Here is a 57,671-nt window from a genome sequence, read left to right as displayed (position 1 = left end):
CGATAAAGCGCCAACGTGGCGCTGATTCTCATTTATAATCAAACCAGTAAATATAAACACTTAGGTGGCGTATGGATGCCAAACTGGTTCGAGGTTTTACCTTAGTTGAGCTTATTGTCGTTATTTTGCTGTTAGCGATCATTTCTGCTTATGCAGCTAGCCGTTTTACTAGCCGTGATAGTATTGCTGCTCAGGTTATGCAGCAACAAGTTATCTCAATCGTGCGCCAGGTGCAGCTCAACCGAATGCATTCCAATGTTGAATTAAGTGCAGCCAACGCGACTAACAATTTCACGCTAGCTGTTTCGAGTAACTGTGTTGGGTCACAAGCTGCTTGCATTTCTCGTTCAGAGTCACGTAGTGACTGGGTTAGTTCTGACAATGTTTCTTTCTCTTCTCCTTCTTCCCCTATTCAGTTTGACCTTTTAGGTAACCCTCTTGGGAGTGCAGCTTCTGGCACAGTTATTACAGTGAGTTCTACAAGTCAAGATTGCTTGGTGAACATCAATGACCAAGGTTACGTTTTTTCTGGAGGGTGTTCATGAGAAAAAACACTGGGTTCACATTAATTGAAAGTGTCATTGTTATTGTAATAATGGGGCTTGCAATGGTTACGATTACTCAATTTTTAGTACCACAGATAGAGCGTTCTGCTAATCCTCACTACCAAACGCGGGCTGCCGCACTGGCTCAAAGTGTTATGTCGACCATGCTTGCTCGTGGTTTTGATGAGTACGGTGATTTTACGGGAGGTGATTTACGTTGCGGTGAGGGAATTGCAGTGGGCACCGCGCAACAGTTTTGTTCTGAAGCCGTTGATACAAACCCATTGGTCAATGAACTTGGAGACGATGGTGAAGCTATTCCAGATTACAATGATGTAGATGATTATATCGGCTGTTGGGAGCCTGACGGTGCAAATGGATGTAAAGATCTTAATTTACTTGTTGGGGATGGCAGCGGGAATACCACTTATCGTAACTTTCGATTAGATATTGATGTAACTTACCAAGAGGTCGATCTAATAAAGCATATTGTATTAACGGTGTCTGCCATCAATCAAATACCAATTGAGCTGCAAGCTTATAAAGGGAATTATTGATGAAACCTAGAGGATTTACACTGATTGAAATGGTGATGACTCTGATTGTCGGCAGTATTTTGGTGCTGGGAATCGCAGGCTTTGTCGATTTAGGTGCTAGGGGGTATAGCGATACAATCGAGCGCCAACGCATGCAAACTCAAGCTAAGTTTGTGTTGGAGAAAATGAGTCGAGAGATTCGCCATGCTGTCCCCAATATGTTTAGCAACGATTTAGTGACAGGGGCGAGTGACTGTATTTCATTTTATCCTATTGTGACGTCGGGGTTTTACGCCGTCTCCGGCGCTGATTTACAATTTGTTGTAGGCAGCAATGGGGTGACGACGAATGATATCGATTCATTTTCTTTGGTTATCAACCCAACAGAGGCATCTCCAAGTAACAATGTATTTCCGCTTAGCTCGGTCTCTAGCGCGAATAATGTATTTGTTTTGGCTGGTCAAGCCGCGAATCTGAACGGAAACTCTGTATCAAATCGTCACTACATCTATAACCCAGATGGAGAGGTGAGTTATTGTTTAGTCAATCAACAAGTTCATCGTTTGGTGAATCGAGTTAACTTAGCTCCGGTATCAGATAGTGGGGTAACCGGTAGTCTGAATTATACCCCTGCAACCGTGCAAAATAATGGCGTTGTACATATTAATCTAAACTTTACCAATGATGATGGCGATGAATCGACGAATTTCCGCCAAGATGTGCAGGTACTCAATGTCCCATAAAAAAACGCAAGTAGGCAGCTTATACATTGTGGTGATCTTTGTGCTGGTCATCATGGGGTTTCTTGCCTCAAGCCTTGGTCGTATTGAGTGGTCTAACAGTGACTCTCATGCTAAAGATGTCATGGGATTGCAGGCCTCTTTTCTTGCTCATTCGGCAAATGAGTTAGTGTTGCGAGATATCTACCCACCTAGAGCTGTACTGACGGATGTATTTGATGTGGCAGGATCTTGTAGCGCGGTAAATGGCACCACTCGCAATATACCTTCGGCTGTAAACTGTGAAGAGGTTGAAGTGAATTGCGAACCTCGTGGTGGCGTTTTGGCGGATGGGCGACAGATGTATGTTTTAAATTCCGTAGCGGTATGTGGGACTGGAATAAATGAGATGCGTCGTAGTCAAGAAGTGTGGTTGAGAGAGTAAGTATGAGTAAATATATTGGGTATCTATTGAGTTTGCTCTTGTGGTTTTTCACGTCTTCGCTTTGGGCTGCGACTTGTAATGTGCACGGCAACAAAGATTTTACGGCAAACTTTAAAGTGACAGGGAGCTTAAGCTATCAGCAGTTTAACTTAAAACAAGGTAACAATAACGTAACACTTTGGTACAACTTGTCAAAGCGTAACGGGAATCGTTATGTTTTTAATGAGCAGCAATTAGTTGTAGGAAGTGTTTATGATATTCGTATTACCAACGATGCTAGCAGTAATTTACTTCACTACTATCGAAAACTGAGTTCTTCTTCAACTTGGGAGTTAATCGATGTACAAACCAACAGTTTACGAAATGGGAACTTGTCTCAATCTGGCTCTAGCGGAGTAAGCAATGTTAGCTGTACGGAAAATGTTATAGTTAGTCCTCCGATTGCGAAAAGTTCAGCCTTATATGAATTTGGCGTAAAACAGTGTGATTCAATGCCGTGTACTATCGACTTTGACCAAAGTTATAGTTACACGCCGTTGGTGTTTGTCATGCCAACCATTAAAACAAATAGTCCTGATAAAGATGCTCCAGCGCGGCTCTATATTACTTCGACTCTCTCTCCCTCTTCGACAAGTGTGACGATTAATCAACATAGTCGACCTGAGCTAAGTAGTAATTTTTCAACGAAACAGATGACCTCCATCAGCTATTTGATTATGGAGCCAGGTGTTGCATCGGTTGGTGGGCATGAGGTGGTCGCGGGTTATCTCAATAGTGCCAAATACTATGCTAAGAGTGGAGGAAATACAGGCAGTGACCAAGCCTATTTTTCTCAGTTTGGCGGTACCACTTATAGCTCGAACCCTGTCGTCCTCCACCAAATTCAAACCAATAATAATGGTGGTCGCTGGATGACTTCTGGTCGACTTTGGGAGTCGAATGGGACGCGCCGTAGTGAAAGGATTAAATTATTTTTAGAACTGTCGGCTTCTCGAAATTTTAGTTACACCTACCAGCAAGAGAAGATTGCCTTTATTGCTACTCGCCCATCGTCTCGATTGGAATTGGATGATTACTTTGTTCAATTCATCAACAATGTTAAATCTGTCAGTCAGACTGGAACCGACCCGATGGCTGATGGTTGTGATGATAGATTTTTTTCCACCAGTTTATCGCGCATTGATGGCGTGATTATGAGAAAACAAGAGCGTGCGGGTGCGCATGGTGGTTGGCTAAGACGCTGTGATATAAAAACGAACCGAGTCAGCGCTGTTGTTGATGAAGATTTTCGAGATAGAACACACATTGAAGAGCGGATAGGCTTTATGGCGTTTGAGGCTAAGCCTAAGGTCGGCAGCTGTGAGTATTTCCCAACGGCATTACAAACTAATAGCTACTTCAATGGGTTGCCATTTGCAAGTGATGTGTCATTGAGTGGTTCTCGCAACAAGCTTTATCTTGAGAGTCGGGCCCCTGTCTCATTTAATATTATGACGGCAATCTCGACCAGTGGATGTGTTTATGGTGGTGGTAGTACTCCGGAGTCATGCCTGTTCAATGGCTCGATTACCTATCCTAATTTTCCACCAGCACTACCTACGTTCCAAGATGGCACTGCCGTGGTCAATTGTACTAATGCGTGTAACCAGACGATAACTCCAGGCTCCTATCATTCGATTACGGTTGGCAGTGGCAGTAGTGCCGTAACTTTGCAGCCAGGAGTTTATTGGGTTGATACTTTAGTTATGGATGCGGATGATGCTCAGCTAAAAGTTAACGGGCAGGTCATTCTCCATTACCGAGATCTTTCGATTGATGGTCATAGAGTTAAGTTCAACTCTGGAGGCGATTTCAAAGAGCTCTTTCTAATTGGCCATGGTTCTCGAGCTAATATATCGATTCTAAAAAATGACGTAGAGATCGTGGGTAACTTATACATTGATGACAGTACTCAAGCGTCGCAGCACTTAACGGTTATAGGTGCTCGTATGCGTTTTGAAGGTGCGATGAGTTTGCAGCGCTTGCTCAGTACTGGTAACGACAATGATTTTGTCGCTAGAGTGCCAGATTCGTGTTCTCCACCTACCGATGACTATCAACTTACGGTTTCGCCAACCACTGATATTGGCTTAATGTGCGGAACGGATTTACCGACCTTCACGATCAATACAACCAATTTATCGTCACCGATCTCCACTGGAGTAACAGTTGAGATGTATCGTAATTCGGTTGGAGACGCATCTTATCTGCAAGCATCTGTCGCTGGAGGCATTGGATCCGGTTCTGGAAATAGCTTTACTACAGATGCGAATGGGCAGTTGAAATTGGCGATATCATCGACCAATCCAAGTGCGACTATCTTGGATACGCCTTACAACTTACGAGTCGAAATGACAGCCGATAGCGCGCAAACAGCGGTGCGAACTTATAAGTTCTTACCTTTTAAATTTTCGGTTGCGGATGCCGTCTCAATTGCTGGTAAAGAAACGAGTATTACTGCGAAAGTTCTCGCTTGTGATGTGAACAATTCACCGATCATTGCACAGAGCTATACAGGGACACCGGCAGTCAGCCACCAAGTGATAACTCCAACGGTGGCTGAAGGTGGCATTGATGGCACGTTAGCATATAGCCCACAATTTTCATCTTCTGAACAAGGGCAGACTATCGATGATTTAGTGATTGATGAGTCTGGTCAATTTAGTGTGACGCTAACGGATAACCGATTCGACTGTACTGGACTGAGCGGCTGTCCTATCGATGGCAATGCACAGTTAACGGGCAGTTTTACCCTTGAAGTGAGACCTTGGAAAATTGCGCTATGTGATATTCATGAAGCTGGCAATAGTTCTAACTTGAACCCTGCAACAACGACAGAGAGCCAAGGTTTTATGCGATCAGGAGGGAATTTTAATGTCACTTATCGGCCAATTGTTTACAGTAACTCGCCGAGCGATGAATGTGCGTTAGCGATTACTGATAACTATGCAAAAGATGGTGGCCCTCTTAATGTGCAGTATGCATTAAGCTATCCCACTGGTGGTGATTTAGGAATGGTTACACCCGTTTCAGTCTCGGCATTTGATGGCACCAGTTCAACTAAAGAAGTAACGCATACGTGGGATGAAGTCGGCTCGCTGAATTTCACGACGAGTGCGATTTATCTTGGAATGAACTTAGATGAAGATGATCAAGTCATAGGACGCTTTTATCCTGCTCATTTTGAAATGAAGACACTGGCTGAACAGTGGCAATATGCGACAGGACACAATGGATTCGCTTATATGAGCCAACCAATTAGCCATGAATTTACGGTTGAAGCGCAAAATAGCGATGACGTTCCAACAAGTAACTATGGTTTGTTTTCTGATGGGCTGATTGCTGATCTAAAATACTTAGCTAAGCAAACTTCTGGTACGTCGCTATTTAACCGAGTTATGGCGACCTCTAACTGGAATAGTGGCGAGTGGGGAACTAAGAACGATTGGAACCTTGCTAAAAATGGCTCAGTTAATACTGCCCAATTAGAACTTTCCTTCAATGATTTTAGATTTGAAAAGCAGACCATTCCTCATTCTTCTGGACGCTATACAACTGAGCCTGATGGACCGTTTGACTCGTCCAATGCAGAGTTTGGTCTAGAGATTGAAAATGCGGTAGATGGGGTTCAGTTTAAAGTGGTAAGCGGAGTGGTGACTTCGCTGGTTAACCAAGTGGGATTCTCTACGCAGCCTGATTTTCGTTATGGTCGAATGCACTTGTTTGATGGTGGGACCATCACGGGTCAAAATGCGCTAACTATCCCATTGCGACTAGAGTTTTGGGATCAAACCCGTTTTGTGACCAATACGGATGACAGCGCTAGTACATTTGATGCTGACGATTATTGTACGCAAGTGATTTGGCGTACTGACAGTCAAACTCAAAGTGATGTGACAATGAGTGGGCAGGGAGCAGTTACTTCTGGCGTTTCTTCTGATCTGCAAATTGATCACAATAACTCTACGAATGAACTGCGTGAGCAAGTGCGTGCTTGGGTGCGTGTTAATCCAACACCACCGATAGCATTGAGTGGTGAACAAGCGGTTCAATGCAGTAGTGATGGAGCGATCAATGATCAGAGTTGGTTGCGATTCAATTGGCGTAATAATGGCGATGAAGATCCTTCAGCAGTGGTCACTTTTGGAATTTACCGTGGCAACGATAGGGTTATTTTCCGAGGCGAGCCGGGCTTGATCGGTCAGTAAATTTTGTCATTTATCCGCCTATCGTTAGGAATCTGTTAGAAATTGCGGGTTTCAGCCCATGTTTACACTTCAATGCCTTGCTGTAGCGGCAAGGCATTGGTACATTTAGTGCAATTTTCTATCTTATAATTCTTTCAGGACGAGCGAAGAATATGTTCAAAAAACTTCGTGGCATATTTTCAAATGACCTATCTATCGATTTAGGTACTGCCAACACTCTTATTTACGTTAAAGGACAGGGCATTGTCCTAGACGAGCCTTCCGTTGTTGCTATCCGTCAAGACCGCAACCGTGCGGGCAAAAGCGTGGCTGCTGTAGGTCATGCAGCAAAACAGATGCTAGGCCGTACTCCGGGCAACATCTCTGCAATCCGTCCAATGAAAGATGGTGTTATTGCCGATTTCTACGTGACAGAAAAAATGCTTCAGCACTTCATTAAACAGGTGCATGACAACAGCGTATTAAAACCAAGCCCACGTGTTCTAGTGTGTGTACCATGCGGCTCTACACAAGTTGAACGCCGTGCGATTCGTGAGTCGGCATTAGGCGCAGGTGCTCGTGAAGTTTACCTTATTGATGAGCCTATGGCGGCAGCAATTGGTGCTGGCCTACGCGTATCTGAACCAACCGGCTCTATGGTGGTCGATATTGGTGGTGGTACGACTGAAGTTGCTGTTATCTCGTTAAATGGCGTGGTTTATTCTTCTTCCGTACGTATTGGCGGTGATCGCTTTGACGAAGCAATCATCAACTATGTTCGTCGTAACTACGGCAGCTTGATTGGTGAAGCGACAGCAGAAAAGATCAAACATGAAATCGGCTCTGCTTATCCTGGCGATGAAGTAGAAGAGATTGAAGTGCGTGGTCGTAACTTAGCAGAAGGTGTGCCTCGTAGCTTTAGCCTAAACTCAAATGAAATTCTAGAAGCGCTGCAAGAGCCTCTGACAGGTATTGTTTCTGCTGTTATGGTTGCACTAGAGCAGTGTCCACCTGAACTTGCGTCAGATATCTCTGAAAACGGTATGGTATTGACGGGTGGTGGTGCACTACTGAAAGACTTGGATCGTTTACTAACCGAAGAGACCGGTATCCCAGTCGTTATCGCTGAAGACCCACTGACATGTGTAGCTCGTGGTGGTGGTAAGGCTCTAGAGATGATCGACATGCATGGTGGCGATCTGTTTAGCGAAGAATAATCGTAATACCTAGCGAGTAAGCTAGGGTTTAGAAATAAGGAACTCATACTCAATGAAGCCTATTTTTGGCCGAGGACCTTCACTTCAATTACGTCTGTTTTTTGCCGTTATTTTATCAGCCAGCCTTATGCTGGCTGATAGTCGTTTAGGTGCTTTTGCTCAAGTACGCTACTTTCTTAACAGCATGGTGGCACCCATTCAGTACTTGGCTGATGTCCCTCGCGTGATGTTTGATGGAGCTTACGAACGTTTAAATGTTCGTCAAAACTTCATGGAAAGCAATTACAACCTAAAACGAGAAGTCCTGCGTCTTAAAAACGACTTACTTCTTCTTGATCAGTATCGAGAAGAGAACCAACGCCTGCGTAAATTGCTTGGCTCCTCATTTGTTCGTGATGAGCGAAAAGTGGTGACTGAAGTGATGGCAGTGGATACATCACCTTATCGTCATCAAGTTGTGATTGATAAAGGCCAGATTGATGGTGTTTACGTTGGCCAACCGGTCGCAAACGAAAAAGGCATTGTAGGCCAAGTTACGTTTGTGTCTGCTCATAACAGTCGTGTTCTACTGCTCACTGATGGCTTAAGTGCAATTCCAGTCCAGGTAATCCGTAACGATATTCGCGTAATTGCGTCGGGTACTGGCAATATGGAGCGGATCAATCTCGATCACATTCCAATCAGTCTTGATATTCAAGAAGGCGACCTGCTACTCACATCGGGTTTAGGTGGTGTGTACCCTGAGGGTTATCCAGTAGCACATGTAGCAAATGTTGAGCGAGATAATGCGCGTGAGTTTGCGTTAATTGAAGCGGAACCAGTGGTTGATTTTGAGCGCTTGCGCTACTTATTGCTTATCTGGCCAAGTGATTCTCGTCAAGAGAAGATCCAACAAGCCGCTCCAGAAAATATGCAAGAGGAAGTAACGGATGGCAAATAGCATCTTTAGAGGGCGCTTAGTGATCCTATGCTCATTCTTGATCGCTTTAACCTTACAAACGATACCTTGGCCTGGCACATTAGATTTGATTCGTCCTTCTTGGTTGCTATTGGTGACATGTTATTGGGTATTGGCGCTTCCTCATCGTGTTAACGTAGGGACAGCTTTGATCCTTGGTTTACTGTGGGATCTCTTGCTGGGCTCTACGTTAGGTATCCGTGGCATGATGATGTCCGTGGTTATTTATATCGCGGCACTGAACTTCTTAGTCATTCGCAATATGGCCTTATGGCAGCAAGCGATTCTCATCGGTTTACTGTCTATGCTATTGGATGTATTGATCTTTTTTGGTGAATACTTAGTGCAAGATGTGACGTTTAATCCGGTCTCTCTTTGGAGTGGCTTGATTAACTGCATCTTATGGCCTTGGATGTTCCTATTAATGCGTCGCAGTAGACGCCACTGGCATGTGAGATAATCATGGAAAAAGCACTGGTATTAGCGTCGGGTTCTCCTCGTCGCAAGGAGTTGCTATCGCAATTGAGCTACCCGTTTACTATTTTAGTGACAGATGTCGAGGAGTCACGTCAGCCTAACGAAGGGCCGACTGAGTATGTCACTCGCTTGTCGTTAGATAAAGCGCGTGCAGCTCTGGTAGAAAAGCCTGAGTCGATTGTGATTGGCTCTGACACTATTGTGGTCTGTGATCAACAAGTGCTAGAAAAACCACAAGATTTAGCTCATGCTAAACAAATGCTTATGATGCTCTCAGGAAGAGAGCATCAAGTTATGACCGCGGTATCGGTGATAACGGCAAACAAACAAGAAACGGTCGTTGTGTCGACCGACGTATGGTTTAAAACCTTGTCAGAAAATGAAGTAGAACAATATTGGCAATCAGGTGAGCCGTGCGATAAAGCTGGTAGTTATGGTATCCAAGGAATTGGTGGACGTTTTGTGACTCGAATTGAAGGCAGTTATCACGCTGTTGTCGGGTTACCATTATTCGAAACTGACCAGCTACTGCAAAAATTTTTATAATTTAATTTGAGGTGCGCTCATGAGTGCAGAGTTGCTGATCAACGTGACCCCGAGTGAAACTCGTGTGGCCATGATTGAGGGGGGAACCCTACAAGAGATTCATGTAGAACGTGAAGCAAAACGCGGTATCGTAGGGAACATATACAAAGGCAAAGTAAGTCGAGTCTTGCCAGGTATGCAAGCTGCGTTTGTTGATATCGGCTTAGAGAAAGCGGCATTTCTTCATGCTTCTGATATTGTTCCGCACACAGAATGTGTCGCTGAAAACGAAAAACAACAATTCCAAGTTCGTGATATTTCTGAGTTGGTTCGCCAAGGTCAGGATATTGTTGTTCAAGTGGTTAAAGATCCGCTTGGTACAAAAGGTGCTCGCCTAACTACTGATATTACCCTCCCATCACGCTACTTGGTCTTTATGCCGGGGGCCAGCCATGTGGGGGTTTCTCAACGTATTGAAAGCGAAGATGAGCGTAACCGTTTAAAAAAGGTTGTTGGTCATTACTGCGATGAAAATGGCGGCTTTATCATTCGAACCGCAGCGGAAGGTGCTCTAGATAAAGAGCTCGCTCAAGATGCGGCCTTTTTGAAACGATTGTGGTCTAAAGTCACAGAACGTCGTGGTAAATATAAAACCCGTTCTAGCTTGTACGGAGAGCTAGGTTTATCGCAGCGCATCTTACGTGACTTTGTCGGAACTGAGCTAACCAAGATACTGGTTGATTCGCGTCTCGAGTATGAAAACCTTAAAGAGTTTACGTCTGAATACGTGCCTGAGCTGACCGATAAGCTTGAGTTGTATGAAGGTGACAAGCCTATTTTTGACATGTACGACACTGAGAATGAAATTCAACGTTCTCTTGAGCGTAAAGTTGAGCTTAAGTCTGGCGGCTATCTCATTATCGATCAGACAGAAGCGATGACCACTGTCGATATTAATACTGGCGCCTTTGTCGGTCGCCGTAACCTTGAAGAAACCATCTTCAATACCAATGTTGAAGCGACTCAAGCGATTGCTCGACAGCTTCGACTACGTAATCTTGGTGGAATCATTATTATTGATTTCATTGACATGGCGTCTGATGAGCATCGTAAGCGAGTACTAACCTCGCTTGAAGCTGCACTAGATAAGGATCGAGTGAAGACTAATATAAATGGCTTTACTCAGCTTGGTTTAGTGGAAATGACACGCAAGCGCACTCGAGAAAGTATTGAACATATTCTTTGTTCTACGTGTCCTACTTGTGAAGGGCGCGGTAGTGTGAAAACTGTCGAGACAGTCTGTTATGAGATTCTGCGCGAAATTACTCGAGTGAATCGAGCGTACGATGCAGATAAGTTCGTGGTTTATGCTTCTCCAGCCGTTGCCGATACTCTGCAAGGTGAAGAATCTCATGCCTTGGCGGAGCTAGAAGTATTTATTGGTAAACAAGTGAAGATTCAAGCTGAACCTCTGTATATTCAAGAACAGTTTGATGTCGTTATGATGTAAAGGTTGTATGTGAGCTCGGCAACAACACGTATTACAAGATTTATTCTTTGGATGGTCGTTACAGTGCTAGTACTTCTAGCAATCGCTGTAACGGCTTTACGTATTACATTACCTCAATTAAATCACTTTCAGGAACCGATAAAGAACTGGATCAGCACCAGCTCCGGTTTCGAACTCGACATTTCTGAAATCAATGGCTTTTGGCGTAATACACACCCTTCCATTTCCTTACAAGGAATTCGTGTTAACACCCCCAAAAGTAGTGATATTACGTTTAGTGCCGATAGGGTCGAAGTCGAACTCGATTTATTCCAATCTCTTCTGCAACGTCAACCTATCGTAGCGGATCTCAGTATCCATAAGTTAGCGCTTGATATTACTTCTGTGGAGTCTGGTCGTGATGAAACGGATCAACCAAGACTAGAACCGAAAGGGTCACAGCAGAATGTTATCAAGCAGTTAGATTCACTATTATTGAGGCAGCTTGATGACTTTTCGTTGCTAGATTCGACGATACTGTTTCAAGGTATTGATGGTTCTGAAAGGCAACTTGATATCGCTAAACTTCGTTGGCAAAACGATGGGCGCCATCACTTAGCGGACGGTGAAATCAGTCTAGCCAATACCAGCATTAACTCAGCTACGGTTAAAGCAAACTTCGTTGACTACGGTTCACTGAATGATGTGAGTGGTGAGTTTTACCTTTCGGCTCAGAATGTACTGGTGACACCTTGGCTGACTAAATACCTAAGAACTGAAACGGGTATCGATAAAGGCCAGTTAAGTTTCAATGGCTGGTTGACGTTAGAACACCAAAAACCGGTCAGTGCTTACTTAGAGCTAGAGGCATCAGAGTTAAGTTGGCAAGAAGGTACGAAACACGAGCTGATGCTTGAATCTGGTGTACTTGAACTTGAACCTACCGAAAAAGGTTGGCAAGTGAATGCTCACTCACTTGAATTACGCACTGACGATATGCCTTGGCCTGAACTGGATATGGCTTTCGACTGGCAACCAGAGCAATGGCGCCTTAATATTTCGCAGTTAGACATTAACGCGATTATCCCGTTAGTGAAGCTCGCTCCCGATTCCGTTGACACCTCTAAGCTGCTTGAAAGGCTCGCGATTGGCGGTTTGGTTGAAGATATTCGAGTCTCTATGGGGAAAGAAGTAGAGAGTCTTCGTTATTCTGCTGAATTGTCAAACGGCTCAATGTCTCAATGGGAACTGCTACCAGGCTTGCACCATCTTACCGCATCGGTAAGTGGTGACTTACATCAGGCAAGAGCAAAGATTGATATCATTGATGATACCTTGCCGTATGGAGACGTTTTTCAAGCGCCCCTTAACATCAAACAAGGCCAAGTCGATATCATCTGGCAGCAAGATGAATCAGGCTGGCGTTTATGGGCTGATAAAGTCACCGCAGCTACCCCTGACTTACAAGTGCTGGGTGCATTTCGTCTCGACTTTCCTAAAGAGAAAAGCCCATTTCTTTCATTTTATGCTGAAGCAGACTTATACAACGCAGGCGAAACGTGGCGCTATTTACCGACTCTAGCGCTTGGTCAAGAATTGACTGACTACCTATCCACCGCGATTCAAGCGGGTAAGGTCAACACCTCCAAACTGCTTTGGTACGGAGAGCTTTCTCAATTTCCGTATAAAAACAATGAAGGTATGTTCCAAGCATGGGTTGGGTTAAAAGAAGCGAAGTTTAGTTTTGATACGGCTTGGCCACCTATTACTGACTTACAGCTCGATCTATTGTTTCAAAATGATGCCATGCACTTAGACTCTCGCGGTGCGACATTGCAAGATGTACGTGCGAAACGTATTACGGGGCGAATTCCAGAGCTGGCAGAAGGCGGCCATATTGAAATTGAGGCAAGCGCGATTGCTCAAGGTAATGCCGTTCGTGATTACATGAATACCACGCCACTAGTGGATTCAGTTGGGGCAGCGTTGACTGCGGTGCAAGTTGATGGCCCTGTTACTGCCAGTTTTCAGCTTAATATTCCGTTTGATTCAGACAAAGATCCACGAGCTTGGGGCTATGCTGACTTGGCGGATAGTGAAGTCGAGATCGATGCGCCACCGATGAACTTATCGTCGGTAAGCGGTCGTATTGAGTTTGATGATGATGTCGTAAAGGCTGCGGGTCTTTCTGCAAGGCTCCTAGAACAAGAAATCGCAATAGACTTCGCAGGTGAAAATGCCGGGCAAGGTTATAGCGTCGATATCGACGTTGTTGGAGACTGGGATATTAAACCAGTAGGCCCATACATTGGCACGCAGTGGACAGAACCATTAGAAGGTCACGCGCCTTGGAGAATGGACGTTGATATCCAGTTGAATGATGTCGGCTTTACTTATCAGATAGACACAACCGCTGACTTACGAATGGTGAGTAGTCATTATCCTTATCCGCTGAATAAAGAGCTCCAACAGAAAGGCAAAGCGCGACTACAGGCTTCTGGTAACCAAGAGAGTATTACGGCTCGCTTGCAACTGCCAAATCTTAAGTATCAAACTGAGATTGATATAAGACCGGATACGCCTGTGCTCAAAGCGACGAATTTAGTGTTGGGTAAAGGCAGCTTTAAGATCAGTCCGGTGGCGGGGCATCATGCTCAAATTCGTACGGATAAATTAGATATTGATAGTTGGGCGGAATTGCTCAATAGGCCAAAGCCTAAGGTAAAGGCTGCGCTTAGTCAGATGAATACGCCTGAAATTCCGATGCCACAAAGAGTTGAGCTTGATGTGAAAGAGTTAACTTTGGCAAGTGTGGAATGGAATGACGTTGACTTCTCGGCTAAGAAAAAAGGTTTAACTTGGTACATGAGCCTTGATAGCCAAGAAGCCTCCGGGGAAGCAAGTTATCTAGCGCCGTATGATTTAACCGTTGCCCTTGACCGTTTACACCTTTATATCCCATCGTTAGATGATGAGTACAAAGATAAAACGCTGTTTGAACCTGAAGCCAATGACCTTCCGCTCATTAGTGAATTTGATCGTCAATTTCATCAACAGGTGCCGAACATCACATTGGCGATTGGGGACTTTTGGCTGCAAGGTTACAAGGTGGGCAAGACTCACATGGATGTACAGCGTCAAGGGGACACTATCGAGTGGAAAAAGGTGTCGTTTGAAAGTGGGACGAATAAGGCTGACATGAGTGGTTCTTGGCGACTGACAGATAAGCGCAGTCATACAAAACTTAACATTGCGTTATCGGGTGAAAATAACAGTGATGTAATGGAGCGATTTGGTGTTTCTTCAGGTATCCAGAGGGCTCCGTTTGAAATGAGTTCTCAAGTTGAGTGGGATGGTGCACCTTGGTCAATGAAAGTGAGTTCTCTTCAAGGGGACGTAAAGACCAAGCTTGGAAAAGGCATGATCTCTGATGTCAGCGGTGCCGCCCGTTTACTCGGCTTGTTCAGCTTAGACTCAATCATTCGTAAAATGCAGCTCGACTTTACCGATGTCTTTGATAAAGGCATGGCCTTTAATTCGATTACTGGTAGTGGTGAGATTAAAAATGGCATCTTCTTGACCAACAATATCAAAATGGATGCTGTGGCAGGAGAAATGACTATTCGCGGGTTGGCGAACTTAAACAGTCGACAGGTGGATGCGGAGGTGAACTTTGTTCCTGATATTACCTCTGGTATACCAGTATTAACCGCTTTTGCTGTTACACCGCAAACTGCACTCTATGTATTGGCGATCACAACCGTGATTTCGCCAGTAGTGGAGGTGTTTACCCAAGTTAACTACGAGGTTAAAGGCCCACTTGATGCGCCTGTGGTTAAAGAGCTCTCTCGAAGCAAAGGTGAGTTTAAGTTGCCAAAAAGCTTGCGTGAAGCGGTTGAATAAGGAGTGTGACTCATGGAAAGAGTAGGCTTAATCCAAATGACATCTGGGCCGGTGGTTTCCGACAATTTGGCTAATATCGCTATTCAAGTAGAAGCGTTAGCTCAAGCTGGCGCTAAGCTGATCGTAACACCAGAAAACTGTGTCGTTTTTGGTAATCGAGCAGATTATCACAACAATGCTGAAGCGTTAGGTGATGGTATTGCTCAGCGACATTTTTCACACCTTGCTCAGCAATTTAACGTTTGGCTAGTGGTTGGCAGTATGCCAATTCGTCGCGACCAAAACGTCAGTACAACGACATTGGTTTTTACGCCCGATGGAACGCTAGCGGCTCATTATGACAAGCTGCATATGTTCGATGTTGATGTCGCTGACGGCCATAGTCGATACCGTGAGTCAGAAACCTTTACGCCAGGCTCACAAATTGTTTCGCTTGCTACACCAATGGCTCATCTAGGACTGACAATCTGCTATGATGTGCGCTTTCCACAGCTCTACGGTGAGCTTGCGCAGCGTGGTGCTGACGTTATTTTAGTCCCAGCCGCTTTTACTGCCGTAACTGGAGAGGCCCATTGGGAGGCGTTACTACGCGCAAGAGCCATTGAAAGTCAGAGCTGGATCTTAGCTGTCAATCAATGTGGTATTCACCCTTGTGGTCGCGAAACATGGGGGCATTCAATGGTGATTTCTCCATGGGGAGAAGTGATCGCAGGTTTAACCAATCAGCCCCAAAATTTGGTGGTCGATATCGATCTCAATCAGGTACAAGAATTAAGAGCAGCAATGCCGGTGCTTGAACACACCAGATTTCACAATCAATTAAAAATTTAAGAGCGAAGTATGACAATAAACCAAGTAGAAGATGCGTTGCTGGGGGCTGCTGGCCTAACAGAGCAAGATGTTGCCGACACTCTCGCGAGTATGGCGACGCGTCAGATCGATTATGCCGATATCTATTTTCAGTCAAGCTGGCATGAGTCTCTGGTATTAGAAGACAGCATTATTAAAGATGGCTCGTTTAATATTGATTGTGGTGTCGGTGTTCGCGCGGTCACTGGTGAAAAAACGGGTTTTGCCTATTCCGACCAAATTCAGCTAGATGGTCTGAAGCAAAGCGCGATTGCGGCGCGAGGAATCGCTCAGCAAGGTCAAAACGGAACCGTTAAGGCCTTCACTCGTACTGATAATCAAAATGTATATGGCGCAGTGAATCCACTGGAAAGCTGGCAGAAAGAACAGAAAACTCAGCTATTGAAAGAGTTGGACGCTTACATTCGAACGAAAGAGCCGTTGATCAAAGAAGTGTCAGTGAGCTTGAGTGGTGTCCATGAACAAATGCTAGTTGCTGCGACAGACGGCACTTACGCAGGCGACATCCGCCCATTAGTGCGCCTGTCTATCAGCGTACTGGCTCAGCGCGGTGATCGCCGTGAGCGCGGTAGCGCAGGTGGCGGTGGCCGTTTTGGTTATGACTTCTTCCTGTCCGATACTGACGGCAGTCAAGTCGCTTATCAGTTCGCTGATGAAGCCATCCGAATGGCTATGGTTAACCTTGAGGCAGAAGCCGCGCCTGCGGGAGCAATGCCAGTGGTTCTTGGTTCGGGTTGGCCGGGCGTTCTACTGCACGAGGCCGTAGGTCACGGTTTAGAAGGTGACTTTAACCGTAAAGAGTCGTCGGTATTCAGTGGCAAAGTTGGTGAACAAGTGACATCTGAGCTGTGTACTATTGTCGATGATGGGACTTTAAAAGACCTTCGTGGCTCACTGAACGTTGATGATGAAGGGGTTCAGGGTCAATATAACACCTTGATTGAAAATGGTGTGCTGAAAGGCTACATGCAAGACAAATTGAATGCGCGTTTAATGGGTGTTGCCCCAACGGGTAATGGTCGTCGTGAATCTTATGCTCACCTTCCTATGCCGCGCATGACGAATACTTACATGCTACCAGGTCAGCATACGCCAGAAGAGATTATCTCGACGGTGAAGAAAGGCCTCTATGCGCCTAACTTTGGTGGCGGCCAAGTTGATATCACATCGGGTAAGTTTGTGTTCTCTGCTTCAGAAGCTTACTTAATAGAAGATGGCAAGATCACTCGCCCAGTTAAAGGTGCGACACTGATTGGATCTGGCATTGAAGCGATGCAGCAGGTGTCTATGGTTGGTAATGATCTCAGCCTTGATCGTGGTGTGGGCGTATGTGGTAAGGCTGGCCAAAGTGTGCCAGTGGGCGTTGGCCAACCGACACTGAAGCTAGACTCACTAACTGTTGGTGGCACTGAGTAACTAACAAATCGCGAACTTTGTCATTCCATAGAACGAGTGAGTAGGGAATCTTTTGGTTCTCTATTCACTTCTTGAGATCTCCAACTCGTTCCATGCTTTTGAAAATGACTAGGTCTAAAAACAAAAAGGGTTGATGCTTTCACATCAACCCTTTTTTGCTTGTTATGCGTGGCGTTAAATTCCGTCTCGCTCAATTGGGCAGCTCATACAACGTGCACCACCTCGGCCTCGTCCCAGTTCATTACCCGGGATGGTGAGCACCTCAATGCCTGCCTTATCATATTTTTCATTGGTGTAAACATTACGCTCGTATCCAATAACAGTACCAGGTTTTACAGTTAGAACGTTGTTCGCGTCATTCCACTGTTCACGCTCTGCTTCGTAGCTATCACCGCCAGTGGTAATGATCTTCAGGTAATCTACACCAAGCGCTTCTTCGATTGCATGAATATAGCTTGGTACTTGCTCAACCTTCATTTCGCCGTCGTCTTTCGCACTTAGGCGCCAAGTATCAAGATCTTTGCGCATGATCTCCGGGTAGACAGAGAAAGTATCGATGTCCATGTGCGTCATCACTGTATCTAAGTGCATACAAGAGCGATGCTTCGGAAGATCTATCGCGATCACTTCTTTTGCTTGGCCATGTTTGAACAGGTTGGCAGCTAGATTCTCAACACCTTGTGGGGTCGTACGCTCAGACATACCGATCAAGACCGCTTCTTTACCGATAACCAAAACATCTCCGCCTTCAATGTTGGCGTTATCATAGTGAAGATCCTCATCACCAAAATACTTAATGAAGTCTTGACCTGCGAATACTGGGTGCCAGTGATAAATGGCGCGCAGATGGTTAGTTTCACGCTGGCGTGCAGGCTTCATCATTGGGTTGAGTGAAACGCCACCGTATACCCAACATGAAGTGTCGCGAGTAAAGAGATGGTTAGGTAGCGGTTCGATAACGAAATCGAGTGGACGATGCATCTTCGGCATCATTGACGCTGATTTTATTGGTAGCTCAGAGTACGCCAAGCCACCTAGTAAGATAGTTGCTAAGTGCTCGTCATCCATATCAGCTAAATAGCTGCGTAAATCACGCGCGAAGATTGGACCATAGCGTAGGTCAGAAATTTGAGTATTGAGCAGCCACTGCTTTGCCTCGGAGACGGCGAGAGTTTCAACCAGCAGATCATGCAGTAGTAACACTTCAACACCTTGCTCTGTCAGAGTTTGAGCGAATTTATCGTGCTCTTCTCCCGCAGCTTCTACCGCCAAAACATCATCAAATAATAACTCATGGCAGTTAGAGGGGGTTAAGTGAGTCAGTGCTCGCTCCGGACGATTTAATAATACACGTCGTAACTGGCCAACTTCAGAGCCTACATACAGCTTACTCATTTTGTATCCTTACAATTTGTTCCAGTGCGTATTTATGACAAGGTTAAGGTCAATATGCAAGTGACCGGGTTGGACTATATTTCTGCGTTTTATGACTTTTAAAGTATAAAGCTCTTACGATTAATCGAAATTCTTTTTATAAATCTAATTTGATGATATTGATTGTGACCAAGTTGGATTGACTTGCTATTCGCTGTTGGCCTGTAGATAAAGTGCGCAAGCATGATTTATTCCGGAATAGCTATGCAAAGAAAGAAGTAATTTGATAACAAATTGTCGTTTTTATGCAGTTTACTCAAAAGTGACAATATGCACGGTAAAATAATAAAAACGCATTACTAAATACTAGGGAGTTGAAAAGGGAGCGGTAGATAATCCTGAAATGGTCAAATGATAAGAAATTGTTAATATTTACAGCTTGTGAGCTGGATCGTGATTATTGGTCATGAATGGGATGCAGAAAGATCAGGATCTTGCTGCTTTGAAGGTAGTATTTTCGGTTGATCCATGCGATAGTCCGGTGCGTTAAATTACGATCAATCTTGTTACTATCTGGAGCACTATTTATGTCTCATGAAGATGAATATCTATCAGTCGAAGAATTAATTGAGATTCAAAAGGAAGAGACTCGCGACATCGTCCAAGCCTTGCTGGAAGACGGCAGTGATCCAGATGCTTTATATGATATCGAACACCACTTATTTGCTGAAGATTTTGACACGCTAGAGAAAGCCGTTGTTGAAGCATTCAAGATGGGTTTCGAAGTGTTAGAAGCTGAAGAAACTGAAGATGAAGATGGCAACAAGCTGCTTTGCTGCGACGCGACAATGGAGTCGGCACTGAATGCTGAAGCGATCGACGCTCAAGTTGAAAAGCTTATCCATCTCGCTGAAAAGTACGACATTATCTATGATGGTTGGGGTACTTACTACGAAGGTGAAGATGCTCTTTACCCAGAAGAAGATGACGACGAAGAGTAATTTAGTTAATTCTTAATAATGCCAGTCCTAGTGACTGGCATTTTTCTATCTTTATATCAGCGAACTCTTTATAATCAGCTCAAACTTGATCTGGCTCAATTTATTTCGACTGGTACCTTATGCAACTCTCTCTTGCTGGCCTTTGGCAAATCTCCCCTTTGACGGATCTTACGATCCCTCAAGATGATCTTTCTTTTCCTGCTCCACTGAGTGATAAGTTACCAGCAAGCCTAACAGAGCAAGAGATTGCCAACCAAGAATGGCATCTAATGCATGATATTGAAGTTGATGAGGCGATGTTGGCGTTTCCGGCGGTTGATCTTGTATTAGGTGGCGTGGATTACCATGCCGAAGTTCGCCTCAATGGTATTGCTGTTTTTGATTGTGATGGCACTCAAGCAGAATATAAAAAGGATATTCGTCCTTTTATGCAGCCAGGGCGTAATCGATTTGAAATTCTATTTTTGGAAGAAGAAGAGTCATTGTTGCTTGAGGAAGATATCACCGAGCTTTGCCCGCTTGGTGCGTCAGAATATCAAACTTTTGATTCTCGCATGGGGATTTGGAAAGAACCTTACCTGCAGTTTATTCGTCACGTTCGTTTAGAGCATATTACTACGGAGCAGATCTGGCACCATGGCGGCGGGTGTGAGTTTATGGTTGACCTGCACTATAAGACTTACTCACCAGGTTTAGTGTCCGCTTCGGTTAAATTTAATGGTATGACTTACCACTTGCCGATTGATGTGAGAAACGATCATGTCAGTGCGTTGTTTCAAATTGAAGCGCCAATTTATGTCGATGTAAAAGCGCCAAATCCAGCCGACTTGTATCAACTGGAAGTGGTATTGGATGGTCAAACTCAGCGCTTTAATATCGGTTTGAGCAAAGATCTCTGTGTTACCCACTTTGCTGTTTAAATCTCATATTTAAGCGTGAGCACAGTGCCAAGGTGTTGCTTGTGAATTTTGTTTACGTTGCCATACCTTTTCGTGGAAGTAGTAAGCACAAGTATTAATGGTGGGTTCAATAGCTGCCATAATCCCACCGACAAATGCATCTCCGGTCAACAAATAGACCACGCTAAACGCCACGCTAAAATGGACAATAGCAAAGCTGATGGTTTTAACTTTAGCTGAGCGAGCAAGGTTTTTTAGTGCTTTGCTTTGGTTCCAAACACGTTCATGAAAATAAAACGCAACCGTATTGACTGAGGGCTCAATCATGGCGATTAGGCTACCGATTAAGATGTCACCAGTCAGAATGTATGCAACGCTGAACGCAATCGTAAAGTGAATAGCAGCAAAAGTGAGTGTCTTTTTCATCGGTAAGTCCAATCATGTTTGTTTTGATAGGACTATTATTGATAATTATTCGTATTAATAAAATTCGATTGATTCTATTCTTTTGATAGTTTTTACCGATTAAAAAAGGCGCCCAATGAGCGCCTTTTTTAATTGATATCGATTGGTGATTTAGCCTTGAGGCTTAACGACCAATACATTGATAGGTGAGTTTTGTACCACTTTGCTGGCAACAGAACCAAGCACCACTTTGTCTATCTTAGAGCGTTTATGACTTGGCATAACGATCAAATCGGTTCCTAACTTCTCAGCATAATCGAGAATAGTAGAATAAGCTTTGCCTTCAGCGACATGCACTTTGTAAACCAATTCTTCTGGAATATGCTCTGCAGCAAATTTTTTAAGTTGCTCTTCAACATCTTGTCGCATCTTTTGCGCGGCGTCTTTAGGAAAGTAGGTCGCAACCATCGACATGTGAATGCCCGGTAGAACATTCAGTAAATGGATTTGAGCATTGGCGTGTTTTGCGTGCCACACTGCTTGAACAAGCGCTTTGTCGGAAAAACCATTATCGTTTAGATCGACTGGAACTAGAATTTGCTTATACATTGATTATTCTCTTATTAGCGCTTCATTAGAAGCTTAATAACTGCATCCCTAGCTTAAGTATAGCTCCGCTGTCGTCAGCGGAGCTGATTAAGTTACGCGCTCAATTCATCCTTACGAGCTCGTCTTCTTTGGTTCATGGCCAATCCGATCAGAAGCAGTAGAGCTGGCACAAATACCCACTCTTTCATCGGACGGTCTGCATCAACCACGACTGAGCGAATTTCCCAATCAAAATCAACGCCAGCAGACTCAGCAGGGCTACCAAATTCCACCATATCAACAATCATACGACCATTGGTATCGTTCAGCATTAGGCCCATTGACGAGATACGATCTTCAGCGCCTACTGCACGATCATCAAAGGGTAGTCGTACTGTTTTTGAAATGTAGTCACCTTCGAGGTTCTCACCAGCTACCAACAGTTCAACCTCTTCACCGACTTGAAGGTTTTCTGTGATCATCGCGATTTCAGTTCCCGGATGAAGCACTTTAGCTGGGTAAATTTGATCCCACCAGAAACCTGGGCGGAAGAAGGTAAATGTCAGAACAAGCAGTAAGATAGTTTCCCACCATTTATTCTTAGTAAACCACCAGCCTTGCGTTGCTGCAGAGAATATCAGCATTGCAATAACAGAAGATATGATCGTGAGCATCAAATGCCACCAACTATCGATCCCCATCAACAATAATTGGGTATTGAAGATAAACATGAAAGGCAGAATGGCGGTTCGAATATCGTAGGTGAAACCTTGGATACCGGTTCGAATAGGGTCTGATTTCGCAATCGCAGCCGCGGCAAATGCTGCCAAACCTACTGGTGGGGTATCATCGGCTAAAATACCGAAGTAGAACACGAACAGGTGAACTGCGATCAGTGGAATGATCAAGCCACTTTGTGCGCCTAGCGTTACGATTACTGGGGCCATCAAGGTTGATACTACGATGTAGTTTGCCGTAGTCGGTAAGCCCATACCTAAGATCAAGCTGATCACGGCAGTAAATAGCAACATCAAAATGATGTTACCGCCAGAGATAAACTCAACGAAGTCGGTCATCACCAGACCAATACCGGTCAAGGTTACGACGCCAACTACTGTACCAGCAGCGGCTGTCGCGACACCGATACCAATCATGTTTCGCGCACCAGAAACTAAACTCTCTACAAGATCAATAAAACCTTGCTTGGTTTGCTCAGCTACTGAACCTTGCTTAGAAAGCATCGCGATAAGAGGACGTTGAGTGATCAAAATAAAGATCATGAACACGGTTGCCCAAAACGCAGATAAACCCGGAGAGAAACGTTCTACAGTCAAACACCAAACAAGCACCACGATAGGCAACAAGAAGTGCAAACCTGACTTGATGGTTGGACCCGGCTCTGGGACCTCTGTTAGTTCAGCATCGATCTCGATAGCGCCTTCTTTTGCGTACCTAGCTGAAATGTTTAATAGACCAAGGTAAGAAAGAAGCAAAGCAACGGTAACGATAGGCGTAGCTGCAGCGCCGAAGACATCTTTTGTCCAGCCAACACCGTAGTAAACCGCGGCACTAATGACACATAGACCGATGATAGTACCAGTGAAAGAAAGCAGACTTTGGATCACTGTTGGTACACGGCGGCGAGGTAACCCCGTCATGCCTGCTTTACATGCTTCTAGGTGAACAATGTAAATCAGAGCGATATAAGAAATGAGTGCCGGCAGAATGGCCGCTTTGATCACTTCAACGTATGAGATACCCACGTATTCAACCATCAAGAAAGCCGCAGCGCCCATGATAGGTGGTGTTAGCTGACCGTTGGTTGAAGCTGCAACCTCAACCGCACCAGCTTTTGTACCAGGGAAACCCACACGCTTCATTAGTGGGATGGTGAAAGTACCCGTGGTTACAACGTTTGCGATCGAAGAGCCAGAAACAAGACCTGAAAGTCCTGATGCCACAACGGCTGCTTTTGCTGGACCACCACGCATGTGACCAAGTAGTGAGAAGGCAACTTTAATGAAATAAGCACCAGCTCCAGCACGCTCTAGCATGGCGCCGAATAGTACGAACAAGAATACAAATGAGGTCGATACGCCAAGAGCAACACCAAACACACCTTCAGTGGTTAACCACAGGTGAGACATTGCTTTGTTTAAGCTAGCGCCTTTGTGGGCGATAACGTCAGGCATATGTGGACCACCAAAGGTGTAGAGCAAGAATACTGCAGCAACGACCATTAGTGGTGGACCTAAAGCTCGACGAGTGGCTTCTAGCAGTAAAACCATACCCGTAACCGCGACCACAATATCAGGTGTGGTTGGCGCGCCTGAGCGCCCGGCAAGCTCGGTATAAAATAGGTAAATGTATGCGGCTGAAAAACTACCGGCTAAAGCAAGTAGCCAATCCAATGGCGGGATCTTATCGCGAGGCGAGTTTTTCAGAGCAGGGTAGGCAGTGAATGCCAAAAATACCGCGAACATCAAATGAATGGATCGCGCTTCAGTGTCATTAAGTACGCCAAAATCAAAAATGAACGGCAGAGGAGATGCGTACCAAAGTTGGAACAGTGACCAACATAGCGGCACAAACCATAAGATGCGACCAGAAATTCCACCAGGGGAGCGGGCACCAGTATCGGCTTGAGCGACCATATCCTGCACATCTTGAGACGGAGATGTAGTCTTCGACATGTACTTTATCCTTGTTATATATGGCTCATATATTATTTGAGTTATGAACCTCTATTTTGCATCTTTCAGTTTAGTGAATAGATGAAATATTGCTCAATTACGTGTTTTTCTTAGGTATAAAACGGACAAGAGTTTCAAAACGTGAAACTCAAAGTAGATGGTGGCTTAGATGCCACAATGATTATAACCAGGGAAGCAAGGCGCTTCCCTGGAACAAAGAGAGCTTACTTAAGTAGGCCAATTTCTTTGTAGTATTTCTCTGCACCTGGGTGTAGAGGGATAGAAAGACCAGCTTGTACCATGTCTTCCTTCTTCAGGTTTGCAAACGCAGGGTGCAGACGTTTGAACGTATCGAAGTTTTCGAATACTGCTTTTGCAACGTTGTAAGCAACATCGTCAGAAACGTTAGTTGTTGTTACCATTGTTGCCGCAACACCAAAGCTGTTTACGTCTTTATCTGTACCGCGGTACATGCCTGCCGGTACTGTGCTGAATGCGTAGTATGGGTTGTTTGCAACGATCTCATCGATCTTCGCACCAGTTGCCGATACTAGTTTCGCATCACAAGATGTTGTTGCTTCTTTGATTGAACCGTTTGGATGGCCCACAACGTAAACGAACGCGTCGATTTTGTTGTCACAAAGTGCTTGAGAACGCTCTGAACCCTTAAGCTCAGATGCTAGCTTGAAGCTGTCGTTAGTCCAGCCCATCGCTTCCATTACAACACCCATAGTCGCACGGTCACCAGAACCAGGGTTACCGATGTTTACGCGCTTACCTTTCAGGTCAGATACGTTTTCGATACCTGAATCGCTACGAGCGATAATGTTGAAAGGTTCTGTGTGTAGAGAGAACATTGCACGTAGCTCTTTGTACGGGCCTTGCTCAGCAAACTTACTTGTGCCGTTGTAGCCGTGGTACTGCCAATCCGACTGAACGATACCGAAGTCTAGTTCATTCGCACGGATAGTATTCACGTTGTAGATCGAACCACCAGTCGACTCTACAGAACAACGAATATTGTGTTCTTTACGGCCTTTGTTAACCAGCTTACAAATCGCACCACCTGTTGGGTAGTAAACACCCGTTACTGAACCAGTACCGATAGTGACGAACTCTTGAGCGTTAACTGCGCCAGCGCCCATTACAGCAGCTGCAATAGCGCCAACTTTAATAAGTTTGTTCAATGCCATGAATTTCCCTTCCTTTATTCATTATTAACCCATTGCAAGTTTAGTCGCTTTGGGAGTTTCCTATTGCAGGAAACGGCATCTTTTCCAATCCGTATGTTGGAAAAGTGGCTGAATAATACCAAAAAATTGGCAGATAATTACACGATTGTTAACGATTCTAGCTAAAAAGACTAAATGTGTACGTGATGTATATAAGGAGTTGTTGATTTAAAATTCATTTAAATCATAGGGTTAGGTCTTTAGTGGGGAAGGTGCGGGATTTGTTTAAGATGTGATCTGAATCACGCCGGTATATTGGCGGCGTGATTCCTATTTTTTTGCTCAATATGAGCTTAACCAGCGTACTCGAATAGATCGCAAACCGAGTTAAATAGCTGCTCCGTGGTTACCGACAGGGTTGGTGTGATGAAAATCGTATCATCACCGGCTACCACGCCTAAGATGCCTTCTGACTTGCCTAATGAGTCTAGCAAACGAGCAATTAGCTGTGCAGCGCCAGGACCAGTATGGATGACAACCAGTGCGGTGTTGTGATCAATATCTAGCACTAATTCACGAAGTGAACTTGATACAGTAGGTACACCCAGTTCGGCTGGAAGGCAGTAAACCATCTCCATCTTCGCATTACGAGTACGGACAGCACCGAACTTAGTGAGCATGCGTGAGACTTTAGATTGGTTTATGTTCTCGAAGCCTTCATTTTTTAATGCTTCTACAATATCGCCCTGAGAGCCGAAACGTTCTTCTTTCAGCAATGCTTTAAAAGCACGAACGAGGTTATCTTGTTTTTCAGAATGGCGCATGGTTTGTTTACCAATAGTTTATAAAAAGCGAGTGAATATTCTCGCATAGCTATGCATTTCACGCCATGCCTTGCATTCAATTATGTCTAAGATATCACTGTAAACTTACATTTTATTAGTGAGGAAAATGTAAGTTAACCCTTTGTCATTAAAGGCGAAGAGGAGGATAATGGCGCCGCCCTTTGTGGCACGTTTTTGTCGGATTGCGCAAGGTCGCAAAGCTGACGTTAATTGATTGTAATCAGGATGTGATTAGTTTAGTTTTGACCAAGTTGATTACAAATCGCCCTATAAGACATATATAAGAGAGTCATCTCAAGGAGAACTACGATGAAAGTAGCCGTTATTGGTGCCGCAGGTGGCATCGGTCAAGCCCTAGCCCTACTACTTAAGAACCGTCTACCAGCAGGTTCTGATCTAGCACTTTATGACATTGCCCCTGTTACTCCAGGTGTTGCAGCAGACCTTAGCCACATCCCTACGCCAGTTTCTATTAAAGGCTATGCGGGTGAAGATCCAACACCAGCATTAGATGGTGCGGATGTTGTACTGATTTCGGCAGGTGTTGCACGTAAACCGGGTATGGACCGTGCGGATCTATTCAACGTAAACGCTGGCATTGTTAAGTCTCTAGCTGAAAAGATTGCCGCTGTTTGTCCTAAAGCACTTGTAGGTATCATCACAAACCCAGTGAACACAACAGTGCCAATCGCAGCTGAAGTACTGAAAAAAGCAGGCGTTTACGATAAGCGCCGTCTATTCGGTATTACTACTCTTGATGTTATTCGTTCTGAAACTTTCGTTGCAGAGCTAAAAGATAAAGATCCAGGTGAGGTACGTGTACCAGTTATCGGTGGTCACTCGGGCGTAACGATTCTTCCTCTACTTTCTCAAGTAGAAGGTGTTGAGTTTACAGATGAAGAAGTGGCAGCTCTAACTAAGCGTATCCAAAACGCAGGTACTGAAGTTGTTGAAGCAAAAGCGGGCGGCGGTAGCGCGACACTATCTATGGGTCAAGCGGCGTGTCGTTTCGGTCTAGCCATGGTGAAAGCACTTCAAGGTGAAGAAGTTGTTGAGTACGCATACGTTGAAGGTGAAGGCGAGCACGCTCCATTCTTTGCCCAACCAGTTAAGCTAGGTAAAGAAGGCGTTGAAGAAGTCCTAAGCTACGGCGAGCTAAGTGTATTTGAAAAATCAGCACTAGACGGCATGCTAGAAACACTGAATGGTGACATCCAAACAGGTGTAGATTTCGCTAAATAAGCTGAAATGATTTGATGTAAAAGCCGACTTTCGAGTCGGCTTTTTTGATCGCGAAATGTCATCAATAAAAAAGCGAGCCTAAGCTCGCTTTTTCAGTGCTGAATGCCGTTACTTACGAACAGCAATAGCTTCAATCTCGATACCAACATCTTTTGGTAGGCGTGCTACTTCTACACATGAGCGAGCAGGGTAGTTTGCTACGTTGTGCTCATCAAAGAACTTACCATATACTTCGTTTACTGTGCCGAAGTCGTTTAGATCTTTAACGAAGACTGTCATTTTAACGATGTCAGTAACAGATAGGCCTGATGCTTCAACAACTGCTTTCACGTTATCAAGAGATTGGCGAGCTTGCTCAGCGATATCTGCTGATACTTCACCCGTTGCTGGGTTTACTGGGATTTGGCCTGAAGTCAGTACCATGTTGCCTAGGTCTACGCCTTGTACGTATGGGCCGATAGCTGCTGGCGCAGACTCAGTGTGAAGTACTTTAGTCATTATTATGTTCCATCTATTGAGGGTTTGCGAAAAGAATCAGTGTGCCGTGATTTCCGTGCCGCGTAAAGAAAAAATCCCCGCTCGCTAAAGCAGGGATCAAGATGATTATCGAGAGTGAAAGACTATCGCTCAGTAACAATTTCACGTGCAAATACTTTCTCGCAGTATTTACATTTCAGGCGAATATCATCTTTTTTCTCAATGACTTTGAAGCTGCTTTCTACAGGCTCGTCGTGGGTGATGCAGTTGGTATTCGGGCACTCGAACACATTGTTAACTTGGCTTGGCAGCTCTAAAAGCAGTTTCTTAACCACTCGGTAGTCTTCGATTTGGTTGACTGTCGCATGTGGCGCGTAGAGTGCTAGTTTGCTCGCTTGCTCTTCACTGATAAAGACATTTTCGATTTTTAGAAGGTCTTTATGGCCCAGTGCCGATGACGGTAAATTTAAACCTACGGTTACGCGTTGCTCTGACTTGTGCATCGAGAACAGTTTAAGAACCTTGATACCAATTTGCGCTGGGATGTGGTCGATAACAGTACCATTTTTGATTGCTTCAACCTGCAATTGAGTTTCTTTATTCATTGTTATTTCTCCCTCGATTACAGCGATTTATTTAGAACAAGTGCGAGCAAAGCTTCACGGGCGTAGACGCCGTTTTCAGCTTGCTGGAAATAATAGGCATGCGGTGTTTTGTCCACATCGACAGTGATTTCATCAACACGAGGAAGCGGGTGAAGCACTTTTAGATTATCACGTGCGCCTTCTAGCAGTGCTGCCGTTAAGATGTATGCCGATTTTATGTGCGCGTATTCAGATTCATCAAAACGCTCTTTTTGTACACGCGTCATGTAGAGTACATCCAGCTCAGGGATAACTGTGTCCATATCAGTGTGTAAGCTGTATTCGATGCCAGCTTCATCTAACTCTTCACAGATATAGTCAGGCATGGCTAGAGCTTCTGGGGCGATGAAGAAGAAGCGCACATTGTTAAACTTCGCCAGAGCTTGCGTGAGTGAGTGGACTGTACGACCATATTTTAAATCACCGACAAATGCGACGTTTAGGTTATCTAGACGACCCTGAGTCTCCGCGATAGAGAACAGGTCTAGTAGTGTCTGAGTTGGGTGCTGGTTAGCGCCATCACCTGCGTTAATTACTGGTACGCCGTTAGAAAACTCAGAAGCCAGGCGAGCAGCCCCTTCTTGTGGGTGACGCATAACAAACGCATCAACGTACGATGAGATAACTTGTACGGAATCTGCCAGTGTTTCGCCTTTTTTCGCTAAAGAAGTATTGCCGCCATTATCAAAACCGATCACATCACCACCAATGCGCTGAATTGCCGTTTCGAAAGAGAGGCGAGTACGGGTTGAAGGCTCGAAGAAACAGCTCGCAATGACTTTATTTTTTATCAACTCAGGCTTTTGCTCTGCTTTAAGTTCTCCAGCAGTTTTGACAATCAATTCCAGCTCTTCACGTGAAAGCTCAGGAATCGAGATAATGTGCTTGTTGTAAAGCGTGTTTGTCATAATCATCTTCCCAGTCATGAATTTTAGGCACAAAAAAGCCCCCCAATATGGGAGGCTTTAAAAACGGTTGGAAATAGCAAAATAACCTGCCAGTAAGCAATGTGGCTTACTCATTGTAAAACGTGTTGTAGCGTACGATTTACGTGGCATTAATTCACTACCTCCAGACAAATTGCCGAGCATTATACGCTGAAGATTTGTTAACGCAAGCGATTACATCGAGGGTTTTTGTGTCAACTTGCGTCTGTTACTAGCTCCCAAGTGTGGCAACCATCACAGCTTTAATTGTGTGCATTCGGTTCTCAGCTTCATCAAACACAATTGAGTGTTCTGATTCAAACACTTCTTCAGTCACTTCTAGCCCCTTCATACCATACTTTTCTGCGACTTCTTTACCAATGGTGGTTTCATCATTGTGGAAAGCCGGTAAGCAGTGCATGAATTTGACTTGTGGATTGCCTGTTTTGGCGATCACATCCATGTTGATTTGGTACGGGGTCATCATTGCAACTCGTTGATCCCAAGTTTCTGGCGCTTCACCCATTGAGACCCAAACATCGGTATAGAGGTAGTCACAGCCTTGCACACCCTCATCAACATTTTCTGTAAGAGTAATTTTGGCGCCCGTGCTGTTGGCTATTGCTTGGCAAGCACTAACTAACTCTTCTTCAGGCCAGTAGGCTTTTGGCGCGACGAGGCGAATATCCATGCCCATTTTTGCTGCACCAACTAATAGAGAGTTGCCCATGTTGTTACGCGCATCACCTAAGTAAGCGAACTTGATCTCGTGTAATTGCTTGCCTCGGCCGTGCTCAAGCATGGTTAAGAAGTCAGCCAAAATCTGAGTCGGGTGGAATTCGTCCGTTAAGCCATTCCAAACTGGTACGCCAGCATAAGCGCCAAGCTCTTCGACGATCTCTTGGCCAAAACCACGATATTCGATTCCATCGTACATTCTTCCAAGTACGCGAGCGGTATCTTTCATCGATTCTTTATGGCCAATTTGAGAGCCAGAAGGGCCAATGTAGGAAACCTGCGCACCTTGATCAAACGCAGCCACTTCAAAAGCACATCGGGTACGTGTTGACGCTTTTTCGAAGATCAGTGCGATGTTCTTGCCAACCAGTTTTTTCTGTTCCGTTCCAGCGTATTTTGCTTTTTTCAAATCAGCAGAAAGATCGAGCAGAAACTGAATCTCTTTTGGAGTGAAATCGAGTAGTTTGAGGAAGTTTCGGTTACGTAGATTAAAGGCCATGCTCCAGTCCTTGAATGTTCATTCACTTAATGGAGTTAGTTAAACATATTTATTAGTTGTTTGTGAATAATTATTTTAAATAAATGCCGAGATATGAATTATATCTCGGCAGAAGTGACTATAAATTCTCTTCGGCGAATTCGGCCAGACGGCTGCGAACCACACCATTTAGATGGATATTGGCGCTGCCTTCGAAGTTTTTAAACCGCTCAACCATATAGGTTAAGCCGGATGTCACAGGGGTTAGATAGTGGGAATCGATCTGCGCTAAGTTACCAGAGCAGACAATCTTGGTTCCTTCACCACAACGGGTAATGATGGTTTTGATTTGTGAAGCGGTGAGGTTTTGACACTCATCGAGTAACACGAATGCATTTTGGATTGATCGACCGCGCATAAAGTTGATCGACTTAAATTGAATATTGGCTTTGTCGCAGATGTACTTGAGCGATCCTTCGGTGCAGTGATCGTTTTTGTGCAGCGCTTCAAGTGTATCGGTGATCGCAGCAAGCCAGGGCAGCATTTTCTCTTCTTCACTACCTGGTAAGAAACCAATCGACTCACCAATATCCGGTGTATTTCGCGTGACAATGATCTTATCAAACATTCCTTTCTCTATGGTCTGCTCCAGTGCAGAAGCCATCGCTAGGAGGGTTTTACCACTGCCTGCGGCACCCGTTAAGATCACCAGATCAATATCAGGATCAAGCAGGGCATCCAAGGCCATACCTTGATAGATGTTTTTCGGTGTAATGTCCCAAGCTCGGCGGTGCATCAAACGTTCGCGACTGAGATCTTTGAGTATCAATTTGTCTTGTTCGATCTCTTCCACTCGACCTGCAAAGTCACTCTCTTCATCGATCACATATTGATTAATGTAAGTTGGATCAAAGGGTTCACGATTTAGAGTGTGGTAAGTGCGACCGGCAAGGTTTTTACTCTCGACTTCATCGATGCTACTCCAAAAATCGCCTTCAATTTGTTGGAAGCCTTTGGTGAGGTATTGAACATCATCAATCAGTTGGTCAGTGCGATAATCTTCAACAAAACGTACGCCTGCGCCTTTGGCTCGCAAACGCATATTGATGTCTTTGGTGACTAATATGACTTCGCGTGGGGCGCGTTTATTTTGCAGGTAAAGCACGCCATTTAAGATTCGATTGTCCCCTGCTTTATCTGCGAAAGCTTTAACGGTTTCTTGCAATTCGAAGTCAGCTAAAATCGCTATGTGTCCCGTGTTTTCAAAATCTTTGTTAACTGGGATTCCTTCGGAAATTTCATCCGGAGTTGCGTCTTTAAATATCGCTTCGAGAGCTCGGATCGCTACTCGCGCATCACGAGCGACATCGCGCTTGCTATCTTTAATTCTGTCGAGTTCTTCCAATACCGTCATCGGGATGATGACATCATGTTCTTTGAATGAGTAGATGGCTAGAGGTTCATGAAGAAGGATGTTGGTGTCTAGAACAAAGAATTTCCGGTCTGTGTCACCCATAAGCGTCTCCTTGCCGACATGCGGCTTGCTTACCCCTCATACTTTTGTATGAAGTGGTCTACCTGCGGTTATTAGCAGTGTTGTAGCCTGGTAATCAGAGATCGCTGATGGTTTGACTACAAAAACTGCAAACCCGTGTTGATCGTCATCTTAATCAATGCATCTCTTGTGCCAGTCAGAAACTTGACGCATGAGAAAGCACTTCATCATTAAGTATAAGCCTGTTTTTCAACACTCTTATGTAGAAATGCCATTGATTTCTTACACTTTGATGTCATGCAAAGGTTTGATAAAAAATTGTTGGATTTTGAGGCCTTTGTACGTGACCAATGTCACAGCTTCAAGTAAGATTAGCGACCTTTTTCTGCGCAGCGGCTGACCTCTATTTTCCCCGTCAGCGCCTTTCAAGTTGCAGCAGACTTACTACAATAAATAGACCCATTTTTAGACTTAAACAGATGAGGTAGTCGATTCATGACATTTGCTTTGGGCCAGCGCTGGATTAGCGATACGGAAAGCGATCTAGGTTTAGGAACCGTTGTAGCATTGGATGCTCGTACTGTGACACTAATGTTTGCAGCTTCTGAAGAAAACCGAGTGTATGCTCGAAATGATGCGCCCGTAACCCGAGTGACTTTTAACAGTGGCGACGTGATTGAATGCCAACAAGGTTGGTCACTGAAAGTTGAGCAAGTGGTAGAAGAGCAAGATCTGTTTACCTATATCGGTACACGCGAAGATACCGGTGAAGAGGGTGTGGTATTGCGCGAAATTATGCTCAGCAACCAGATCCGCTTCAACAAACCACAAGACAAATTGTATGCAGGTCAAATTGATCGCATGGATAACTTTGTGCTGCGTTACCGTGCATTGATGAACCAGTATGAACAACATAAGAGCCCTATGCGTGGCCTATGTGGTATGCGCGCAGGTTTGATTCCTCATCAGCTCTATATCGCACATGAAGTTGGTCGTCGTCACGCGCCGCGTGTATTACTTGCCGATGAAGTAGGTCTAGGTAAGACCATCGAAGCAGGTATGATCATCCACCAGCAAGTGTTGGCGGGGCGCGCCGAGCGTATCTTGATTGTTGTACCTGAAACGCTGCAACACCAATGGTTAGTTGAAATGATGCGTCGTTTCAATTTGCACTTCTCTATCTTTGATGAAGAGCGTTGTATTGAAGCGTTCGCTGACTCTGATAACCCGTTTGATACGCAGCAATACGTCCTATGTTCATTAGATTTCCTACGCAAGAGCCGTAAACGTTTTGAACAGGCGCTAGAAGGTGAGTGGGATCTGTTGGTGGTCGATGAAGCACACCACCTAGAATGGAGCCCAGAGAAACCAAGCCGCGAATACCAAGTGGTAGAAGGCTTAGCTGAACGTACTCCTGGTGTATTGCTGCTAACTGCAACGCCAGAACAGCTTGGCCGCGAAAGCCACTTTGCACGTTTACGCTTACTCGATTCGGATCGTTTCTTTGATTACGAAGAGTTCGTTAAAGAAGAAGAGCAATATGCGCCAGTTGCTGATTCAGTGAGTGCGTTGTTCTCTGGTCAAAAACTAGAAAACGAAGCCAAAAACCAAATCACTGAGTTACTGTCAGAGCAAGATGTGGAGCCGCTGTTCCGTATTATTGAGAGTGATAGTGACGAAGAAGAAAAAGCGAGCGCACGCCAAGAGCTAATTGACAACCTGATGGATCGTCACGGTACAGGTCGTGTTTTGTTCCGTAACACGCGCGCAGCGATCAAAGGTTTCCCTAAGCGTAATGTGAACCTACTACCGATGCCAATTCCTCAGCAGTACACCACATCGATGCGTGTATCTGGGATGATTGGCGGCAAGATGAGCGCAGAAGCTCGTGCGATTAAAAATCTTTACCCTGAAGAGATCTTTCAAGAGTTTGAAGGGGAAGACTCAAGCTGGTGGCAATTTGATAGCCGCGTAAACTGGCTACTAGAAAAAATTACCGAAAAACGTAGCGAGAAGATTCTTGTGATCGCTTCTCGTGCAAGTACTGCGCTTCAACTTGAGCAAGCACTGCGTGAGCGTGAAGGAATTCGTGCAACTGTATTCCACGAAGGCATGTCGATTCTTGAACGTGATAAAGCGGCGGCTTACTTTGCTCAGGAAGAGGGTGGTGCTCAGGTTCTAATTTGTAGTGAAATTGGCTCTGAAGGTCGTAACTTCCAGTTCGCGAATCAGCTCGTGATGTTCGATTTACCGTTCAATCCGGATCTACTTGAACAACGTATTGGCCGCTTGGACCGTATCGGTCAAAGCCGCGATATCGACATTCATGTGCCATATCTACAAGGCACCTCTCAAGCCATTTTAGCGCGTTGGTTCGATGAAGGTTTAAATGCGTTCGCGGAAACCTGTCCAACAGGACGTATGGTTTATGACAAGTATGCAGATAATTTGATTGAGATGCTGGCTTCAGGTGATACGACAGAGCTAGACGACATCATTGCTCAGTCTGCTGTTATGAACAAAGAGCTAAAATCTCAGCTTGAACAAGGCCGAGACCGCCTGCTAGAAATGCACTCCAATGGCGGCGAAAAAGCGCAGGCGATCGTCGATAAGATTGCAGCAACAGACGGTGACACTAACCTAGTCACCTTTGCTCTTAGCCTATTTGATACCATTGGTTTAGACCAAGATGACAAAGGCGAAAATGCGCTTGTGGTGACACCATCTGAGCATATGTTAGTGCCGAGCTATCCGGGTCTACCGTACGAAGGGGCAACTATTACTTTTGATCGTGAAACGGCGCTATCTCGCGAAGATATGAACTTTATTAGTTGGGAACACCCAATGATTCAAGGTGGTATCGATCTGTTGATGAGTGAAGGTGTGGGCACAACCGCGGTATCGCTACTGAAAAACAAAGCGCTACCAGTGGGTACTATGCTGCTTGAGTTGATCTACAAAGTGGACGCCCAAGCTCCAAAACGCAGCGGTATTGCCCGTTTCTTACCAACAACGCCAATTCGTTTGATGCTAGATGGCAAAGGCAACGACCTATCTGCTCAAGTTGAGTTTGAAAGCTTTAACCGTCAATTGAGCCCAGTTGGTCGTCATATTGCGACTAAGTTGGTGGCATCTGTACAAGCTCAAGTGCATCAGTTAGTTGCGGCGGGTGAGACGCTTATCGTTGAGAAAGTGGAAGCGATTCGTAATCAAGCTCAGCAAGAGATGCAAGCTAGCCTAAACAGTGAGCTAGAGCGCTTGCAGGCATTGAAAGCGGTCAACCCGAACATCCGTGATGAAGAGATTGATGCAATTGATGAGCAAATCAAAGAGCTAACGGGCTACATTGGCCAAGCTCAGTATCAATTGGATTCGTTACGAATGATCGTCGTATCGCATAATTGATGCGCTCTCAGAACTCTTAAATTAAACCCAGCGTAACGCTGGGTTTTTATTGGATGAATACAATGGCTATGACCGAATACAACCCGCCGCGCGAACCGTGGGTTGATATCGTATTTGAAGATGAACATATCTTAGCGGTGAACAAGCCGTCTGGATTACTTTCGGTACCAGGGCGTTTGGCTGAGCACTACGACAGTATGTGGTCACGTTTAGTCGCGCTCTACCCAGATATCCAAGTGGTACACCGTTTAGATATGGATACCTCAGGGCTGATGTTACTGGCTAAAAATAAAGATGCTGAACGCTCGCTCAAAAAGCAATTTCAATATCGTTTAACGCATAAAGTCTATTATGCGCGTGTTTGGGGTCATCCAGAGCAAAACGAAGGCGAGGTCGACTTGCCTTTAATTTGCGATTGGCCGAATCGCCCGAGGCAGAAAGTGTGCTTTGACGATGGCAAGCCGTCGCAGACTTTATATCAAGTGGCTAAACGTGAAGAGAAAACATCGATCGTGCGCTTATTGCCAGTAACGGGGCGCTCACACCAGCTTCGTGTTCATATGCAGGCATTAGGTCATCCGATTGTCGGTGATGAGTTCTACTCGCAAGGTGAGGCGTTTGAGTTTTCTGATCGCCTTGAGCTGCACGCGTCAGAGCTGAGTTTTTATCACCCTCAAAGTGAACAGCTGCAAAGCATTTTTGTTCCATGTGACTTCTATCTTGAAGCAGAAGCAATGATCTTTAACTATTTTTCGCCTGTGCGAGAATTGCCTGATTATAAAACGCTGCCACGCTCATAATTTCCTCATCTAATCATTAGGCAGCGAAAGGAGATCTTATGTCGCTGCCTAACTCTTCTCTACCTGCCGTTGTGTTTCTTGATCGAGCTACGATCCCTACTCAAATTGATTTACCGTTGCTTCCCTTTGAACATCAATGGATCGAATACGATTTTACCTCTCCCGAACAGGTTGTTGAGCGCTTGAAAGGTGTGCAAGTTGTGATCACCAATAAGGTGGTGCTTGATCGAGAGCGATTAAGCCAACTGCCAGATCTCAAACTGATCGCTGTGTCTGCAACCGGGTTTAATAATGTGGATATTGAGTATTGTCGTCAGCATGGAATTGCGGTGGCCAATGTTCAAGGCTATGCCACTCAATCGGTGCCTGAACATGTTATTGCGATGATATTTGCTTTAAAGCGCAATCTTAAAGGCTATCACAATGATATTGCAGCGGGAGAGTGGCAGCGTAATAAGCAGTTTTGCTTTTTTACCCACCCTATTACTGATGTGGCTGGGTCAACGCTTGGAGTTATTGGCAGCGGGGCGTTAGGAAGTGCGACGGCTGCATTAGCCAAAGCGATTGGTATGAACGTCATATTCGCAGAACGAAAGAGTGCTCAAAATTGCCGAGAAGGCTTTTATCCTTTTGAACAGGTACTGGCTATGTCGGATGTCATTACACTTCACTGCCCATTGAGCGAGCAAACTAAGAACTTGATTGGTCGACAGGAACTTGCACAGATGAAATCGACTGGCGTTGTGATAAATACCGGCAGAGGTGGATTAGTTGATGAAGAAGCATTGATCGACGCGCTTAAAACTGGTGTGATCGCTGGGGCAGGTGTCGATGTGTTTACTGACGAGCCTGCTGATGAGTCAAATTCATTAATTGCCAATATGCACTTACCCAACCTTTTACTCACACCTCACGTCGCGTGGGGGAGCGATTCATCGATTCAACAATTGGCGAACATTTTGATCGATAACATCACAGCATTTATGGAAGGCAAAAAGCAGAATCGCGTCGTGTAAATTACCTGTGAATTACATTGAAGTTATTGATTTTTATATAAATAGTCAAGTGTGAGCTGGATCGCTGCTTGAGAAGCTTTCTGAATGGTTTTATAGACCTTATTAATAAAATGTAAGAAATTACGTTTTTAAAAATAATTTATAAATCATACGTCAGGAATTTAATCGCTATGGAACAACAACAGCTTACAAACCCCGTCTCATTCAACGGAAGAGGCGGTGAGTTTTTTGGTATTTGGATCGTTAATATTCTTCTTTCGATCATTACTTTGGGAATTTATTCAGCTTGGGCTAAGGTAAGAACCAAACGTTACTTTTATGGCAACACCCATATTGATGGTGACAACTTTGAATATCATGCTCAGCCTATTCAAATTTTAAAAGGACGTTTAGTCGCGTTAGCTGTCGTTTTAGCTTGGTCTATCTCGAGCAACTTTTTCCCAGTAGCAAGCATGGCGTTATTACTGGTGTTTTACGCTGCATTGCCTTGGTTACTTTGGAGCAATGCCCGCTTTGATGCTGCGATGACCAGTTATCGTAACGTTCACTTCTCTTTTACCGCACCACTTAAACAAGCTTACGTTACTTTACTTGGACGTGGTGTTGGTGCGCTATTAATCATAATGACCTACATTGGAATCATTATTGCGGTATCGAGTGTTTCTGTTGTCACTGCGGTATTAATGGGGGCGGGTGCCTTTGTTCTTATGTCAGTGATTTACGCTTGGGTGATTGCAGGCGCGCATCAATTCTTCACCAATGGCTACCAATATGGTGATTGGAAATTCAGTGCTGACTTAAAACTGGGCTTCTTCGTTAAACTGTACCTGAAGGCTCTAATGATGGGTGTGGTTGCAGCGCTCGTTTTCTTACTGATTATGTTCTTCGGCTTAATGGGAAGCCTAGACATGACACAGGTGCTCAATGGTGATTTCAGTTCACTGAGTGAAAATCTAACAGGTGCTTGGCTTATGTTTGCTGCGTATGGCGTGATGATTGTGTTGTCGATTACATTGACGGCATATACCACGACAAGTATCCGTAACTACATCTTCTCTCAATTAGCAGCTAAGCACGAAGAGCAGGCTGACGTTGAATACCAGTTCGTGTCTAAACTAACCGTTTCGAGTTACGTTTGGTTGGTACTATCAAACTTCCTTCTTCAGGTGGTAACACTCGGTATTGCGCGTCCATGGGTGATGGTTCGTACATCTCGCTATCTTGCCGATCGTACGGCAGTGATTGGTGATATGTCATACCTGGTTGCTCGAGACGAAGCATCAGATGTGAAATCTGCGGTCTCTGATGAAGTGGCTCAGGCATTTGATTTAGGTATCGGAATTAGCTAATGCGAATCAAAGGTTCAGCTTTTCCTCCCAATAGCTCAGTACGTCATAGTGCTGAGCTAGACACTTCCCAAGCGGGATTTATCAGTTTAATTGTTGATGATGAAACGATTCGTTGTGATGTTAATTGGATTGAGATAAGTGTCCCAGTTGGCAAGCTTCCGATTCGTTTTAAGCTGCCTGATGGTTGGATGTTCGTTGCTGAACGATCTCCTCAGATAAGCCAATGGCTGAAGGAAAATAGGAAATCTGGATGGGTTGATAAGATCGAAGGCAATGTTTTTGCTTGGATTTTCTCTGCACTGATTTGTCTTTGTGTTGTCATTGGAAGCTATCATTATCTATTACCTTGGGTGAGCCAAAAAGTGGCAGAGTCGGTGCCTGACTATGTGGCTATCGCCTTAGGAAATAAAGTCTTAGACAGCTTCGATGAACATTGGGAGAAGAGTCAGTTACCTGTAAACCAGCAGCAACAAATTCGTTTGCGCTTACAGGAGCATCTCACGCAGCTGTCGCCATTGCCTTATTCCATTGAGGTAGAGTTTCGTTCTTCTGACATGGGAGCCAATGCGTTTGCACTGCCTGGTGGAAAAATTGTTGTGCTCGATGATCTCGTCAAGCTTGCGCAAAGTGATCAACAGCTCGATAGCATTCTTTTGCACGAAGTTGGCCATGTACACCATCAGCACATGTTGAAGAAACTGGTTCATTCGAGCTTGCTGTCTGTCGGAGTCTCCTTGTTGGTTGGGGAGAGTTCGGGTGTGATTGATAATCTTGCAGGTCTTGGTGTGTTCTTTTTGTCTAATGGTCACTCTCGTGAAGCAGAGTTGCAAGCGGACGAATACGCTAAACAGAGTATGCTGACAATTTACGGTAGTAGTGAATCGATGGCTGAAATGTTCGAACTCTTCAGGGCACAAGAGTGGGTTGAAGTCCCCGAGTGGTTGAATTCACATCCAGACTTTGAGCAGCGAATTGAAGCAGCAAGAGAGTAATTGTTTTTCAGTAAACAAAAAAGGCAGCGAAATCGCTGCCTTATTTATTTTTTGAACTCAATTACAGAGCAGCAATGGTTGCCTTCTGCTCTTCAAGCTTCGCTAGTGTCTCTTGGTAACCAACGAGTTTCTCACGCTCTTTGGCGATAACCGCTTCAGGTGCTTTAGCAACGAAACCTTCGTTACCTAGCTTACCTTCGATACGCTTGATTTCGCCGTGCGTTTTCTTCACTTCTTTATCAAGACGAGCAAGTTCTGCATCTTTATCGATAAGACCTGCCATTGGGATCATCAGTTCAGATTGACCGACTAGCTTAGTTGCACAAGCTGGAGTCTCTGCGCCATCAGCAAGAACTGTTAGGCTATCTAGCTTAGCAAGAGAGTTAAGTACTACCTTGTTCGCTTCGATACGCGCCGCGTCTTTCTCGTTAGCAACCTTGATCATTACTTCTAGACCTTTGCTAGGTGCAATGTCGTACTCTGCACGTAGATTACGGATAGCTGCAATGAAAGTCTTAACCCACTCGATGTCTTCTACGATCTCAGCGTTGAAGTTATCTTCGTTAAACTGAGGAAGCGCTTGAGTCATGATAGTGTCGCCTTCAACACCGTCTACTAATGGCTTAACGCTCTGCCAGATAGATTCAGTGATGTAAGGAAGCACTGGGTGAGCAAGACGTAGTGTCTTCTCTAGTACCGTGATCAGCATGTAGCGAGTTGCTTGTTGCTGAGCTTCTGTGCCTTTCCATAGAACCGGCTTAGTTAGTTCGAGGTACCAGTCACAGAATTGGTTCCAGATGAATTCGTAAAGCGTGTTTGCCGCCATGTCTAGACGATAGTTGTCTAGGTGAGCGTTAAACTCTTTCGCTGCTAGTTCAAACTGAGATTCAATCCACTTATCTGCTAGAGAGAATTCCATGTTTGCACGTTCTTCAGCTGATAGTGACATGCCACAATCGTGCTCTTCTGTGTTCATCAGTACGTAACGGCTTGCGTTCCATAGCTTGTTACAGAAGTTACGGTAACCTTCAAGACGCTTCATATCCCAGTTGATGTCACGGCCAGTAGAAGCCATAGCGGCAAGAGTGAAACGCAGTGCGTCAGTACCGTATGGTTCGATGCCGTTTTCGAAAGTCTTACGTGTGTTCTTCTCGATCTTCTTCGCTAGCTGAGGCTGCATCATGTTGCCACAACGCTTTTCTACTAGAGACTCAAGGTCGATACCATCGATCATGTCGATAGGGTCAAGAACGTTACCTTTAGACTTAGACATCTTGTCGCCGTTTTCGTCACGGATTAGGCCCGTTACGTAAACTGTCTTGAATGGTACTTGTGCTTTACCATTTTCATCTTTGTTGAAGTGCATGGTCATCATGATCATACGCGCAACCCAGAAGAAGATGATATCGAAGCCAGTTACTAGAACGTCTGAAGGGTGGAATGTCTTCAGATCTTCAGTTTGCTCAGGCCAGCCTTGAGTACCGAATGTCCATAGTGCAGAAGAGAACCATGTATCGAGTACGTCGTCGTCTTGGCGAAGAACCACAACTGGTGCAAGGTTGTTGTTTGCACGTACTTCTTCTTCGGTACGGCCTACGTATACGTTGCCATCGTTGTCGTACCATGCTGGGATACGGTGACCCCACCAAAGCTGACGAGAGATACACCAGTCTTGAATGTCACGCATCCAAGAGAAGTACATGTTTTCGTACTGCTTAGGCACGAACTGGATCTCGCCATCTTCAACCGCTTTAACAGCAGGCTCAGCAAGAGGTGCAGCGCGTACGTACCATTGGTCAGTGAGCATTGGTTCGATAACCACGCCACCACGGTCGCCGTAAGGAACTGTTAGGTCGTGATCTTTAATCTCGTCAAGAAGGCCAAGCTCTTCAAATTCCGCAACGATAGCTTTACGTGCAGCAAAACGCTCCATGCCGTGGTACTTAGCAGGTAGTTCAGTTGAGTAAACATCGCTAGCTTCGCCGTTAGTGGTGAAGACTTCAGCTGCATCACGGATGTCTGCGTTGAAGGTTAGGATGTTGATCATTGGTAGGTTGTTACGCTTACCAACTTCGTAGTCATTGAAATCGTGCGCAGGCGTGATCTTCACACAACCTGTGCCTTTTTCCATATCTGCGTGCTCATCGCCTACGATAGGGATCAGACGGTTAACGATAGGAAGTAGGATCTCTTTACCGATAAGATCTTTGTAGCGTGGATCTTCTGGGTTTACAGCAACACCAGTATCACCAAGCATTGTCTCAGGACGAGTCGTCGCAACAACAATGTAGTCTTTACCTTCTGCTGTCTTCACGCCGTTTGCTAGCGGGTAGCGGAAGTGCCACATGTGGCCTTTTTTGTCTTTGTTTTCAACTTCAAGATCAGAAATTGCAGTGTGCAGTTTAGGATCCCAGTTTACTAGACGCTTACCGCGGTAGATTAGGTCTTCTTCGTATAGACGAACGAATACCTCTTGAACGGCATTAGACAGACCGTCATCCATCGTGAAGCGTTCACGATCCCAGTCAACAGATGCGCCAAGGCGACGAAGCTGTTTAGTGATTGTGCCGCCAGACTCGTTTTTCCACTCCCAGATTTTGTCGATGAAAGCATCACGACCGTAATCGTGCTTAGTTTTACCTTCTTCTGCAGCGATCTTACGCTCTACAACCATCTGAGTAGCGATACCGGCGTGGTCAGTACCGACTTGCCAAAGAGTGTTTTTACCCTTCATGCGTTCAGCACGGATTAGAGTATCCATGATCGTATCTTGGAACGCGTGGCCCATGTGTAGGCTACCAGTGACGTTCGGTGGCGGGATCATGATGCTGTAAGCTTCTTTAGTCGTGTCACCGTGTGGCTTGAAGTAGCCTTTCTCTTCCCAAGCTTGGTATAAAGCTTGTTCAATTGAAGTTGGGTTATATGTCTTTTCCATAGTACTCATTTACTGGATACGTTGATGGTAATCGTAGTCAATCTTTATAAGTGAACTCTCTAAATGGAGAGCTTAACTATAAGGATTGACCGGTTGCATATTTTGTTGCTGTTAGCTGTGCGCGATCTCGATCGTTTGTAGCTGATAGCCAGCTTGACGGTAGATTTTATATCTTTCTCGCGCCAGTTGCTTGGCTTTTTCTTCGCAAGGGACGAAGTCTACCACCTCTGCAAACTTGTTCGCAAAGGTTGTCTCATTTTCAGCCAAATTTATTACCAATTGCCTGTTCCAAGTGGGTTTGACCGCTTGATAACCGATCTCGATATTGGTTGCGTATTTTGGGCCTTCACCGACTAAATTATGAGCGATAAATTGAGTGGGGTCGACTTGCCAAAATCGTTCAGCGAGCTGCTCTGCGTGTGGTTTATCATTACAATTGAGATAGACTTTAGCGCCTTGTTTAGCAAAATGCTGAGCAAGAAAAAGCACGTATTCACCAAACCCATCCTCTGTCGCTTGAGGTGAGTTATCTGCAATAAGGTAAAACGTAGCGTTAGCCATAAATCATCCCCCGCTTGATAAAGATAAATCAGCGCAATTAAAAAAGGGCCTTTCGGCCCTTTTCATTATTTCGAGGTTTGTTCCTCAGTCTCTTGGCCACTTCGATTAAGTAAGAATTGGACAAGCATTGAGACTGGGCGACCGGTCGAACCTTTCGCTGCACCTGACTTCCACGCAGTACCTGCGATATCAAGGTGCGCCCAGTGGTATTTCTTCGCGAACTTCGATAGGAAACAACCCGCAGTGATAGTGCCCGCAGGACGACCACCGATGTTAGCCATATCCGCAAATTGGCTCTTCAGCTGCTCGTGGTACTCGTCAGCCATTGGTAGACGCCATGCACGGTCGCTCGCTTGCTCAGAAGCATTAACTAGCTCATGAGATAGCGGGTTATGGTTAGAGATAACCGCACTGATGTTGTGACCAAGAGCCATGATACAAGCGCCTGTTAGAGTTGCGACGTCAACGACACACTCTGGTTCGAAGCGTTCAACGTAAGTCAAAGCATCACAAAGAACTAAACGACCTTCAGCATCAGTATTTAATACTTCAACAGTTTGGCCCGACATAGTTGTTAGGATATCACCAGGACGGTAAGCGTTGCTGCCTGGCATGTTTTCACAGCCCGCAAGAACACCAACAACGTTTAGTGGTAAGTTTAGCTTCGCTAGTGCTTTCATTGTACCGAATACAGACGCTGCACCACACATGTCGTACTTCATCTCATCCATGCCTTCGCTTGGCTTGATAGAAATACCGCCTGAATCGAAAGTAAGGCCTTTGCCGACAAGCACGATTGGTTTTGCTTCTGGATCTGGATTGCCCTTGTACTCCATGATTGACATCATAGATTCATTCTTAGAGCCACGACCTACCGCTAGGTAAGAGGTCATGCCCAGTTTTTCCATCTCTTGCTCACCAATGATCTTGGTTGTTACCGTCTCGTAATCATCCGCTAGGCGACGAGCTTGAGAAGCTAGGTAAGCTGGGTTTGCAATGTTTGGTGGCATGTTGCCAAGATCTTTTGACGCTTTCACACCAGACGCGATAGCTAAACCGTGTGCGATTGCTTTTTCGCCTAGGTTTAACTCACGACGTGTTGGTACGTTAAATACTAGCTTACGTAGTGGGCGACGCGTTTCTGGTTTTACGCTCTTGAACTGATCAAAGGTGTATAGACCATCTTTAGTCGCTTCAACCGCCTGGCGCACTTTCCAGTACGTATCGCGACCTTTAACGTGCAGTTCTGTAAGGAAACATACTGCTTCCATCGAGCCGGTTTCGTTTAGCGTGTTGATCGTCTTTTGAATAATTTCTTTGTATTGACGTTCGCCTAGCTCGCGCTCTTTACCACAACCTACGAGTAGAACTCGCTCTGAAAGGACACCTGGTACTTGATGAAGCAGTAGCATCTGCCCTGGTTTACCTTCTAGGTCACCACGGCGAAGTAGTGAACTAATATAGCCATCGCTGATTTTATCGAGCTGCTCAGCTACTGGAGAAAGACGGCGTGGTTCAAACACACCTACAACGATACATGCGCTACGTTGCTTCTCTGGGCTACCACTCTTTACACTGAACTCCATGCGTACTCCTACATCCTGAAGACAAATAGAACTAAATGTTAGATAATGTCGTCTTACTTGTTGATTCCTTAGTCGGAACTATCCTTAAATAAGCGCGTTAACAGTTAGCCAAAAATTTAAAAAATAAAAGGTTCAACGGGAAATTATAGTGATTCAATTAAAAAAACAAGTTTTGTATAGGTAATTTCAGCGTGATTATTGTTAGATATTTGATCCGCGAGACACTCAAGAGCCAATTAGCCATCTTTTCGGTACTTTTACTGGTCTTTATTAGTCAGACTTTTATCAAGGTGCTAGGAGATGCAACTGATGGTGATATTCCCGCTCGCCTAATTTTATCCATTGTTGGTTTGAACATTCCTAAAATGGGGTTGTTGATGCTGCCGATGAGTTTGTATATCGGTATTTTGCTTACCTTTGGTCGATTATACAGCGAAAGTGAAATTACCGTCATGAATGCGACAGGGATGGGAAGTAAACCTCTGATTCGTGCCGCGATGTCATTGGCATTGATTACGACTGTAATTGCAGCATTTAACTCACTTTACCTAGCACCGTGGGCATTAGAAAAAGAAGCGCAGCTTACCGAGCAAGTAGCAGCTGAAAATAGCGTTGATCTGTTAAAAGCTGGCCAGTTCCAACGTACACCTGACGGCTCTTCTGTGGTGTTCATTGACGAAATCAAAGACAAAAAGTTGAACAATGTCTTTGTTGCTCAGTTAAGTGCGCGTGACAGTATTTTACCGAGTGTAATGTTCTCCGATTCAGGCAAAGTGAAAGAAACCAAAGATGGTCGCCAAATGATCGTTATGCAAGATGGCACCCGATACGAAGGTATTCCAACCCGACTCGATTACATGGTCACTGAATTTGAACAATACAGTGGTGTGATTGGTGAGCGTGAAGTTGAGGCGAGAAAGCGCAGCTGGGGTGCAATCCCAACGCTAGAGTTGATTGATGATCCCGATCTATGGGCGCAAGCCGAATTGCAATGGCGAATTTCTCTGTTTATTTGTATTCCTCTGCTTACTATGTTGGTTGTTCCTTTATCCGCGGTGAATCCTCGTCAAGGGCGCTTTGCTAAGATGGGGCCAGCCATTCTGACCTATTTCGTCTATTTCATTACCGTAACAACGATGAAATCTGCGATTGAAGATGGGGATATTCCCACCATTGTAGGTATGTGGCCCGTCAATTTCGCGCTTTTAGTCGCAGCCATTACGGTTAATGTAATAGACAGCGTTCCTGTACGCAGAATGAAAGACAAATTTAAACAGCGTAAGGTGGCGTAAACCGTGTTTAAGATTTTAGATCTCTATATTGGTCGCACTATTATCGCGACAACGGCTATGGTTTTGGCAACCTTAGTGGGTCTTTCCGGGGTGATACGTTTCGTTGAGCAACTTCGTAGTGTAGGTAAGGGGAGTTATGACCTCCTCAATGCCTTTTACTTTGTTATGCTGGGCGTCCCGCGTGATATCGAAATGTTCTTTGCAATGTCCGTATTGCTTGGCGCTTTGATTGGCTTGGGCATGTTGGCTTCAAGCTCTGAATTGGTGGTCATGCAAGCGTCGGGTTACTCAAAGTTAGATATCGGTACTTCTGTGCTAAAAACCGCCATCCCCTTGATGCTAGTGATTATGGCTTTGGGTGAGTGGGGGGCTCCGCCAGCACAAAAAATGGCGCGTGAACTGCGTTCTTTCTCTCTATCAGGTGGTCAAATTGTGTCGGTTAGGAGTGGTGTCTGGGCGCGGGATGCTAATGACTTTATCTTTATCTCCAAAGTGGAAAATGACTCTTTATATGGCTTAAAAGTGTGGCGCTTTGATGATAACAAGCAGTTGTTCCAAGTGATTTTCGCTCCAACGGTAGATTACCAAGGTGACAATCAATGGTTAATGCATGATGCGCAAATTACCGATATGGCCGATAAAGTGGAATTAGCTAAATCAACGGTGGAAGAATATCATTGGTCCACATCTTTGGTTCCAGACAAGCTAGAAGTTGTGAAGGTCAAGCCTGAAGAATTAGCTGTCAGTGGCTTGTATGACTATGTGACCTACTTAAACGAATCTGAGCAAGACTCTTCACGTTATGAATTGGCTTTGTGGCGTAAAGTGACTCAGCCGTTTTCAATTGCAGTGATGATGTTATTAGCCCTGTCATTTGTTTTTGGTCCGCTGCGTAGTGTCAGCATGGGGGCAAGAATTTTGTCTGGTGTGGTTGCTGGATTTACCTTTTATATCTCGAGTGAGTTCTTTGGTCCGCTGGCTCTGGTTTATGGTATACCACCAGCCTTTGGCGCTGTGATGCCAAGTATTGTGTTCTTATCAATTGCGGTCATGTTGTTGAGAAGAAAGCTCTGAGAATAATACACGTTGTACTATGAAAAACGGCAGCCAATCGGCTGCCGTTTTTGTTAGTAGTAGCAAGAAGTCTAGAGAAGTTTTTTCAAGCGGTACAACTCTTCTAATGCTTGACGCGGCGTTAAATCATCGGGGTCGATGTTGGCTAATGCTTCCTCAACTTCGCTTGGTTCTGGAATTAAGCTCAATTGATTCGCGATATCGACCGCTGAACTGCTTGTAGGTGTTGCATTGTCGTTTTGGCTTAGCAACTCAAGCTGAGACAGTTTGGCGCGCGCATTTTTAATGACACTCTTTGGCACGCCAGCAAGGCCAGCCACAGCAAGACCATAAGATTTGCTTGCCGCTCCTTCTTGGACGGCGTGCATAAAGGCAATGCTGTCACCATGCTCGACTGCATCAAGATGGACATTGGCTAAATGAGGGATCTGGTTTGGTAGCTCAGTTAGCTCGAAGTAGTGAGTAGCAAACAGGGTCATTGAACCTAATTCTTTCGCTAACCACTCAGCACTTGCCCAAGCCAATGATAGACCATCGTAAGTACTGGTGCCGCGACCAATCTCATCCATCAAGACTAAGCTATTTGCTGTCGCGTTATGTAGAATATTAGCCGTTTCAGTCATCTCGACCATGAAGGTTGAGCGACCGGAGGCGAGATCATCAGACGCGCCGATACGGGTAAAGATGCGATCAATAGAGCCTATTTGCGCAGACTCAGCAGGTACATACGAACCAATATGTGCCATTAACGCAATCAGTGCAGTTTGACGCATGTAGGTCGACTTACCACCCATGTTTGGACCGGTAATGATCAACATTTTACGTTGCGGGTTTAGTTCAATCGGGTTGGCGATAAAGGGTTCATCCATGACCTGCTCAACCACGGGGTGACGGCCAGACTGAATATGAATGCCAGCTTCTTTGGTCAAACTTGGTCGACAATAGTCTAAGTTATCTGCTCGCTCTGCTAAGTTCTGCAATACATCTATTTGCGACAGTGCCGAAGCGAGATTTTGCATCTGCTCTAGGTGCGGCATCAACAAGTCAAATAGTGCTTCCCAAAGCTGCTTTTCAAGCGCTAGTGCTTTCGATTTGGAGTTGAGTACCTTGTCTTCGTGCTCTTTCAACTCTGGAATGATGTAGCGTTCTGCGTTTTTCAACGTTTGACGGCGTACATAGTGAGGAGGAACTAAATGACTTTGGCCACGGCTTACTTGAATAAAGAAGCCATGCACATTGTTGTAACCCACTTTGAGCGAGTCGATGCCGTGACGTTCACGTTCATCTTGCTCCATCTTCTCTAGATACTCGGTTGCCCCGTCTGCCAATTTACGCCATTCGTCGAGCTCTTCGTTGTAACCTTCTGCGATAACACCACCATCGCGAATGACCACTGGCGGGTTCTCTTTAATAGCTCTTTCTAGAAGCTCACACACCTCATCCATCGGCGCAGTGAATTGAGCGAGTTTCGTTAAATATGGATGAGCGACGCTGCTCATGACTTCTGCGAGTTCTGGGAGTTGCTGCATCGCGAATCGTAGGCGCGCCATATCACGTGGTCTTGCGCTACGAAGGGCAAGGCGAGCTAAGATACGTTCAATATCACCGACTTGCTTAAGAACGGGATGCAGGTCAGTAAATAGCGCATTGTCTTTCAATTCGGCAATGGCATCGAGTCGATGGTTGAGGGTATCAATGTCGCGCATTGGCTGGTGCAGCCAACGTTTTAGCATTCGGCTACCCATAGCCGTTGACGTATGGTCGAGTACTTCCGCTAAGGTGTTGTCTGTGCCGCCAGCGAGGTTTTGGGTGATCTCCAAGTTACGGCGGGTGGCCGCATCAAGAATGACTGAGTGATCTTGGCGATCAAACGTGAGCGAGCGAATATGTGGTAGCGCTGTACGTTGAGTGTCTTTTACATATTGAATCAAACAACCTGCCGCGCAAAGGCCGAGCTTAGCTTTCTCGACGCCAAAACCGACCAAGTCGCGTGTGCCAAACTGTTGGTTGAGTTGCTGCTTGGCGGTATCCAGTTCAAATTCCCACACTGGACGACGGCGATTGCCGTTGCGTGAAGACATCAAATGAACAGGCTCGAAATCTTCCGAAAACAGAAGTTCACGAGGGGCGGTGCGTTGTAATTCAGCAGCCATCGCTTCTTCTGTTTCTGGCTCCATGAGCTGGAATCGGCCCGACGTGACATCAAGTGTCGCATAACCAAATTTGCCATTTTCGTAGTAGATCGCCGCAATCAAGTTATCGATGCGTTCAGAGAGTAGTGCTTCATCTGTTACGGTACCTGGCGTTACGATGCGTACAACGGCACGCTCAACGGGACCTTTACTGGTCGCAGGATCGCCGATTTGTTCACAGATAGCGACGGACTCACCAAGCTGAACTAATTTGGCCAGATAACCTTCAACCGCATGAAATGGTACACCCGCCATAGGGATTGGTTCACCTGCAGATGCGCCACGTTTGGTTAAAGAGATATCGAGCAATTGAGAGGCACGTTTGGCATCATCGTAGAAAAGCTCATAGAAATCTCCCATGCGGTAAAACAGCAAGATATCTGGGTTCTCAGCTTTTAGCTTGAGGTACTGCTGCATCATGGGCGTGTGCTTATGCTTTTCTTTTTCAGGTAATGCTTTCACGGGTTATGTCTTTTGTTTATTTCTATTGCGGCTTAGGATACGTGAATCGCTAGTGAGCGGAAAGATGCAAAAAGAGGATTTAGACATGGAATCACAGCAAAATCTGTCTCTTCGGTTAGGAGAGCTACTTCGCCAACATAAATTGGTAATGACGACGGCTGAATCTTGCACAGGTGGTGGTGTGTCGGCTGCCATTACCGATATTGCGGGCAGCTCTGCTTGGTTTGATCGTGCTTTTATTACTTACAGTAACGAAGCGAAAATGGAAATGCTCGGAGTACAAGCAGCAACCTTAGAGGCGTATGGCGCTGTGAGTGAAGTGACGGTAAAAGAGATGGTATTGGGTGCGCTGGAAAACTCTCGCGCGTCTATTGGTGTTTCTATTAGCGGCATTGCAGGCCCTGGCGGTGGAACGGATGATAAACCCGTTGGTACAGTCTGCTTTGCCTGGGCAGATGAAAAAGGCTGGTTACACGTAAGTACCTATCAGTTCGACGGTGACAGAGAACAAGTACGCCAACAAGCGGTATATACGGCACAGCAAGTACTGGTTGAAAAACTGCTTGGTCACAGTGAGTCGTAAGTAGCAGAAATTAAAATTTCATAAAAATTAGATAGATATCATCAAATCCCAAAAAAAACTCCTACAGGTATAGACACTGTATGAATCAACAGTATAATGACTTTCATTGATTGTTTAGCGATAAAAGCTGAACGGAAGAATTTGATTGATAGTCATCAGTAAATAGATGAGTCATTTGGAGAAAGTGATGGACGAGAACAAACAGAAAGCGCTCGCCGCTGCGCTAGGTCAGATCGAAAAGCAATTCGGTAAAGGTTCGATTATGCGCCTTGGTGACAACCGCACCATGGATGTTGAAACGATTTCAACGGGTTCACTTTCTCTAGATATCGCACTGGGTGCAGGTGGTCTACCAATGGGCCGTATCGTAGAAATCTATGGTCCAGAATCATCAGGTAAAACAACGCTAACACTTGAGTGTATCGCTGCAGCACAAAAGCAAGGTAAAACCTGTGCATTTATCGATGCTGAGCATGCGCTTGATCCTATCTACGCTAAGAAGCTTGGTGTTGATATCGATGCGCTATTAGTGTCTCAGCCAGATACTGGTGAACAAGCGCTAGAAATCTGTGATGCTCTTGCTCGCTCTGGTGCTATTGACGTTATGGTTGTCGATTCAGTTGCAGCATTAACGCCTAAAGCTGAAATCGAAGGCGAGATGGGCGATAGCCACATGGGTCTTCAGGCTCGTATGCTTTCTCAAGCAATGCGTAAGCTAACAGGTAACTTAAAACAGTCTAACTGTATGTGTATCTTCATCAACCAAATCCGTATGAAGATCGGTGTAATGTTCGGCAACCCTGAAACCACTACTGGTGGTAATGCACTTAAGTTTTACGCATCTGTTCGTCTAGATATTCGCCGTACTGGTTCTATCAAAGAAGGCGACGAAGTTGTAGGTAACGAAACTCGCATTAAAGTGGTTAAGAACAAGATTGCAGCGCCATTTAAACAAGCAGAAACGCAAATTCTTTATGGCCAAGGCTTTAACCGTGAAGGCGAACTTATCGACCTAGGTGTGAAGCACAAACTGATTGAAAAAGCGGGTGCTTGGTACAGCTACAACGGTGACAAGATTGGTCAAGGTAAAGCAAACGCAGGTAAGTTCCTACGTGAGAACACTGAAGCCGCACAGACGATTGATGCGAAACTTCGTGAAATGCTACTTTCACCAGTTGAGCTTCAGCCAGAAGATTCTGAGCTAGGTGCTGCACCTGAGAAAGAAGAGCTATAAACCTTTTCGAAACAAATATTCAAAGCCCTGCATCATTGCAGGGCTTTTGCGTTTCTCACATTGCTCCTTACCGATAAGTCATTTCAGTAGGAGAGGGCAACTTACTTAATGTCAAACTTGCTATCCGGTCAATTCAATGTTTCAAAAAAAACCGCCTACATTGTCGAGTAAAGAAGCCGCGATTCAACTTTTGAGTCGTCGTGATCACGGCGAGTATGAACTTTATCAAAAGCTATCTTTGAAAGGGTATACGGAACAAGATGTCCAAGCAGCCGTCAATTTTTGCATTGATCACAACTACCTTGATGATTTGCGTTATGCCAAGAGTCAGGTGAGGCAGCATGTTTATAAAGGACATGGTGAACGCCGGATTCGTCAAGAGTTATCGCAAAAACGAGTCGCAGATTCAGTGATTGAAGCTGCTTTTGAACAAGAGCCACAAGATTGGTTTGAATTAGCAAAAAGTGCCGCTGAGAAGAAATTCAAAGGAATCAAAGCAAAAGATCAAAAAGAGTACGCGAAACAAGTCCGTTTTCTTCAATATCGCGGCTATAGCTTTGAACAAATCAGTTATGCATTAAGCAGTGAAAATGAAGAATAAACGGCAAACTAGATGCTAATTTGATGATTTAATTTTAATTCTCCAATCAAAAAGCTCTTTTCTGCAAGAAAACTAGTCGTAGCGTTAACCATGATCTACAATAGCGCAAAATTCTAACTCGACTATTTTCAGGAAGAGCTGCATGTACATGAGCACTGATGAGGTTCGTAACGCGTTCCTCAAGTTCTTTGAGAGCAAAGGACACCAAATCGTAGAAAGTTCATCGTTAGTTCCGCATAACGACCCAACCCTGCTATTCACAAACGCAGGTATGAACCAATTCAAAGATTGCTTTTTAGGCGCCGAAAAGCGTGCCTATACACGAGCAACTACGGCTCAGCGCTGTGTACGTGCGGGTGGTAAACACAACGATCTAGAAAACGTTGGTTTTACGGCTCGTCACCACACATTCTTCGAAATGCTAGGTAACTTCAGTTTTGGTGACTACTTCAAAGAAGACGCGATTGCGTTTGCTTGGGAATTCCTAACTGAAACACTACAACTTCCAAAAGATCGTCTATTGGTGACTGTTTACGAAACTGATGATGAAGCATTTGAAATTTGGAATAAGAAAGTAGGCGTGCCAGCTGATCGTATCGTTCGCATTGGCGACAAAGAAGGCGGTAAGCAGTTCGAATCAGATAACTTCTGGACAATGGGAGACACAGGTCCTTGTGGTCCATGTACTGAGATTTTCTACGATCACGGTGAACACATTTGGGGTGGCCGCCCTGGCACACCAGAAGAAGATGGTGACCGTTTCATCGAGATCTGGAACAACGTATTTATGCAATTTAACCGTCATGCTGATGGCACGATGGAAGCGCTACCTAAACCTGCTGTTGATACAGGTATGGGGATCGAACGTATTTCTGCAATCATGCAAGGCGTTCACTCAAACTACGAAATTGATGTATTCCAAAAGCTAATCAAAGCAACAGCAGAGGTTGTAGGACATGAAGACCTGTCAAACCAATCGCTACGTGTTATCGCTGACCACATCCGTTCTTGTTCATTCCTAATCGCTGATGGCGTTATGCCTTCAAACGAAGGCCGTGGTTACGTTCTACGTCGTATTATTCGTCGTGCAGTTCGTCACGGTAACAAACTGGGTGCGAAGGGCGTATTCTTCCACAAACTTGTTGGTGTGCTAGCGGAAGTGATGGGCAGCGCAGCTGATGAGCTTAAAAAGCAACAAGCTATTGTGGAAAAAGTACTTCGCATTGAAGAAGAAAACTTTGGCCGCACACTAGAGCGCGGCATGGTTATCCTGAATGAAGCACTAGACGCACTTGAAGGTAAAGAACTTGACGGTGAAACAGTATTCAAGCTTTACGATACATACGGTTTCCCAGCTGACTTAACTAATGACGTTGCTCGTGAGCGTGATTTCACTATCGACGAAGCGGGTTTTGAGAAAGCGATGGAAGAGCAGCGTCAACGCGCTCGTGAAGCTGGCCAATTTGGTACTGACTACAACGCAACGATCAAAACTGAAGCTGAAACTGAATTCTGTGGTTACACAGGTACCCAAGGTAAGAGCGATGTGGCTGAAATCTTCGTTGAAGGTGAAGCAGCACAGTCTCTATCGGCAGGCGACAAAGCTATCATCATCCTTGGTGAAACACCATTCTACGCAGAATCAGGCGGTCAGTGTGGTGATGCTGGTGTACTTAAAACGGCATCAGGTCTATTCAAAGTAGAAGATACTCAGAAATTAGGTAACGCAATTGCGCACCACGGTGTTCTAGCTGAAGGTGTACTAGCGAAAGGTGATGAAGTTGAAGCGATTGTCGATGCAGAACGTCGCGCTGCAATCTCTCTAAACCACTCAGCAACGCACCTATTGCACGCAGCACTGCGTCAAATTCTTGGTGAGCACGTCGCTCAAAAAGGTTCATTGGTTAAGCCAGACAACCTACGTTTTGACTTCTCTCACCTAGAAGCGGTAACACCAGCAGAGCTAAAAGAAGTAGAGCGTCTAGTGAACGCACAGGTTCGTCGCAACCACGTTATCGAAACTAACGTGATGGACATTGAATCAGCGAAGCAGAAAGGTGCAATGGCACTGTTCGGTGAGAAGTACGATGATGAAGTTCGTGTACTTTCTATGGGTGAGTTCTCAACCGAGCTTTGTGGTGGTATCCACGCATCAAATACTGGTGATATTGGTCTATTTAAGATCACTTCTGAAGGTGGTATCGCGGCTGGTGTTCGTCGTATTGAAGCGGTAACGGGCGAAGCTGCGCTCGATGCACTTGAAGCGCAACAAGCTAAATATGAAGAGAAGTTAGCTGAGTCAGCTTCAAAAGCAAAATCGCTAGAGAAAGAAATCCAAAAGCTGAAAGACAAGATGGCAGCGGCAGAAAGCGCGAACATCATGGGTAAAGCTCAGGAAATTAACGGCGTTAAAGTTCTTATCGCAGGTATGGAAGGTGCTGATAGTAAGAACCTACGTACCATGGTTGACGACATCAAAAACCAGATGGGTAGCGGTGTTGTTATGCTAGCAAACGTGAATGACGGCAAGATCGGTTTAATCGCAGGTGTGACGAAAGATCTTATCGGCAAAGTGAAAGCGGGCGATCTTGTGAAGATGGTTGCTGAGCAAGTTGGTGGTAAAGGCGGTGGTCGTCCTGATATGGCTCAAGCTGGTGGTACCGATGTGTCGGCTCTTCCTGCTGCGATTCAGTCAGTGCAGCCATGGCTAGAAGAACGCTTATAAATTTAGATTTATAAATATTTACGCTCAATCAGTTATTTGATTGAGCGTAATTTTTTTAAGTTAACCAAGTGGTTTAATTGAACGTTGTAACGACGGTCGAGTGAATCACTTGGTTTTTGTTATTACTACTGCACGCAATATTCAACATGTTGAGTGTGGTTCGAATGAGACTTTGGTCTTGGGAAGGTGAAGACTGGTGAAAAAGCCCCTTATCGTGCAAAAGTTTGGCGGAACTTCTGTGGGTTCAATAGAACGAATCCATACGGTAGCTGAACACATCATAAAGGCGAAAAATGATGGTAATCAAGTTGTTGTCGTGGTTTCTGCAATGTCAGGTGAAACCAATAGACTGATGGACCTTGCTCGACAAGTCGACAGCGTTCCAACAGCCCGCGAGCTTGATGTTTTGCTCTCTGCTGGTGAGCAGGTGTCCATGGCGCTATTAGCAATGACGCTGAATAAACTCGGTCATGCAGCACGCTCACTCACCGGAGCACAGGCAAATATTGTGACGGATAACCAACACAACGATGCTACGATTAAACACATTGATACTTCTTCAATTGAAGAGCTGCTAGAACAAGATCAGATTGTTATTATTGCAGGGTTTCAAGGTATTAATGACAACGGGGATATCACTACACTAGGTCGCGGTGGATCTGATACCAGTGCTGTGACGCTAGCAGGTGCGTTGAATGCCAATGAATGTCAGATATTTACTGATGTTGACGGCATTTATACGTGCGATCCGAGAGTGGTTGCTACTGCTCAGAAGTTGGAGGTGATCGATTTCCCTTCAATGGAAGAGATGGCACGCAAAGGCGCAAAGGTACTTCACCTGCCTTCAGTACAATATGCATGGAAAAACAACGTTCCTCTTCGAGTTCTGTCTACGTTTGATACCAACAGCGGCAGTCTAGTTAAAGGAGAGGAGTGTCAAAGCCCGGTTTGTGGTGTCGCGATTCAGCGCGATATGTGCTTGATCAAAATTGAAAAAGAGGCATTTTCGGGGCTGAAAAAGCAATGCCAAATGCTAGGTATTACCATTTGGAATGTGATCGAGCATGCAGAATGGGTAGGTGTAGTGATAAAACATGATGCTTATGCAAAACTGGAACTGGTTTTCAGCGAGAAAATCCGTAATAGTGAGGCGGTAAGTTTGCTGACAGCTGTCGGCCTTCATGTCGAAGGACTGGTTGAAAAGTCTTACGCCTTGCTAACTCAGCAGGGGATTAGTGTTGAGCATTACGCCGTTAACCCGCAATCGTTAATGCTGGTGTTGTTACCAGAATGTGTCGACAAAGCGGCCAACATACTGCATGATGCTTACATAACTTCTGCAGAGGCACTCGATTGCCTGCAAAAACATGCCTTTTTAGGCTAGATTCGAGCCACAATAGAGTTTACGAAAATATAACTTTTGTTGGATAATAGCCTTGTAGCAAGATAAATCAGAGATTACTCAAGGAGCACAGAATGCTAATTTTAACTCGCCGTGTTGGCGAAACTCTAATGATCGGTGATGAAGTAACAGTAACTGTACTAGGTGTTAAAGGTAACCAAGTACGTATCGGTGTTAACGCTCCTAAAGAAGTGTCAGTGCACCGTGAAGAAATTTACATGCGCATTCAGGCAGAAAAAGGTAATGGTAACGTTGCATCAGGCAACTACTAATTACGTGGAAAGGCTGGCAGATAATGTCAGCCTTTTTTGTATCGGCACCGGGTGTTTTTTTAGCAAAAAGAGCGAATTAACACCGCTTTGATTAAATACCCAACGGTCAGCAAGTTTTTTGCTGATTTTGCCAAGAAAATGTTTGACATATTTTTGGTAAATCGTAATATGTGCCTCCGCAAGACGGTGAGGTGGCCGAGAGGCTGAAGGCGCTCCCCTGCTAAGGGAGTATACGGCTTGATACCGTATCGAGGGTTCGAATCCCTCCTTCACCGCCATTCTTGCTTCTTCTTCGGAAGAATTGTTCTTCGGAACAGCTTTAAAACAACTTTCTGTAGCAAGAAAGTATAGCGCGTCCTTAGCTCAGCTGGATAGAGTACCTGGCTACGAACCAGGCGGTCGGAGGTTCGAATCCTCCAGGACGCGCCATAATTTCCTTACCAGGGAATAAAAAACGGTGAGGTGGCCGAGAGGCTGAAGGCGCTCCCCTGCTAAGGGAGTATACGGCTTGATACCGTATCGAGGGTTCGAATCCCTCCCTCACCGCCATTAATTGGCCTGATGGTCAATTTTTTGTTTTAAAGTAAAATTAGTGTGATATACTTCACAATCTGCGCGTCCTTAGCTCAGCTGGATAGAGTACCTGGCTACGAACCAGGCGGTCGGAGGTTCGAATCCTCCAGGACGCGCCACTCTTTAGGGTTTCTTCAAAATGATGAACTCCTGATATTGATAGAGATTAATCTTGTCGATAACAAAAAACTGCGCGTCCTTAGCTCAGCTGGATAGAGTACCTGGCTACGAACCAGGCGGTCGGAGGTTCGAATCCTCCAGGACGCGCCACTCTTTAGGGTTTCTTCAAAATGATGAACTCCTGATATTGATAG

General features: G+C 45.1%; 44 protein-coding genes and 5 tRNA genes. 34 read left to right on the top strand and 15 right to left on the bottom strand.

Annotated elements, in window-relative coordinates:
* Window positions 1-71 precede the first annotated feature (71 nt).
* From GVO60_RS18840 to tldD, 13 genes are all read left to right on the top strand, one after another.
* Complete coding sequence (locus GVO60_RS18840) at window positions 72-545, top strand: type II secretion system protein (protein WP_159656837.1); 474 nt, start codon at window positions 72-74, stop codon at window positions 543-545.
* The gene (locus tag GVO60_RS18835) at window positions 542-1,102 is read left to right on the top strand and encodes a type II secretion system protein (RefSeq protein ID WP_159656835.1); all 561 of its coding nucleotides are present in this window, start codon (window positions 542-544) and stop codon (window positions 1,100-1,102) included. Before GVO60_RS18840 ends, GVO60_RS18835 begins: the two co-directional genes overlap by 4 nt.
* On the top strand, window positions 1,102-1,824 hold the full coding sequence (locus GVO60_RS18830) for a PulJ/GspJ family protein (protein ID WP_159656833.1): 723 nt from the start codon (window positions 1,102-1,104) through the stop codon (window positions 1,822-1,824). The genes GVO60_RS18835 and GVO60_RS18830 overlap by 1 nt, the downstream gene beginning before the upstream one ends.
* Window positions 1,814-2,245 carry an MSHA biogenesis protein MshP gene (locus tag GVO60_RS18825; protein WP_159656831.1) on the top strand — a complete coding sequence of 144 codons (432 nt, stop codon included), beginning with the start codon at window positions 1,814-1,816 and terminating at the stop codon, window positions 2,243-2,245. The genes GVO60_RS18830 and GVO60_RS18825 overlap by 11 nt, the downstream gene beginning before the upstream one ends.
* Before the next feature lie 2 nt (window positions 2,246-2,247).
* Window positions 2,248-6,492 (top strand): DUF6701 domain-containing protein, encoded by a 4,245-nt coding sequence (locus tag GVO60_RS18820; protein WP_225874947.1) that lies wholly within the window; start codon window positions 2,248-2,250, stop codon window positions 6,490-6,492.
* Between the two features lie 152 nt (window positions 6,493-6,644).
* Window positions 6,645-7,688 carry a rod shape-determining protein gene (locus GVO60_RS18815; RefSeq protein ID WP_004747218.1) on the top strand — a complete coding sequence of 348 codons (1,044 nt, stop codon included), beginning with the start codon at window positions 6,645-6,647 and terminating at the stop codon, window positions 7,686-7,688.
* Between the two features lie 52 nt (window positions 7,689-7,740).
* On the top strand, window positions 7,741-8,628 hold the full coding sequence (gene mreC / locus GVO60_RS18810) for a rod shape-determining protein MreC (RefSeq protein WP_159656829.1): 888 nt from the start codon (window positions 7,741-7,743) through the stop codon (window positions 8,626-8,628).
* Window positions 8,618-9,106 (top strand): rod shape-determining protein MreD, encoded by a 489-nt coding sequence (mreD, locus tag GVO60_RS18805; RefSeq protein WP_159656827.1) that lies wholly within the window; start codon window positions 8,618-8,620, stop codon window positions 9,104-9,106. Before mreC ends, mreD begins: the two co-directional genes overlap by 11 nt.
* 2 nt (window positions 9,107-9,108) lie before the next feature.
* A complete protein-coding gene (locus GVO60_RS18800; protein ID WP_159656825.1) occupies window positions 9,109-9,669 on the top strand; it encodes a Maf family protein in 561 nt (186 codons plus the stop codon).
* 19 nt (window positions 9,670-9,688) lie between these two features.
* On the top strand, window positions 9,689-11,158 hold the full coding sequence (gene rng / locus GVO60_RS18795; RefSeq protein WP_159656823.1) for a ribonuclease G: 1,470 nt from the start codon (window positions 9,689-9,691) through the stop codon (window positions 11,156-11,158).
* Between the two features lie 9 nt (window positions 11,159-11,167).
* Window positions 11,168-15,040 (top strand): YhdP family protein, encoded by a 3,873-nt coding sequence (locus GVO60_RS18790; RefSeq protein WP_159656821.1) that lies wholly within the window; start codon window positions 11,168-11,170, stop codon window positions 15,038-15,040.
* A 12-nt stretch (window positions 15,041-15,052) separates the two neighbouring features.
* A complete protein-coding gene (locus GVO60_RS18785) occupies window positions 15,053-15,871 on the top strand; it encodes a carbon-nitrogen hydrolase family protein (protein ID WP_159656819.1) in 819 nt (272 codons plus the stop codon).
* A gap of 9 nt (window positions 15,872-15,880) precedes the next feature.
* A complete protein-coding gene (tldD, locus tag GVO60_RS18780) occupies window positions 15,881-17,326 on the top strand; it encodes a metalloprotease TldD (protein ID WP_159656817.1) in 1,446 nt (481 codons plus the stop codon).
* Window positions 17,327-17,500: 174 nt separating this feature from the next.
* On the opposite strand, the gene arcA is transcribed toward tldD, so the two are convergent.
* Complete coding sequence (gene arcA, locus GVO60_RS18775) at window positions 17,501-18,721, bottom strand: arginine deiminase (RefSeq protein WP_159656815.1); 1,221 nt, start codon at window positions 18,719-18,721, stop codon at window positions 17,501-17,503.
* Between the two features lie 566 nt (window positions 18,722-19,287).
* Here arcA and rraB point away from each other — a divergent pair.
* On the top strand, window positions 19,288-19,701 hold the full coding sequence (rraB, locus tag GVO60_RS18770; protein WP_159656813.1) for a ribonuclease E inhibitor RraB: 414 nt from the start codon (window positions 19,288-19,290) through the stop codon (window positions 19,699-19,701).
* A gap of 119 nt (window positions 19,702-19,820) precedes the next feature.
* The gene (locus GVO60_RS18765; RefSeq protein ID WP_159656811.1) at window positions 19,821-20,621 is read left to right on the top strand and encodes a glycosyl hydrolase 2 galactose-binding domain-containing protein; all 801 of its coding nucleotides are present in this window, start codon (window positions 19,821-19,823) and stop codon (window positions 20,619-20,621) included.
* Window positions 20,622-20,630: 9 nt separating this feature from the next.
* Here GVO60_RS18765 and GVO60_RS18760 read toward each other — a convergent pair whose 3' ends face one another.
* The 5 genes from GVO60_RS18760 to argR all read right to left on the bottom strand — a co-directional run bounded on the left by GVO60_RS18760 (window position 20,631) and on the right by argR (window position 26,282).
* Window positions 20,631-21,026: a DUF2061 domain-containing protein gene (locus GVO60_RS18760; protein ID WP_159656809.1), complete on the bottom strand. Its 396-nt coding sequence runs from the start codon at window positions 21,024-21,026 to the stop codon at window positions 20,631-20,633.
* Between the two features lie 150 nt (window positions 21,027-21,176).
* A complete protein-coding gene (locus GVO60_RS18755; RefSeq protein ID WP_159656807.1) occupies window positions 21,177-21,614 on the bottom strand; it encodes a universal stress protein in 438 nt (145 codons plus the stop codon).
* A 92-nt stretch (window positions 21,615-21,706) separates the two neighbouring features.
* Entirely contained in the window at window positions 21,707-24,286 is a 2,580-nt protein-coding gene (locus GVO60_RS18750; RefSeq protein ID WP_159656805.1) for a TRAP transporter permease, read from the bottom strand.
* Window positions 24,287-24,510: 224 nt separating this feature from the next.
* A complete protein-coding gene (locus tag GVO60_RS18745; RefSeq protein ID WP_159656803.1) occupies window positions 24,511-25,479 on the bottom strand; it encodes a TAXI family TRAP transporter solute-binding subunit in 969 nt (322 codons plus the stop codon).
* Window positions 25,480-25,811: 332 nt separating this feature from the next.
* Complete coding sequence (gene argR, locus GVO60_RS18740; protein WP_159656801.1) at window positions 25,812-26,282, bottom strand: transcriptional regulator ArgR; 471 nt, start codon at window positions 26,280-26,282, stop codon at window positions 25,812-25,814.
* A 330-nt stretch (window positions 26,283-26,612) separates the two neighbouring features.
* Here argR and mdh point away from each other — a divergent pair, with 330 nt between their 5' ends.
* Window positions 26,613-27,545 carry a malate dehydrogenase gene (gene mdh / locus GVO60_RS18735; RefSeq protein ID WP_159656799.1) on the top strand — a complete coding sequence of 311 codons (933 nt, stop codon included), beginning with the start codon at window positions 26,613-26,615 and terminating at the stop codon, window positions 27,543-27,545.
* Window positions 27,546-27,653: 108 nt separating this feature from the next.
* Here mdh and GVO60_RS18730 read toward each other — a convergent pair whose 3' ends face one another.
* From GVO60_RS18730 to GVO60_RS18710, 5 genes are all read right to left on the bottom strand, one after another.
* Window positions 27,654-28,043: a RidA family protein gene (locus tag GVO60_RS18730; RefSeq protein WP_004747250.1), complete on the bottom strand. Its 390-nt coding sequence runs from the start codon at window positions 28,041-28,043 to the stop codon at window positions 27,654-27,656.
* Between the two features lie 122 nt (window positions 28,044-28,165).
* Entirely contained in the window at window positions 28,166-28,627 is a 462-nt protein-coding gene (gene pyrI, locus GVO60_RS18725) for an aspartate carbamoyltransferase regulatory subunit (RefSeq protein WP_159656797.1), read from the bottom strand.
* A gap of 17 nt (window positions 28,628-28,644) precedes the next feature.
* Entirely contained in the window at window positions 28,645-29,574 is a 930-nt protein-coding gene (gene pyrB, locus GVO60_RS18720) for an aspartate carbamoyltransferase (protein WP_159656795.1), read from the bottom strand.
* A gap of 250 nt (window positions 29,575-29,824) precedes the next feature.
* Window positions 29,825-30,829 carry an ornithine carbamoyltransferase gene (locus GVO60_RS18715; RefSeq protein WP_159656793.1) on the bottom strand — a complete coding sequence of 335 codons (1,005 nt, stop codon included), beginning with the start codon at window positions 30,827-30,829 and terminating at the stop codon, window positions 29,825-29,827.
* A gap of 118 nt (window positions 30,830-30,947) precedes the next feature.
* The gene (locus GVO60_RS18710) at window positions 30,948-32,324 is read right to left on the bottom strand and encodes a PhoH family protein (protein WP_159656791.1); all 1,377 of its coding nucleotides are present in this window, start codon (window positions 32,322-32,324) and stop codon (window positions 30,948-30,950) included.
* Window positions 32,325-32,798: 474 nt separating this feature from the next.
* On the opposite strand from GVO60_RS18710, the gene rapA reads away from it, so the two are divergent.
* From rapA to GVO60_RS18685, 5 genes are all read left to right on the top strand, one after another.
* Window positions 32,799-35,708 (top strand): RNA polymerase-associated protein RapA, encoded by a 2,910-nt coding sequence (gene rapA / locus GVO60_RS18705; protein WP_159656789.1) that lies wholly within the window; start codon window positions 32,799-32,801, stop codon window positions 35,706-35,708.
* 62 nt (window positions 35,709-35,770) lie between these two features.
* A complete protein-coding gene (gene rluA / locus GVO60_RS18700; RefSeq protein WP_159656787.1) occupies window positions 35,771-36,508 on the top strand; it encodes a bifunctional tRNA pseudouridine(32) synthase/23S rRNA pseudouridine(746) synthase RluA in 738 nt (245 codons plus the stop codon).
* Between the two features lie 38 nt (window positions 36,509-36,546).
* Window positions 36,547-37,524 (top strand): D-2-hydroxyacid dehydrogenase, encoded by a 978-nt coding sequence (locus tag GVO60_RS18695; RefSeq protein WP_159656785.1) that lies wholly within the window; start codon window positions 36,547-36,549, stop codon window positions 37,522-37,524.
* A gap of 170 nt (window positions 37,525-37,694) precedes the next feature.
* Complete coding sequence (locus GVO60_RS18690) at window positions 37,695-38,873, top strand: YjgN family protein (protein WP_159656783.1); 1,179 nt, start codon at window positions 37,695-37,697, stop codon at window positions 38,871-38,873.
* Window positions 38,873-39,865 carry a M48 family metallopeptidase gene (locus tag GVO60_RS18685; RefSeq protein WP_159656781.1) on the top strand — a complete coding sequence of 331 codons (993 nt, stop codon included), beginning with the start codon at window positions 38,873-38,875 and terminating at the stop codon, window positions 39,863-39,865. Before GVO60_RS18690 ends, GVO60_RS18685 begins: the two co-directional genes overlap by 1 nt.
* Before the next feature lie 61 nt (window positions 39,866-39,926).
* Here the strand turns inward: GVO60_RS18685 and GVO60_RS18680 are convergent, their stop codons facing one another.
* The 3 genes from GVO60_RS18680 to pepA all read right to left on the bottom strand — a co-directional run bounded on the left by GVO60_RS18680 (window position 39,927) and on the right by pepA (window position 44,947).
* Window positions 39,927-42,800: a valine--tRNA ligase gene (locus GVO60_RS18680; RefSeq protein ID WP_159656779.1), complete on the bottom strand. Its 2,874-nt coding sequence runs from the start codon at window positions 42,798-42,800 to the stop codon at window positions 39,927-39,929.
* A 111-nt stretch (window positions 42,801-42,911) separates the two neighbouring features.
* On the bottom strand, window positions 42,912-43,361 hold the full coding sequence (locus GVO60_RS18675) for a DNA polymerase III subunit chi (protein WP_159656777.1): 450 nt from the start codon (window positions 43,359-43,361) through the stop codon (window positions 42,912-42,914).
* Between the two features lie 65 nt (window positions 43,362-43,426).
* Window positions 43,427-44,947 carry a leucyl aminopeptidase gene (gene pepA / locus GVO60_RS18670; RefSeq protein ID WP_159656776.1) on the bottom strand — a complete coding sequence of 507 codons (1,521 nt, stop codon included), beginning with the start codon at window positions 44,945-44,947 and terminating at the stop codon, window positions 43,427-43,429.
* Window positions 44,948-45,138: 191 nt separating this feature from the next.
* Here pepA and lptF point away from each other — a divergent pair, with 191 nt between their 5' ends.
* Together lptF and lptG are read left to right on the top strand one after the other, a co-directional pair.
* A complete protein-coding gene (lptF, locus tag GVO60_RS18665; protein WP_159656774.1) occupies window positions 45,139-46,239 on the top strand; it encodes an LPS export ABC transporter permease LptF in 1,101 nt (366 codons plus the stop codon).
* 3 nt (window positions 46,240-46,242) lie between these two features.
* The gene (gene lptG, locus GVO60_RS18660) at window positions 46,243-47,313 is read left to right on the top strand and encodes an LPS export ABC transporter permease LptG (RefSeq protein ID WP_159656772.1); all 1,071 of its coding nucleotides are present in this window, start codon (window positions 46,243-46,245) and stop codon (window positions 47,311-47,313) included.
* 71 nt (window positions 47,314-47,384) lie between these two features.
* Here lptG and mutS read toward each other — a convergent pair whose 3' ends face one another.
* A complete protein-coding gene (mutS, locus tag GVO60_RS18655) occupies window positions 47,385-49,925 on the bottom strand; it encodes a DNA mismatch repair protein MutS (protein WP_159656935.1) in 2,541 nt (846 codons plus the stop codon).
* Window positions 49,926-50,052: 127 nt separating this feature from the next.
* Here mutS and pncC point away from each other — a divergent pair, with 127 nt between their 5' ends.
* The 11 genes from pncC (at window position 50,053) to GVO60_RS18600 (ending at window position 57,627) form a co-directional block, all read left to right on the top strand.
* The gene (pncC, locus tag GVO60_RS18650) at window positions 50,053-50,550 is read left to right on the top strand and encodes a nicotinamide-nucleotide amidase (RefSeq protein ID WP_159656937.1); all 498 of its coding nucleotides are present in this window, start codon (window positions 50,053-50,055) and stop codon (window positions 50,548-50,550) included.
* 187 nt (window positions 50,551-50,737) lie between these two features.
* Window positions 50,738-51,784: a recombinase RecA gene (recA, locus tag GVO60_RS18645; RefSeq protein WP_159656770.1), complete on the top strand. Its 1,047-nt coding sequence runs from the start codon at window positions 50,738-50,740 to the stop codon at window positions 51,782-51,784.
* A 136-nt stretch (window positions 51,785-51,920) separates the two neighbouring features.
* The gene (recX, locus tag GVO60_RS18640) at window positions 51,921-52,385 is read left to right on the top strand and encodes a recombination regulator RecX (protein ID WP_159656769.1); all 465 of its coding nucleotides are present in this window, start codon (window positions 51,921-51,923) and stop codon (window positions 52,383-52,385) included.
* Window positions 52,386-52,527: 142 nt separating this feature from the next.
* Window positions 52,528-55,110 carry an alanine--tRNA ligase gene (gene alaS, locus GVO60_RS18635; protein ID WP_159656767.1) on the top strand — a complete coding sequence of 861 codons (2,583 nt, stop codon included), beginning with the start codon at window positions 52,528-52,530 and terminating at the stop codon, window positions 55,108-55,110.
* 196 nt (window positions 55,111-55,306) lie between these two features.
* Window positions 55,307-56,494, top strand: a complete 1,188-nt coding sequence (locus GVO60_RS18630) for an aspartate kinase (RefSeq protein ID WP_159656765.1) — start codon at window positions 55,307-55,309, stop codon at window positions 56,492-56,494.
* 92 nt (window positions 56,495-56,586) lie between these two features.
* Window positions 56,587-56,784, top strand: coding sequence for a carbon storage regulator CsrA (gene csrA / locus GVO60_RS18625; protein ID WP_004415691.1), 198 nt, complete (start codon window positions 56,587-56,589; stop codon window positions 56,782-56,784).
* A gap of 185 nt (window positions 56,785-56,969) precedes the next feature.
* Window positions 56,970-57,062: transfer RNA gene (locus GVO60_RS18620), tRNA-Ser, on the top strand.
* 74 nt (window positions 57,063-57,136) lie between these two features.
* Window positions 57,137-57,213 (top strand) — tRNA-Arg (locus tag GVO60_RS18615).
* 27 nt (window positions 57,214-57,240) lie between these two features.
* A tRNA-Ser gene (locus tag GVO60_RS18610) sits at window positions 57,241-57,333 on the top strand.
* A gap of 66 nt (window positions 57,334-57,399) precedes the next feature.
* Window positions 57,400-57,476 (top strand) — tRNA-Arg (locus tag GVO60_RS18605).
* A gap of 74 nt (window positions 57,477-57,550) precedes the next feature.
* Window positions 57,551-57,627 (top strand) — tRNA-Arg (locus tag GVO60_RS18600).
* Window positions 57,628-57,671 lie beyond the last annotated feature (44 nt).

The sequence above is a fragment of the Vibrio atypicus genome, from assembly GCF_009811315.1.
GTDB classification, from domain to species: domain Bacteria; phylum Pseudomonadota; class Gammaproteobacteria; order Enterobacterales; family Vibrionaceae; genus Vibrio; species Vibrio atypicus.
This window is presented reverse-complemented; position numbering and strand designations above follow the sequence as displayed.

Bases quoted from the DNA above. Each gene is read 5' to 3' on its own strand.
- GVO60_RS18830 (WP_159656833.1), top strand. From the start codon at position 1,102: ATGAAACCTAGAGGATTTACACTGATTGAAATGGTGATGACTCTGATT.
- GVO60_RS18715 (WP_159656793.1), bottom strand. From the start codon at position 30,829: ATGGCCTTTAATCTACGTAACCGAAACTTCCTCAAACTACTCGATTTC.
- arcA (WP_159656815.1), bottom strand. From the start codon at position 18,721: ATGAGTAAGCTGTATGTAGGCTCTGAAGTTGGCCAGTTACGACGTGTA.
- pyrI (WP_159656797.1), bottom strand. From the start codon at position 28,627: ATGAATAAAGAAACTCAATTGCAGGTTGAAGCAATCAAAAATGGTACT.
- GVO60_RS18765 (WP_159656811.1), top strand. From the start codon at position 19,821: ATGCAACTCTCTCTTGCTGGCCTTTGGCAAATCTCCCCTTTGACGGAT.
- tldD (WP_159656817.1), top strand. From the start codon at position 15,881: ATGACAATAAACCAAGTAGAAGATGCGTTGCTGGGGGCTGCTGGCCTA.
- GVO60_RS18755 (WP_159656807.1), bottom strand. From the start codon at position 21,614: ATGTATAAGCAAATTCTAGTTCCAGTCGATCTAAACGATAATGGTTTT.
- GVO60_RS18760 (WP_159656809.1), bottom strand. From the start codon at position 21,026: ATGAAAAAGACACTCACTTTTGCTGCTATTCACTTTACGATTGCGTTC.
- mutS (WP_159656935.1), bottom strand. From the start codon at position 49,925: ATGATGCAGCAGTACCTCAAGCTAAAAGCTGAGAACCCAGATATCTTG.
- argR (WP_159656801.1), bottom strand. From the start codon at position 26,282: ATGCGCCATTCTGAAAAACAAGATAACCTCGTTCGTGCTTTTAAAGCA.
- GVO60_RS18750 (WP_159656805.1), bottom strand. From the start codon at position 24,286: ATGTCGAAGACTACATCTCCGTCTCAAGATGTGCAGGATATGGTCGCT.
- GVO60_RS18690 (WP_159656783.1), top strand. From the start codon at position 37,695: ATGGAACAACAACAGCTTACAAACCCCGTCTCATTCAACGGAAGAGGC.
- GVO60_RS18695 (WP_159656785.1), top strand. From the start codon at position 36,547: ATGTCGCTGCCTAACTCTTCTCTACCTGCCGTTGTGTTTCTTGATCGA.
- GVO60_RS18840 (WP_159656837.1), top strand. From the start codon at position 72: ATGGATGCCAAACTGGTTCGAGGTTTTACCTTAGTTGAGCTTATTGTC.
- rluA (WP_159656787.1), top strand. From the start codon at position 35,771: ATGGCTATGACCGAATACAACCCGCCGCGCGAACCGTGGGTTGATATC.
- pyrB (WP_159656795.1), bottom strand. From the start codon at position 29,574: ATGACAAACACGCTTTACAACAAGCACATTATCTCGATTCCTGAGCTT.
- GVO60_RS18820 (WP_225874947.1), top strand. From the start codon at position 2,248: ATGAGTAAATATATTGGGTATCTATTGAGTTTGCTCTTGTGGTTTTTC.
- pncC (WP_159656937.1), top strand. From the start codon at position 50,053: ATGGAATCACAGCAAAATCTGTCTCTTCGGTTAGGAGAGCTACTTCGC.
- recA (WP_159656770.1), top strand. From the start codon at position 50,738: ATGGACGAGAACAAACAGAAAGCGCTCGCCGCTGCGCTAGGTCAGATC.
- GVO60_RS18835 (WP_159656835.1), top strand. From the start codon at position 542: ATGAGAAAAAACACTGGGTTCACATTAATTGAAAGTGTCATTGTTATT.
- alaS (WP_159656767.1), top strand. From the start codon at position 52,528: ATGTACATGAGCACTGATGAGGTTCGTAACGCGTTCCTCAAGTTCTTT.
- GVO60_RS18800 (WP_159656825.1), top strand. From the start codon at position 9,109: ATGGAAAAAGCACTGGTATTAGCGTCGGGTTCTCCTCGTCGCAAGGAG.
- GVO60_RS18785 (WP_159656819.1), top strand. From the start codon at position 15,053: ATGGAAAGAGTAGGCTTAATCCAAATGACATCTGGGCCGGTGGTTTCC.
- mreC (WP_159656829.1), top strand. From the start codon at position 7,741: ATGAAGCCTATTTTTGGCCGAGGACCTTCACTTCAATTACGTCTGTTT.
- rng (WP_159656823.1), top strand. From the start codon at position 9,689: ATGAGTGCAGAGTTGCTGATCAACGTGACCCCGAGTGAAACTCGTGTG.
- GVO60_RS18685 (WP_159656781.1), top strand. From the start codon at position 38,873: ATGCGAATCAAAGGTTCAGCTTTTCCTCCCAATAGCTCAGTACGTCAT.
- GVO60_RS18815 (WP_004747218.1), top strand. From the start codon at position 6,645: ATGTTCAAAAAACTTCGTGGCATATTTTCAAATGACCTATCTATCGAT.
- GVO60_RS18680 (WP_159656779.1), bottom strand. From the start codon at position 42,800: ATGGAAAAGACATATAACCCAACTTCAATTGAACAAGCTTTATACCAA.
- GVO60_RS18710 (WP_159656791.1), bottom strand. From the start codon at position 32,324: ATGGGTGACACAGACCGGAAATTCTTTGTTCTAGACACCAACATCCTT.
- rraB (WP_159656813.1), top strand. From the start codon at position 19,288: ATGTCTCATGAAGATGAATATCTATCAGTCGAAGAATTAATTGAGATT.
- GVO60_RS18675 (WP_159656777.1), bottom strand. From the start codon at position 43,361: ATGGCTAACGCTACGTTTTACCTTATTGCAGATAACTCACCTCAAGCG.
- mdh (WP_159656799.1), top strand. From the start codon at position 26,613: ATGAAAGTAGCCGTTATTGGTGCCGCAGGTGGCATCGGTCAAGCCCTA.
- GVO60_RS18825 (WP_159656831.1), top strand. From the start codon at position 1,814: ATGTCCCATAAAAAAACGCAAGTAGGCAGCTTATACATTGTGGTGATC.
- rapA (WP_159656789.1), top strand. From the start codon at position 32,799: ATGACATTTGCTTTGGGCCAGCGCTGGATTAGCGATACGGAAAGCGAT.
- GVO60_RS18730 (WP_004747250.1), bottom strand. From the start codon at position 28,043: ATGACTAAAGTACTTCACACTGAGTCTGCGCCAGCAGCTATCGGCCCA.
- pepA (WP_159656776.1), bottom strand. From the start codon at position 44,947: ATGGAGTTCAGTGTAAAGAGTGGTAGCCCAGAGAAGCAACGTAGCGCA.
- GVO60_RS18745 (WP_159656803.1), bottom strand. From the start codon at position 25,479: ATGGCATTGAACAAACTTATTAAAGTTGGCGCTATTGCAGCTGCTGTA.
- csrA (WP_004415691.1), top strand. From the start codon at position 56,587: ATGCTAATTTTAACTCGCCGTGTTGGCGAAACTCTAATGATCGGTGAT.
- mreD (WP_159656827.1), top strand. From the start codon at position 8,618: ATGGCAAATAGCATCTTTAGAGGGCGCTTAGTGATCCTATGCTCATTC.
- recX (WP_159656769.1), top strand. From the start codon at position 51,921: ATGTTTCAAAAAAAACCGCCTACATTGTCGAGTAAAGAAGCCGCGATT.